This is a genomic window from Burkholderia sp. BE17 (genome assembly GCF_009362305.1).
Classification (GTDB): domain Bacteria; phylum Pseudomonadota; class Gammaproteobacteria; order Burkholderiales; family Burkholderiaceae; genus Burkholderia; species Burkholderia pyrrocinia_C.
Genome location: NZ_WHNU01000035.1, coordinates 1 through 54,130, shown reverse-complemented (window position 1 = coordinate 54,130; position 54,130 = coordinate 1). Strand labels below are relative to the sequence as shown.

Annotated in this window: 62 protein-coding genes and 5 tRNA genes (1 of these 67 cut by a window edge); 40 read left to right on the top strand and 27 right to left on the bottom strand. The window is 65.6% G+C overall.

Features of this window, described 5'->3' with window-relative positions; genetic code table 11:
- The 9 genes from GD429_RS27240 to GD429_RS27205 all read left to right on the top strand — a co-directional run.
- A protein-coding gene (locus tag GD429_RS27240) for an AAA family ATPase (protein ID WP_321574899.1) crosses the window boundary here: on the top strand, positions 1–1,191 show its 3' portion. Its footprint begins 576 nt before the window's first position; 1,191 of the gene's 1,767 nt are visible here — the last part of the coding sequence; the start codon falls outside the window, past its left edge; its stop codon occupies positions 1,189–1,191.
- Complete coding sequence (locus GD429_RS27235) at positions 1,188–1,778, top strand: 1-pyrroline-5-carboxylate dehydrogenase (RefSeq protein WP_227791759.1); 591 nt, start codon at positions 1,188–1,190, stop codon at positions 1,776–1,778. Before GD429_RS27240 ends, GD429_RS27235 begins: the two co-directional genes overlap by 4 nt.
- 87 nt (positions 1,779–1,865) lie before the next feature.
- Positions 1,866–3,500 (top strand): hypothetical protein, encoded by a 1,635-nt coding sequence (locus GD429_RS27230; protein ID WP_227791758.1) that lies wholly within the window; start codon positions 1,866–1,868, stop codon positions 3,498–3,500.
- A 5-nt stretch (positions 3,501–3,505) separates the two neighbouring features.
- Positions 3,506–3,958, top strand: a complete 453-nt coding sequence (locus GD429_RS27225) for a zinc-finger-containing protein (RefSeq protein ID WP_152861565.1) — start codon at positions 3,506–3,508, stop codon at positions 3,956–3,958.
- The gene (locus GD429_RS40650) at positions 3,955–4,674 is read left to right on the top strand and encodes a hypothetical protein (RefSeq protein ID WP_193727205.1); all 720 of its coding nucleotides are present in this window, start codon (positions 3,955–3,957) and stop codon (positions 4,672–4,674) included. The genes GD429_RS27225 and GD429_RS40650 overlap by 4 nt, the downstream gene beginning before the upstream one ends.
- Entirely contained in the window at positions 4,664–5,098 is a 435-nt protein-coding gene (locus GD429_RS27215; RefSeq protein ID WP_152861563.1) for a hypothetical protein, read from the top strand. The genes GD429_RS40650 and GD429_RS27215 overlap by 11 nt, the downstream gene beginning before the upstream one ends.
- A complete protein-coding gene (locus tag GD429_RS40645) occupies positions 5,095–5,283 on the top strand; it encodes a hypothetical protein (RefSeq protein WP_193727204.1) in 189 nt (62 codons plus the stop codon). The genes GD429_RS27215 and GD429_RS40645 overlap by 4 nt, the downstream gene beginning before the upstream one ends.
- Positions 5,280–5,519: a hypothetical protein gene (locus tag GD429_RS27210; protein WP_227791757.1), complete on the top strand. Its 240-nt coding sequence runs from the start codon at positions 5,280–5,282 to the stop codon at positions 5,517–5,519. Before GD429_RS40645 ends, GD429_RS27210 begins: the two co-directional genes overlap by 4 nt.
- Positions 5,516–5,905, top strand: coding sequence for a DUF551 domain-containing protein (locus GD429_RS27205; RefSeq protein WP_152861559.1), 390 nt, complete (start codon positions 5,516–5,518; stop codon positions 5,903–5,905). The genes GD429_RS27210 and GD429_RS27205 overlap by 4 nt, the downstream gene beginning before the upstream one ends.
- Before the next feature lie 244 nt (positions 5,906–6,149).
- Here the strand turns inward: GD429_RS27205 and GD429_RS27200 are convergent, their stop codons facing one another.
- The gene (locus GD429_RS27200; protein ID WP_152861557.1) at positions 6,150–6,359 is read right to left on the bottom strand and encodes a hypothetical protein; all 210 of its coding nucleotides are present in this window, start codon (positions 6,357–6,359) and stop codon (positions 6,150–6,152) included.
- Between the two features lie 36 nt (positions 6,360–6,395).
- Here GD429_RS27200 and GD429_RS27195 point away from each other — a divergent pair, with 36 nt between their 5' ends.
- From GD429_RS27195 to GD429_RS27175, 5 genes are read left to right on the top strand one after another with little or no spacing between them, the layout of a single operon-like run.
- Positions 6,396–6,956 (top strand): hypothetical protein, encoded by a 561-nt coding sequence (locus tag GD429_RS27195; protein WP_152861555.1) that lies wholly within the window; start codon positions 6,396–6,398, stop codon positions 6,954–6,956.
- Positions 6,953–7,189, top strand: a complete 237-nt coding sequence (locus GD429_RS27190) for a hypothetical protein (RefSeq protein WP_152861553.1) — start codon at positions 6,953–6,955, stop codon at positions 7,187–7,189. The genes GD429_RS27195 and GD429_RS27190 overlap by 4 nt, the downstream gene beginning before the upstream one ends.
- Complete coding sequence (locus GD429_RS27185; RefSeq protein WP_152861551.1) at positions 7,186–7,566, top strand: hypothetical protein; 381 nt, start codon at positions 7,186–7,188, stop codon at positions 7,564–7,566. The genes GD429_RS27190 and GD429_RS27185 overlap by 4 nt, the downstream gene beginning before the upstream one ends.
- Complete coding sequence (locus GD429_RS41890; RefSeq protein WP_321574898.1) at positions 7,563–8,207, top strand: hypothetical protein; 645 nt, start codon at positions 7,563–7,565, stop codon at positions 8,205–8,207. Before GD429_RS27185 ends, GD429_RS41890 begins: the two co-directional genes overlap by 4 nt.
- Positions 8,110–9,054: a phage Gp37/Gp68 family protein gene (locus GD429_RS27175; protein ID WP_321574909.1), complete on the top strand. Its 945-nt coding sequence runs from the start codon at positions 8,110–8,112 to the stop codon at positions 9,052–9,054. The genes GD429_RS41890 and GD429_RS27175 overlap by 98 nt, the downstream gene beginning before the upstream one ends.
- Before the next feature lie 5 nt (positions 9,055–9,059).
- Here GD429_RS27175 and GD429_RS27170 read toward each other — a convergent pair whose 3' ends face one another.
- On the bottom strand, positions 9,060–9,701 hold the full coding sequence (locus GD429_RS27170; protein WP_152861545.1) for a hypothetical protein: 642 nt from the start codon (positions 9,699–9,701) through the stop codon (positions 9,060–9,062).
- Here GD429_RS27170 and GD429_RS27165 point away from each other — a divergent pair.
- From GD429_RS27165 to GD429_RS27150, 4 genes are read left to right on the top strand one after another with little or no spacing between them, the layout of a single operon-like run.
- Positions 9,700–10,392: a hypothetical protein gene (locus GD429_RS27165; protein WP_152861543.1), complete on the top strand. Its 693-nt coding sequence runs from the start codon at positions 9,700–9,702 to the stop codon at positions 10,390–10,392. The two genes, GD429_RS27170 and GD429_RS27165, sit on opposite strands and share 2 nt — an antisense overlap.
- The gene (locus GD429_RS27160; RefSeq protein WP_152861541.1) at positions 10,392–10,958 is read left to right on the top strand and encodes a hypothetical protein; all 567 of its coding nucleotides are present in this window, start codon (positions 10,392–10,394) and stop codon (positions 10,956–10,958) included. The genes GD429_RS27165 and GD429_RS27160 overlap by 1 nt, the downstream gene beginning before the upstream one ends.
- Positions 10,955–11,194, top strand: coding sequence for a DUF4224 domain-containing protein (locus GD429_RS27155; protein WP_152861539.1), 240 nt, complete (start codon positions 10,955–10,957; stop codon positions 11,192–11,194). Before GD429_RS27160 ends, GD429_RS27155 begins: the two co-directional genes overlap by 4 nt.
- A 2-nt stretch (positions 11,195–11,196) precedes the next feature.
- On the top strand, positions 11,197–12,318 hold the full coding sequence (locus GD429_RS27150; RefSeq protein WP_152861537.1) for a hypothetical protein: 1,122 nt from the start codon (positions 11,197–11,199) through the stop codon (positions 12,316–12,318).
- Positions 12,319–12,346: 28 nt separating this feature from the next.
- Here GD429_RS27150 and GD429_RS27145 read toward each other — a convergent pair whose 3' ends face one another.
- The 9 genes from GD429_RS27145 to ssuD all read right to left on the bottom strand — a co-directional run bounded on the left by GD429_RS27145 (position 12,347) and on the right by ssuD (position 18,457).
- Positions 12,347–13,207, bottom strand: a complete 861-nt coding sequence (locus GD429_RS27145; RefSeq protein WP_152861535.1) for a toll/interleukin-1 receptor domain-containing protein — start codon at positions 13,205–13,207, stop codon at positions 12,347–12,349.
- 143 nt (positions 13,208–13,350) lie between these two features.
- Positions 13,351–13,426, bottom strand: a tRNA-His gene (locus tag GD429_RS27140).
- Between the two features lie 56 nt (positions 13,427–13,482).
- Positions 13,483–14,469 (bottom strand): tRNA dihydrouridine(20/20a) synthase DusA, encoded by a 987-nt coding sequence (gene dusA, locus GD429_RS27135; RefSeq protein WP_258282844.1) that lies wholly within the window; start codon positions 14,467–14,469, stop codon positions 13,483–13,485.
- 126 nt (positions 14,470–14,595) lie between these two features.
- Positions 14,596–14,844: a hypothetical protein gene (locus tag GD429_RS27130; RefSeq protein WP_152861531.1), complete on the bottom strand. Its 249-nt coding sequence runs from the start codon at positions 14,842–14,844 to the stop codon at positions 14,596–14,598.
- 55 nt (positions 14,845–14,899) lie between these two features.
- On the bottom strand, positions 14,900–15,097 hold the full coding sequence (locus GD429_RS27125; RefSeq protein WP_034184085.1) for a hypothetical protein: 198 nt from the start codon (positions 15,095–15,097) through the stop codon (positions 14,900–14,902).
- Positions 15,098–15,241: 144 nt separating this feature from the next.
- Positions 15,242–15,457, bottom strand: coding sequence for a TOBE domain-containing protein (locus GD429_RS27120; protein WP_006400187.1), 216 nt, complete (start codon positions 15,455–15,457; stop codon positions 15,242–15,244).
- 56 nt (positions 15,458–15,513) lie between these two features.
- Positions 15,514–16,473, bottom strand: coding sequence for an ATP-binding cassette domain-containing protein (locus GD429_RS27115; RefSeq protein ID WP_152861529.1), 960 nt, complete (start codon positions 16,471–16,473; stop codon positions 15,514–15,516).
- The gene (gene ssuC / locus GD429_RS27110) at positions 16,470–17,282 is read right to left on the bottom strand and encodes an aliphatic sulfonate ABC transporter permease SsuC (protein WP_152861527.1); all 813 of its coding nucleotides are present in this window, start codon (positions 17,280–17,282) and stop codon (positions 16,470–16,472) included. The genes GD429_RS27115 and ssuC overlap by 4 nt, the downstream gene beginning before the upstream one ends.
- 17 nt (positions 17,283–17,299) lie before the next feature.
- On the bottom strand, positions 17,300–18,457 hold the full coding sequence (gene ssuD / locus GD429_RS27105) for an FMNH2-dependent alkanesulfonate monooxygenase (RefSeq protein WP_152861525.1): 1,158 nt from the start codon (positions 18,455–18,457) through the stop codon (positions 17,300–17,302).
- A gap of 341 nt (positions 18,458–18,798) precedes the next feature.
- On the opposite strand from ssuD, the gene GD429_RS27100 reads away from it, so the two are divergent.
- Positions 18,799–19,227 carry a hypothetical protein gene (locus GD429_RS27100; RefSeq protein WP_152861523.1) on the top strand — a complete coding sequence of 143 codons (429 nt, stop codon included), beginning with the start codon at positions 18,799–18,801 and terminating at the stop codon, positions 19,225–19,227.
- Between the two features lie 108 nt (positions 19,228–19,335).
- Here GD429_RS27100 and GD429_RS27095 read toward each other — a convergent pair whose 3' ends face one another.
- Genes GD429_RS27095 through GD429_RS27085 form a run of 3 tightly spaced genes read right to left on the bottom strand, consistent with a single transcriptional unit; the run spans position 19,336 to position 21,361 of the window.
- Positions 19,336–20,490 carry an enoyl-CoA hydratase/isomerase family protein gene (locus GD429_RS27095; RefSeq protein WP_152861522.1) on the bottom strand — a complete coding sequence of 385 codons (1,155 nt, stop codon included), beginning with the start codon at positions 20,488–20,490 and terminating at the stop codon, positions 19,336–19,338.
- A gap of 31 nt (positions 20,491–20,521) precedes the next feature.
- The gene (locus tag GD429_RS27090) at positions 20,522–20,860 is read right to left on the bottom strand and encodes a DMT family transporter (protein WP_152861520.1); all 339 of its coding nucleotides are present in this window, start codon (positions 20,858–20,860) and stop codon (positions 20,522–20,524) included.
- Positions 20,861–20,863: 3 nt separating this feature from the next.
- Positions 20,864–21,361 (bottom strand): heme-degrading domain-containing protein, encoded by a 498-nt coding sequence (locus GD429_RS27085; protein ID WP_152861518.1) that lies wholly within the window; start codon positions 21,359–21,361, stop codon positions 20,864–20,866.
- 197 nt (positions 21,362–21,558) lie between these two features.
- Between GD429_RS27085 and GD429_RS27080 the strand changes: the two genes are divergently transcribed.
- From GD429_RS27080 to GD429_RS27050, 7 genes are all read left to right on the top strand, one after another.
- Positions 21,559–21,635, top strand: a tRNA-Met gene (locus GD429_RS27080).
- A 184-nt stretch (positions 21,636–21,819) separates the two neighbouring features.
- Complete coding sequence (locus tag GD429_RS27075) at positions 21,820–22,365, top strand: NUDIX hydrolase (RefSeq protein ID WP_152861516.1); 546 nt, start codon at positions 21,820–21,822, stop codon at positions 22,363–22,365.
- A 10-nt stretch (positions 22,366–22,375) separates the two neighbouring features.
- Positions 22,376–23,140, top strand: a complete 765-nt coding sequence (gene aat / locus GD429_RS27070) for a leucyl/phenylalanyl-tRNA--protein transferase (RefSeq protein ID WP_034184077.1) — start codon at positions 22,376–22,378, stop codon at positions 23,138–23,140.
- A gap of 33 nt (positions 23,141–23,173) precedes the next feature.
- On the top strand, positions 23,174–24,004 hold the full coding sequence (locus GD429_RS27065; RefSeq protein WP_152861514.1) for an arginyltransferase: 831 nt from the start codon (positions 23,174–23,176) through the stop codon (positions 24,002–24,004).
- 97 nt (positions 24,005–24,101) lie between these two features.
- Positions 24,102–25,139 carry a quinone-dependent dihydroorotate dehydrogenase gene (locus GD429_RS27060; protein WP_321574893.1) on the top strand — a complete coding sequence of 346 codons (1,038 nt, stop codon included), beginning with the start codon at positions 24,102–24,104 and terminating at the stop codon, positions 25,137–25,139.
- A gap of 106 nt (positions 25,140–25,245) precedes the next feature.
- Positions 25,246–26,040 carry a cystine ABC transporter substrate-binding protein gene (locus GD429_RS27055; RefSeq protein WP_152861510.1) on the top strand — a complete coding sequence of 265 codons (795 nt, stop codon included), beginning with the start codon at positions 25,246–25,248 and terminating at the stop codon, positions 26,038–26,040.
- Between the two features lie 122 nt (positions 26,041–26,162).
- A complete protein-coding gene (locus GD429_RS27050; protein ID WP_152861508.1) occupies positions 26,163–26,855 on the top strand; it encodes an amino acid ABC transporter permease in 693 nt (230 codons plus the stop codon).
- A 52-nt stretch (positions 26,856–26,907) separates the two neighbouring features.
- Here the strand turns inward: GD429_RS27050 and GD429_RS27045 are convergent, their stop codons facing one another.
- From GD429_RS27045 to rnr, 6 genes are all read right to left on the bottom strand, one after another.
- Positions 26,908–27,894 carry a Gfo/Idh/MocA family protein gene (locus GD429_RS27045; protein ID WP_152861506.1) on the bottom strand — a complete coding sequence of 329 codons (987 nt, stop codon included), beginning with the start codon at positions 27,892–27,894 and terminating at the stop codon, positions 26,908–26,910.
- Between the two features lie 101 nt (positions 27,895–27,995).
- Positions 27,996–28,712: a FadR/GntR family transcriptional regulator gene (locus GD429_RS27040; RefSeq protein ID WP_152861504.1), complete on the bottom strand. Its 717-nt coding sequence runs from the start codon at positions 28,710–28,712 to the stop codon at positions 27,996–27,998.
- Between the two features lie 289 nt (positions 28,713–29,001).
- A complete protein-coding gene (gene rpiA / locus GD429_RS27035) occupies positions 29,002–29,697 on the bottom strand; it encodes a ribose-5-phosphate isomerase RpiA (RefSeq protein ID WP_152861502.1) in 696 nt (231 codons plus the stop codon).
- 91 nt (positions 29,698–29,788) lie between these two features.
- Positions 29,789–30,661 (bottom strand): N-acetylmuramoyl-L-alanine amidase, encoded by an 873-nt coding sequence (locus tag GD429_RS27030; protein WP_152861500.1) that lies wholly within the window; start codon positions 30,659–30,661, stop codon positions 29,789–29,791.
- 97 nt (positions 30,662–30,758) lie between these two features.
- Positions 30,759–31,502: a 23S rRNA (guanosine(2251)-2'-O)-methyltransferase RlmB gene (gene rlmB / locus GD429_RS27025; RefSeq protein WP_034184068.1), complete on the bottom strand. Its 744-nt coding sequence runs from the start codon at positions 31,500–31,502 to the stop codon at positions 30,759–30,761.
- Positions 31,503–31,650: 148 nt separating this feature from the next.
- Positions 31,651–34,119, bottom strand: coding sequence for a ribonuclease R (gene rnr / locus GD429_RS27020; RefSeq protein ID WP_152861498.1), 2,469 nt, complete (start codon positions 34,117–34,119; stop codon positions 31,651–31,653).
- A gap of 249 nt (positions 34,120–34,368) precedes the next feature.
- Here rnr and GD429_RS27015 point away from each other — a divergent pair.
- Positions 34,369–34,455, top strand: a tRNA-Leu gene (locus tag GD429_RS27015).
- Positions 34,456–34,522: 67 nt separating this feature from the next.
- Here GD429_RS27015 and GD429_RS27010 read toward each other — a convergent pair.
- Positions 34,523–34,813 (bottom strand): MarR family winged helix-turn-helix transcriptional regulator, encoded by a 291-nt coding sequence (locus GD429_RS27010; protein ID WP_152861496.1) that lies wholly within the window; start codon positions 34,811–34,813, stop codon positions 34,523–34,525.
- Between the two features lie 124 nt (positions 34,814–34,937).
- Here GD429_RS27010 and GD429_RS27005 point away from each other — a divergent pair, with 124 nt between their 5' ends.
- Together GD429_RS27005 and GD429_RS27000 are read left to right on the top strand one after the other, a co-directional pair.
- On the top strand, positions 34,938–35,927 hold the full coding sequence (locus tag GD429_RS27005) for an aliphatic sulfonate ABC transporter substrate-binding protein (protein ID WP_152861494.1): 990 nt from the start codon (positions 34,938–34,940) through the stop codon (positions 35,925–35,927).
- Between the two features lie 110 nt (positions 35,928–36,037).
- A tRNA-Leu gene (locus GD429_RS27000) sits at positions 36,038–36,124 on the top strand.
- Between the two features lie 191 nt (positions 36,125–36,315).
- On the opposite strand, the gene GD429_RS26995 is transcribed toward GD429_RS27000, so the two are convergent.
- Positions 36,316–36,879 (bottom strand): flavodoxin family protein, encoded by a 564-nt coding sequence (locus GD429_RS26995; RefSeq protein WP_152861674.1) that lies wholly within the window; start codon positions 36,877–36,879, stop codon positions 36,316–36,318.
- 445 nt (positions 36,880–37,324) lie between these two features.
- On the opposite strand from GD429_RS26995, the gene GD429_RS26990 reads away from it, so the two are divergent.
- From GD429_RS26990 to GD429_RS26965, 6 genes are all read left to right on the top strand, one after another.
- A tRNA-Leu gene (locus GD429_RS26990) sits at positions 37,325–37,411 on the top strand.
- A 346-nt stretch (positions 37,412–37,757) separates the two neighbouring features.
- Positions 37,758–39,005 (top strand): ROK family protein, encoded by a 1,248-nt coding sequence (locus GD429_RS26985; protein ID WP_152861492.1) that lies wholly within the window; start codon positions 37,758–37,760, stop codon positions 39,003–39,005.
- Positions 38,992–40,545: a sugar ABC transporter ATP-binding protein gene (locus GD429_RS26980; protein ID WP_152861490.1), complete on the top strand. Its 1,554-nt coding sequence runs from the start codon at positions 38,992–38,994 to the stop codon at positions 40,543–40,545. The genes GD429_RS26985 and GD429_RS26980 overlap by 14 nt, the downstream gene beginning before the upstream one ends.
- Before the next feature lie 41 nt (positions 40,546–40,586).
- On the top strand, positions 40,587–41,624 hold the full coding sequence (locus GD429_RS26975) for an ABC transporter permease subunit (RefSeq protein WP_152861488.1): 1,038 nt from the start codon (positions 40,587–40,589) through the stop codon (positions 41,622–41,624).
- An 84-nt stretch (positions 41,625–41,708) separates the two neighbouring features.
- Positions 41,709–42,653 carry an ABC transporter substrate-binding protein gene (locus GD429_RS26970; RefSeq protein ID WP_152861486.1) on the top strand — a complete coding sequence of 315 codons (945 nt, stop codon included), beginning with the start codon at positions 41,709–41,711 and terminating at the stop codon, positions 42,651–42,653.
- A 115-nt stretch (positions 42,654–42,768) separates the two neighbouring features.
- Positions 42,769–43,704 carry a carbohydrate kinase family protein gene (locus GD429_RS26965; RefSeq protein ID WP_152861484.1) on the top strand — a complete coding sequence of 312 codons (936 nt, stop codon included), beginning with the start codon at positions 42,769–42,771 and terminating at the stop codon, positions 43,702–43,704.
- Positions 43,705–43,726: 22 nt separating this feature from the next.
- Here GD429_RS26965 and GD429_RS26960 read toward each other — a convergent pair whose 3' ends face one another.
- The 3 genes from GD429_RS26960 to GD429_RS26950 form a co-directional block, all read right to left on the bottom strand.
- Positions 43,727–45,457, bottom strand: a complete 1,731-nt coding sequence (locus GD429_RS26960) for a SulP family inorganic anion transporter (RefSeq protein WP_152861482.1) — start codon at positions 45,455–45,457, stop codon at positions 43,727–43,729.
- Between the two features lie 24 nt (positions 45,458–45,481).
- A complete protein-coding gene (locus GD429_RS26955; RefSeq protein ID WP_152861480.1) occupies positions 45,482–46,108 on the bottom strand; it encodes a ParB-like protein in 627 nt (208 codons plus the stop codon).
- A 130-nt stretch (positions 46,109–46,238) separates the two neighbouring features.
- Positions 46,239–46,781 carry a GNAT family N-acetyltransferase gene (locus GD429_RS26950; protein ID WP_152861478.1) on the bottom strand — a complete coding sequence of 181 codons (543 nt, stop codon included), beginning with the start codon at positions 46,779–46,781 and terminating at the stop codon, positions 46,239–46,241.
- A gap of 280 nt (positions 46,782–47,061) precedes the next feature.
- On the opposite strand from GD429_RS26950, the gene GD429_RS26945 reads away from it, so the two are divergent.
- The 4 genes from GD429_RS26945 (at position 47,062) to GD429_RS26930 (ending at position 52,178) form a co-directional block, all read left to right on the top strand.
- Positions 47,062–48,282 carry an MFS transporter gene (locus GD429_RS26945; RefSeq protein ID WP_152861476.1) on the top strand — a complete coding sequence of 407 codons (1,221 nt, stop codon included), beginning with the start codon at positions 47,062–47,064 and terminating at the stop codon, positions 48,280–48,282.
- A gap of 215 nt (positions 48,283–48,497) precedes the next feature.
- The gene (locus GD429_RS26940) at positions 48,498–49,316 is read left to right on the top strand and encodes a TetR/AcrR family transcriptional regulator (protein ID WP_152861474.1); all 819 of its coding nucleotides are present in this window, start codon (positions 48,498–48,500) and stop codon (positions 49,314–49,316) included.
- A 157-nt stretch (positions 49,317–49,473) separates the two neighbouring features.
- Positions 49,474–51,228, top strand: a complete 1,755-nt coding sequence (locus GD429_RS26935) for an AMP-binding protein (RefSeq protein WP_152861472.1) — start codon at positions 49,474–49,476, stop codon at positions 51,226–51,228.
- Positions 51,229–51,257: 29 nt separating this feature from the next.
- Entirely contained in the window at positions 51,258–52,178 is a 921-nt protein-coding gene (locus GD429_RS26930) for a DUF1571 domain-containing protein (protein ID WP_152861470.1), read from the top strand.
- A 27-nt stretch (positions 52,179–52,205) separates the two neighbouring features.
- Here the strand turns inward: GD429_RS26930 and GD429_RS26925 are convergent, their stop codons facing one another.
- Positions 52,206–52,490: a hypothetical protein gene (locus GD429_RS26925; RefSeq protein WP_152861468.1), complete on the bottom strand. Its 285-nt coding sequence runs from the start codon at positions 52,488–52,490 to the stop codon at positions 52,206–52,208.
- Between the two features lie 293 nt (positions 52,491–52,783).
- On the opposite strand from GD429_RS26925, the gene hfq reads away from it, so the two are divergent.
- Positions 52,784–53,368 (top strand): RNA chaperone Hfq, encoded by a 585-nt coding sequence (gene hfq / locus GD429_RS26920; protein WP_152861672.1) that lies wholly within the window; start codon positions 52,784–52,786, stop codon positions 53,366–53,368.
- 82 nt (positions 53,369–53,450) lie between these two features.
- Here the strand turns inward: hfq and GD429_RS26915 are convergent, their stop codons facing one another.
- Positions 53,451–54,125, bottom strand: a complete 675-nt coding sequence (locus GD429_RS26915; protein ID WP_321574908.1) for a DUF2968 domain-containing protein — start codon at positions 54,123–54,125, stop codon at positions 53,451–53,453.
- Positions 54,126–54,130 lie beyond the last annotated feature (5 nt).

The window sequence follows — 54,130 nt, the reverse complement described above, 5'->3', positions numbered from 1 at the left end:
GAGACGTACGGCAGCCAGAAGGCAACCACCTGGCGCACGGCGGCGGTCGAGTTCGACGAGGCAGCATTGCGGAAGCTCACGGGCGACCGCGCGGCGCTCGACGACCGGATCGGCGAACTGCAGCAGCAGATCGGCGCGGCCGACGCGGCGGACACCGCGGCACGTGCACGCGCGTCGCGCATCGCCGACCTGCGCACGCGCGCCGCCGGCTACGCGAAAGCGGTCGAGCTCGCGCAGCTCGCCGACGAGCAGGTCGCCGAATTTCTGCCCAAGGTTGAAGCACTTCGGGTGCTCGCCGGCGCTGCGCCCGCCGGAGCCGAATGTTCGTGCCCGGAATGCGGCGCGCTCCTGCGCTACCTCAACGGCGTGCTGTCGGCGGCGGCTGCAGCCGGCGCGCGCGACGCTGACGCGGCCGCGAAGCTGCCCGAGTACGAGCAGGGTTTGAAGACGCTGCAGAACGCGGCCGCGAACCGCAAACGCGACCTCGAAGCAGCTGACTCGGCCGCAACGCAGTTGCGCGCACTCGAAGACGATGCGGAGGACAGCGGCGCGGCCGCCGCACGCGAGAGCGGCGACGCCGCACGCTCGGAGCTGGCCGACCTCCAGCGCCGCCGAAAGCAGCTGGATACCGATATTGCGACGCTTCGCGAAATCGAGCGGCGCGCCGCCGGCGCTGCCGATCTGGCAAAGCAGGCTGCGGCGCTGCACGAAGACGTCGCCGCGTACGAGGCGATCGCCGACGCGCTCGCGCCGAATGGCATCCCGGCCGACTTGCTCAGCGAAGCGCTCACGCCGATGAACGAGCGCCTGACCGACCTCGCCGAGATGTCCGAATGGGCCGACGTGACGATAACGCCCGAAATGGAAGTCCTCGCCGACGGCCGCGCGTACGCCCTGCTGTCCGAATCGGAACGCTGGCGCGTCGACGCGCACATCGCCGCCGCGATCAGCCACTTCTCGGGCCTGAAGCTGCTCGTGCTCGATCGCGCCGACGTCCTGGTCGGGCCCGAGCGTGACCGGCTGCTCTACTGGCTCGACGATCTCGCCTACAGCGACCAGATCGACACGGCGCTCGTGTTCATGAGCCTGAAAACGCCGCCCGGTGGCCTGCCGGAAGCCATCGAAGCTTTCTGGGTCGAGGGCGGTCAGGTCGCGCCGGCCACGCATCACGTAATACGGGAGGCAGCGTGAGAGAGGACATCGAGAAGTATCTCGCCGCGACGTCGGAAGCCACGGCGAAAGCCGTGGCGACTGGAACCGGGCTTCCGCATCTCGACGTGACGAAGGAGCTAAACCGGATGCTCGGCGAGGCGATCGTCGAGCGCGAGAAGCGTGCGGGCGGCGGCAATGAGTACGTCTACTGGCTCGCGCGGGCAGCGCAGCCGGCCACGCCGGCGCTGGTATCGATCGGCCTGGTCGAGAAGTCGCTGGACCCGAATGCCGGCGTCATCGACGTTGCGCGGATCATCGCGGACCTGCGCGCCGAAGTCGAGCGCCTCACCGTTGAGCGCGACGCCGCGCAGCAACGAGCCGACACCTGGCGCGCGAACACCGCGGCGCTCGAAGCCCGCATCGACGAGCTGACGCTCGGGCCGGTCGGCGCGCGTGCGCCGTTGTTCGTGACGATTGGCAGGTATTGCAAGCCGAGGCGTCACGCGTCGCTCGAGAAAGCCCAGCGGCGCGGCAGCGCGCTCGTGCGCAGCGAGAAGGAATCCGAGGTGCTCGTTCTCGAACCGGTCGGCCGGATCGTGCGCGGAACGCAGTGGATGCCCCGATAGCAGCACCGCCGCGCGCCTTCCGTGCCCCGGATTGCGCGGCGCATTCGGGCGGCTCGCACAGCGCCCATTTTTCCCAAGGAACACAATATGGATCTGACAACGACCCATGCGACGGACGTACTGCGCGACCAGCAGTACGACACTCTCCTCGCAGCCGTTCAAAGCGCGTTCGAATCACACACCAGCAACTCGCAGACGCGCCTCTATACAACGGACGTCGAAGGGCTGTTCGACCTCTACCTGAATACCCTGTCGCCGTCGCCCGATGTTCGTCAACACCATACCTGTAACGCGTGCCGCCGGTTTGTCGAGCGCTTTGGCGGCCTCGTGACCATCAGTGAAGATGGCTCGTTGGCGTCTGCGATCTGGACGCAGGAAGCAGCATCCGCCGTTGAGCAGCCCTACTACGCCCCTGCGATTGCTCAGATGCGCGCGTCGGTCGAGCGTGCGCGCGTCACCGGCGTCTTCAACACGTCCGAGAGCATCTGGGGCCAACCGCGCACTGGCGAATGGACGCACTTCTGCGTGGTGCCCGGCCGTCACCTCGTCCATTCGAGTCGCGTACAGACCGCGTTTCAGGCGATCGCCGAGACGCGTGAAGACTACCGCACGATGCTCACGGCATTACAGGAGTTCACGCTCGCGACCGTCGAGACCGCCGTAACGTTGCTCAAGACCGATTCGCTCTACCGTTCCGAAAAGTGCCTTGGCGCGGCCGAGTGGCTGCGTGACGTGATCGTCGCGCGCGAAGCGACGAAGAATAGTCGCCTGAGGGAAAACTTGTTGTGGCGCGCAGTCGCCGCCGCGCCCGCAGGGTTCGCACATCCCCGTTCATCGATGATCGGCACGCTGCTCGAAGACATCGCTGCTGGGCTGCCGTTCGACGACGTGAAGGCGAAGTTCGCCGCAAAGATGCATCCACTCCTGTACCAGCGCCCGCAGGCTGCGCCGAGTGCTGGAACGATCCGCCAGGCCGAGAAGATCGTCGAACAGATGGGTATCGCCCCCTCGCTCGAGCGGCGCTTCGCACGGGTCGACGAGCTACAAACGCTGTGGAAGCCGAGCAATGCGGCTGACGTCCCGTTGAACGGCAGTGTGTTCGGCCACCTCCAGCCGAAGAGCGCGAAGCCGGCCAACTCACCCATGGTCGCATCAGGCGGCCCGGTGACATGGGAAAAGTTCGCTCGCACCGTCTTGCCCGAAGCTGAAGCGATCAAGGTGTATCTGCCGACGGGATCAGCCAACTTCGCCGCGTATCTGACTGCGCAACATGCGGATGCGCCTCCCATCCTGCAATGGGATCACGACGACCTCCGCAATCCCGTGAGCTGGTACCTGTATAACGGCGGCTCGTCAGCATCCCATTGGGGACTCACGCCGGGCACGTGGGCGAAGGTGACCGCAGTCAGCGCGCAACCGTCGTCATGGCATGCGCCACACGAGCATCAAGGCGCTGGGGTGCTTCTCGTCATCGAGGGCGCGAAGGATCATCGCAACGAACGTTCCGGGAATTGCCTTTTTCCCGAATGCCTGAAGTCGGAGCTGCACGCCGTGCGATCCGTCATCGAGGCGTACTCGCGCCGCGCGTCGATCGGGGGTTTTGACAAGGCATCGGCGTGTGGCCTGATGTTGCAGAAAAGCAGCCGCTTCGGTAACGGTCATCGCGTCCGCGTGACGGCAAAGGGTGCAACGCTGGAATACGTCATCGATCGGTGGGATTGATCAGGATGAGTCGTCCTGCCCCAAACAAGAAAACGCCTTGGAACCCGTCGCGCCGAGCGACGGCCCGCGTCAAGAACCCTCTGCCGGCTCCGACGACATGCCCGTACGACGGTGGTCACGTCGAGATCGTGAACAACTCGGCGATCTACGGACGCGAGTATGGCGAGTGGCCGTGGGCGTTCCTCTGTCGCTCCTGCCGGGCATACGTCGGCCTGCACCCCTTCACGGCCATTCCACTCGGCACGCTGGCCGACGGGCCGACCCGTGACGCGCGGAAACGCGCGAAAGCCGCCTTCAACCCGATCTGGCAGTCAGGCGGCATGACGCGCACCGACGCATATATCTGGCTGGCTCGGCAGCTCGGCATCGCGAACCATGAGGAATGTCACATCGGCTGGTTCGACGTCGCGACATGCGATCGCGTCGTGGCCGTCATTCAACAGGAGTACCCCCGATGACCGATACGCAAGACCCGCTCTGGCGCGCGCTCGCACGCCTCGAACACGCCGAGCTGAGCGACGACGAACGCAACCTTCTGCGGCCGGCGTTCGCCGCAATACACGGCAGCCATGCAATGCGCATCCCCGAGGACATCGTGAAGCTGATTCGACGCCTCGACGCGACGCTGCCGAAGACGACGGAGACGCCCACAGTAGAAGACGTGATCGCTATGCTGCAACGTGCCGTTCGCGAAATTCCTGTCGCGCTCGCAACCGAAGTTTGGCAAGTCACGCCGCTTCAGGTTGTGTGGGTCGTCGCCACGCTGCTTAAGAGCCCCGCCCCACAGCCCGCGCAGGCAGATGCTCGCCCGGCCGACGATGAATTGTGGGATCAAACACTGCGCGAGCGTGATGAGTACCATGAGATGGCCGATAAGCTGGCCGCAGCAATTGCGGTCCATTTCGGCGCGGACATTGGCGAGCACTCGAATGCGAATTGTCCGTGGGAAGAAGCGCTGGAGGTAATCGAGAACGCCGCGCAGGCAGACGCTCGGGTCGGGCTGACGACGAAGGAACAGGTCGAGCTGTTCGCCGCCGATCTGGTGAAGCGCGGCGAACTGGTCTGGGGTGGCTTCCGTCAAGACGCCGAAGGGCAATACACGATTCCTGAACTCACGCCGGCCGTCTGGACGTTGATCAGCGCCCTTCTCCAAGGAACCAACCATGCCGAATAACACGCTGATGGCTGAACGCCGCGCATCGCTCGAATGGGCTGTCGAGGCCGCCGTCACTTGCGGCTATACGTCGGATGCAGATGTGCTTCGCGGTCTTCTAGCGGATCTTCCGGGCGCCCATCCGGGCCAGCCGGAGCCGTGCGCCGACGTGGCGACCGATAATCACCGAGACGGAATGCGCTGGCGCACGCTGATGAAGAACGGCGAGCCGGATGTCTATGTTGAACGCACGGAGCGCCGCGTGATTCAACGTACGCAATCTATCGCGTTCTCGAGCCCGAATCTCACCAACAGCATTGGCGTCAGCGCAACGTCCGAGATGTGGGTCAAGCGGTACGCGATTTTTGCGTGGTGGACACGCGAGAACGAACATCGCACGTTCACCGAGGCCGTCGACGCAATCGCAGCGGGTGCGATCCAATGAAGCTGACCGACGTCGAAGTGTTCGCGATCCGCGCGGCCGGGCTGCCCGATCACCTGCGCGAGAGGCTGTATCCGGAGCTGGCGCCACGCTGCCCATACTGCGACGACACCGGCGACGTGCACGACACAACGGGAGAATGGCGCGGCGTGTGCTCGGCCTGCAACGTGTCAGGAGACGCATCGTGAGCAAGTTCCAGAAACTCGATGCCCTGATCCTCGCGTCGATCGACGAGACTCCGAAGAAATTCGCAGCCCTCAATACCGGCGCAGTACGCGAGGAAAGCGAGCGACTCGCGCGCGAAGAATGTCGGCCGACCACCTTCGGTGACGTCGTAGGCTGGCGCATCGTCGACCGGCGCCTTCAGGCAGTGCGCAAGACCGGGAAGATCCGGTCGACGACGAAAGGATGGGTGCGCGCATGAAGATCACCGACGACATGCTGATGGAGATGGAGCCGATCGTATCGCAGTGGATTCGCGAGCGCGGCACCTGCATGGACGGCGCGAGCTATGCGGCTGCGCTGGAACTGGCAGCATATGTTGCCGCCCGCCGCACCACGCCCAACAGCGAGGCGTGGATCAGCGTTGACGAGAAGCTACCAACCTTCAACCGGAAGGCCGGATCGTTGGGCGTCGAAGTGCTGATATACCCGGCGATGGAGACTGGCGAACGCACTGCGTTCTTCGGTCGACGGATCAGCCAGAAGCCGATGTTCTATCGCTACGGCGCTCCCGTTCACGGTGTGACGCATTGGATGCGTCTGCCTGAAAAACCGGGTCAAACTTGCACCGAAGACATCCCGCGATAGTCAGATTCGTCTGACCGACTATAACCAGTTCAATGGCACACACCGCCGCCTAGAAACCAAATGCGTGCCTCGAGCGAGGCAGCAACGGCCCGGGCTAGTGACGCGCCGCAACAGGGACACTCATAGTGTTCCTCAAATGGACTGCCGTTCCGCATGACAATCCCGACAAGCTCGAGATGTCGCGGCTGCATGTCGGCAGGTTCGCCATGGAGCGCGATGCAGGCGCTGCATGGGGTTTGAGTCGTCATGCGTACCGCGTCAACCACTCTTCGGAAAACTGCTTCGCATAGGCGACCGCTTCGGCCTCTGTGTCGAATTCGCCGAGTTTCCGAAACGCCGCCTCGCGGCTGAATCCCACCTTCGTCACTTCGACCTGCGCGGCGAACTTGCCGTCGTCGGTCAGGCGTGGCGTGCAGTTCATCTCATACCCACGCATCAGGAAAACCGTCTTCATCTGGTGCTCGCTGGAAAAAACCGGAGGAATCGTAGCATGTCGACGTCGACACCCAACCTGTGGACGACTGACGAGGCGCGGCTGCTCGCTCGCCTCTATCCCTCTCCCATCTCTTCAAAGGCGCTTTACGCAGCGTTTCCGCGCCATTCGCGTAAGTCAGTCCAGACCTTTGCCACCACAGTGCTGAAGGTCAAGCGGGCGCAGCGCAACTACAGATCTTGCGCGGCACCGGCGTGGGACAGGATGCGCGCCATTCTCGAGCAGGAGCAGCTGTGCGTCCGCGAACTGGTGAAGCGTTGCGGAGTCTCGCAGCAGCGCGTCAGCGAGCTGCTGACGATTCACCGTGCCGAGGTGCACATCGTCGACTGGATTCCGCCAGTTGGTCGCGCGCAGTGGCGTCCTGTTTGGGCAGTCGGCAACGCGCCCGATGTGCCCTGCCCGGCTGCAATCAAATCGCATGCAACGCGCGCCGCGCGCAGCGCCATGAGGCGCAATCCGTTCCTCACCGCGGCGGGTCTGGTGACGATCCCCGTCGGCGAGCGCGGCCGTGTCTTCCAACAGCCTATGGACGTCAACGACGAGGAGCTTGCTGCATGAGCACGCGAACCATCATCGAGATCAACCACGACTTCTTGCAGCGGCTGCTCGACGATCCCGTCGGACTTGCCGTCACGGTGCGTTCGGTCTGCTGCGACCACCAGGCCGAGTTGAACGACGACAACGGGCGCGGCCGCACGCTCGACCGCGGCGGCGGCATTCGCATCGTCTATCGCCGGCACCACAGCGAAGAAGCGCGCCTCACCACCAAATACGTGGACATCCAGATATGACCGCTCTTTTCTACCTTCAGGACAGCCGTTCGTTCGTCGGCAATGACGTGCTGTGGTGGGCCGATCCCGACGGCTATACGACCGATCTGCGCAAAGCTCGGCTTTTCACCAGGGACGACGCGCAGCAGCACCACAACGTCCGCGAGACGGATATCCCGTGGCCGAATGAGTACATCGACGCCAAGACGCGCCCGGCCGTCGACGTGCAGTACATCAGGCGCGACGAGGCGCTGCTCGGCACTGGGATCGCCCTGCAGCCGAAGCGCAAGCTCCCGCGTGCGTACACCCTCAACTGCTCGGGCTGCGGCCGCTTCGTCAGCGATCGACAGCGATACCTTGAAAATTGCCGCCACTGCGGCGCGGACAACAGACCATGAGCGAGAACACAAAAATCGAGTGGTGCGACTCGACGCCTTCGGCGCCCGCGCGCATCAATCCGGCCACCGGGCGTCCCGGCCCAGCAGCCTCACCCGCGCGCGACGGTGACAAGGTGCAGGCTCGCCAACGAGTCAATGTCGAAGTACGAACCGGCCGGCGGCCACACCCCAACGATTTGCCCTGCGCCGATTGCGGTCACATCTACGCGATCGGCGAGCGGCGACACGAGTATGACCACCACCTCGGCTACGCGGCCGAGCATCACCTCGACGTGCAGGCCGTGTGCACGTTGTGCCATGCGAAGCGCGACAGCGCCCGCGCAAACCAGACGCACTGCATTCGCAGCCATACCTTCGACGAGCAGAACACCTACGTCGCCGGAAATGGCACGCGCCACTGCCGCGCCTGCATGAAGCTGCGCGAAAAGGCGCGCGCCCCGCGCGGCCCGGAGTACTGGGCGCGAGTCAATGCCAAGCGGAGAGGAAAGCGTAATGGCCGAAAACTCGAATATCGAATGGACGGACCACACCTTCAATCCGTTCATCGGCTGCACGAAGGTGTCGCCCGGGTGCGACCACTGCTACGCCGAGCAGCTGATGGACAAGCGCATGCACAAGGTCGTCTGGGGGCCGCACGGTGAGCGCGTGCGCACGTCGGCGGCCACGTGGCGTCAACCGCTTCGATGGAACGCACAGCACGCGGAGTTCTTCGCCGCGCACGGCCGGCGCCAGCGCGTATTCTGCGCGTCGCTCGCCGACGTGTTCGATAACGCAGTTCCCGACGCGTGGCGCGCGGACCTGATCGACCTGATCTGGAACACCCCGCACCTCGACTGGCTGCTGCTGACGAAACGCATCGGGAACGCCGGGCCGATGATCACCCGTGCGCTCGAACTCGCCGGGCGCGGCGTCAACACGCCGTGGCCGTGGACGAACGTCTGGCTCGGCGCGACGATCGTCAACCAGGCCGAGGCCGACCGCGACATTGAAAAGTTGCTCATGACGCCGGCGCGTCGCAGGTTCTTGTCCATGGAGCCGTTGCTCGGGCCGGTTGATCTTCGAGCTTGGTTCGATCCGACTGGCGTTTGCTGCATGCGGGAAATGCAGTCCTGCGAGGATTGCCCTGCCGACGCGCCGTGGATTCACGGACCTACCACCGAGTACGCCGAGGACGGGACGGGATTTAGCTCGCCCGAGATCGACTGGGTGATTGTCGGCGGCGAAAGCGGCCCGGGCGCGCGGCCAATGCAACCCGAATGGGCTCGCGATCTTCGCGACCAGTGCACTGCATACGGCGTGCCCTTTCTGTTCAAGCAATGGGGTGAGTGGGCCGACCACGATCAGCCCGGCGTCGACATGCTTGGCACGGTGCATTCGTCCCTTCACAAATGGCCCGACGGCAAGCATTCCGTTCGCGTTGGCAAGCGCGCCGCCGGCCGGCTGCTCGACGGTCGCACGCACGACGAATTCCCGAGAGGCGTCCAATGACTACGTCAGTACTTGTCGGCACCCATCAGCGCTCGGAGATTGCGCAACTCGTTTGCTTCGCTTCGTGCACGCGTCAGGCGATCTATCGCATGTGCCATCTGGTCTTCGCAGAAAGCGTTTGGTCCGGAGCAAGACAAAAAAATGCCACGCGCGGACGTAACAAGCACAACTGCCGCGTCAATTGCGAGATCCAACAAATTTTCCGATATATGCGCATCCTGGAATGCACGCGCGCGGTGTTCCCCGTGAAAAGAAACGTTGCTCATGAAATACGGTGCATCTTGCGTCGATGGAAACAGCCAACCGTGAGCGATTGCATTTCGATATGCAAGAAGATCGTCCGCGCATTCGCAAGTCAAATTTATTGCGTCGCCGAGTGCGCCATCACGTCCGCGGGCTCGCTTCTTGATACGTCCAATGATGTCCGAAATTCCGATCTTATCGGTGGACGGGCGCTTTCCCGTGACCCCCTCTTCGAGAATTGCCCAAGCGGCGACCTCAATGAGGCGCTCAAACATGCCCATATAGGTCATGAACGCGCCCAGTTTCTGCTGACAGGCTCGGCTAAGCCCATATTCCTGCTCAAGCGCCAGCACTGCTTCGTCGGCACTTCGCTGATGTGGCAAACCACGCGGAGAGATGGCCATGCGTGAACTCCCAATATTGTTTTCTGGCCCGATGGTACGAGCCATCCTCGAAGGTCGCAAGACGCAGACGCGGCGCATCGTGAAGCTGCCGCACAACAATCCGCTCGGCGTGTGGGAACCGACAACGGTCGGCGGCGGCTGTGTGAAGTATGTCGGCGGGACGCCCGCGCCAGAGCTGTCCGCGATCTGGCACACGCGTACCGGCGATTGCTACGTCTGCCCGCATGGCGACGCCGGCGATCGCCTGTGGGTGCGCGAGACGCACGAGGTGCGCCGCATCGGTACGGAGACGTTCGAAGACGCGCGCCCGACGCGGCGCTACGCTGGCATCGCCTACCAGGCTGACGACGGCCGCGCCGAGGTCGACATCGACCTCAACACGTTCCAGGCGCTCGATGCCAAGGAATCACGTGGCTGGTCGCCATCCATCCACATGCCACGCTGGGCGTCGCGCATCACGCTCGAGATCACCGGCGTGCGCGCCGAGCGCCTCCAGCGCATCAGCGAGTCCGAAGCGCGCGCCGAAGGCGTGACCATCGCCGAACACCACATGCGCAACCACAGTGCCGGGGCCTTCCGGCCGCCAAGCATCCGCGCCTTCCATGACCTGTGGGACAGCCTGAACGCCGCCCGCGGGCATGGCTGGGACGTGAACCCGTGGGTGTGGGCAATTTCATTTAGGACACTGTGATGCCGTGGCCCAAAGGTAAGAAGATGCCGCCGGAGATGCTGGCGAGACGTAGCGCTACCGCTATCGCAAACGGTAAGCGGCGCAAGAAGCCTGTCGTCCTCGATGGTGTGAATTATTGGAAGTGCGGGCGATGCAGCGTGTTCAAGCCTGAGTCTGATTTCTACATCGACGGCAAGACGGCAGCGGGAGTTTCATCGCAGTGCCGGACGTGCCACATGGAAGGCAGTCTTCGCACGCGAAATCCCGACAACGCCAGATCACTGAATGCCAACTACATGCGCCGAGCTCGCGCAGCGGATCCGGAGAAGTTTCGCGCTCGCGATCGAGAATCAGCACAACAGAAGCGAATTCTGTATCCCGAAAAAATATTGGCGCGTCAGTCGCTCAACAATGCCGTGAAACGTGGAGACGTCGTTCGCCCCGACGTGTGCGAGCAATGCGGCATCAGTACTGCGGTCGCGGCCCACCACGATGACTATAGCAGGCCGCTCCAGGTTCGCTGGCTATGTCGCGCCTGTCATGGGAAGGAACATCGGACATATAAGTTCGAAAGGACAGATTCATGAGCCTCTACCTCACCACTGCGGAACTGGCCGAGCTGGTCGGCTGCAAGCCGCGCAGCCACGCATGCATGAAGCGCTGGCTCGAGCGCAATCACTGGCCGTTCGCGGTCAACATCGCCGGCGTGCCGCTCGTCGCGCGCGAGTATTACGACGCCCGCATGAACGGCACCGCCCCCCCAACACCCGCGCGCCGGCACCGCACCGCCGCGTCGGAAGAACCGAACTTCGCCGCACTGTAATCATGATCGGACGACGGAAACGGCCGGACGGGTTGCCCTTCCGGCTCTACGCCCATTACGGGAAACATAAGGTCAGCTTCGGCTACAAGCTGCCGAACGGCCGCTGGGCGTTCCGCCTGTCGGCGCCGGCGCACAACAAGGAAGCACTCGCCGAGATCCGCAAGCAGGCGATCGAGCGCGCGGAGGCGCTCAACGGGAACGCGATCGAACCCGGCACGGTCGAGGCGCTCGTCGCCAGGTACTTCGAATGGCAGGACGGACTGCCGCCCACCGACGAGCGCCGCAAGGCCCAGTCCACCCTGGACGAGAACCGCGTCGAGTCCAAGCGGCTGATCAAGGTCTTTGGGAAGATGGCGCCTGCGACCATCAAGCCGAAGCACGTCTACGGCTACCTCGACAAACGTGCACAGCTCGGCGCGCCGGCGAAAGCGAACAAGGAAATCGCCCTCCTGTCGGCCATCCTCGAATACGGCCGGCGCCGTGGCGAGCTCGAAACGAACCCGTGCCGCGGCATCGAGTACAACCCGACGCGGCCGCGCCAGCGGTATGTGCGTCAGGACGAGATAGATCTGGCAGTGGAAGTCGCGCGGTCGCGCCGAAGCGTTGGTGATCAGCACCCGAGTTCCGCGTACCTGATTCTCGCGCTATGCGTAAAGGCAGCCTATCTGACCGTCAGCCGGCCGACCGAGATGCGCGAGCTGCATCGCCAGAGTATCCGGTCCGAAGGCGTCGAGGTGCCGATCGGAAAGCGCAAGGCCGGCGAGCAGCAGCGCGCGAAGCTCGTGCTGTGGTCGCCCGAACTGCGGACCGTGATAGACGAAGCGCTGGCGTTGCAGCGTACGTCGAGCGTGCACGTGTTCGGGAACACCGCAGGCCAGGTGTACACGCGCAGCGGCTGGAACACGAACTGGTCGCGGTTGATGGGCTACTGCGAGAAGGAGGCGCAAGCGCGCGGCGTGCCGTTCGAACGGTTCGCGCTGCGCGACATGCGCCCGGCGGCCGTCACCGATCGACAGGAGGAAGGCGACGATCGGATCATCGATGCGACTGGGCATGCGGACGAGCGCATGGTGCGGAAGACGTACGATCGCCGTCGGGAACGCCGGGTTCGCGCAACGCGGTAGCCCCCGAAGTGGACCACCGCCGCCGCCGTCACCTATACATCGACAAAATCGTGTCCGCGTGTTCCACAATCAAGTTAGGATCGAGCGTCAAAGCAATGTCACAGACGCTATACGCGCCCGTCGGTCCTAAACCCAAACCGCCGTTTTGGATCGCAATTGAGACTTTCCCCGACAACTGATCTCGGACGCTTTCAGACCACGCGTCCGAGATTGCCTGCTGCGCCGCCGGAATACTGATGGTGAACTTTTTGCCCCCACGCTTTGCTTCATTCCGACAATGATCGATTACGCGTTCGACGTCGTCTCGGATCGGCACCGTCACAAGCATGTTTCTGGCAAGAACTTCGCCGATCGTATACAGATCCTCAAAACGCTTGGTACCTGCGGCAAAACCGTCGAAATCCGTACGTAACGGCGAACCGGAGACTCCAAGCGCGCGCTGCAGCGACTTGAATGCGAACTCCAAATCCGAGGCGCGGGTCGCCGAGATTGCATTCAGGGCGTTTAGTGGCGCCGGAAGTCCCGATGGGGTCACGCCAGAATGGCAGACCGGTAGCGCCATAATCCGATCGCCTCCGGAGGCCTTCTGGACTGCTCCTCGGCACCAAACTGCACCCAACTCGAAGTTGACCCAAGGACGCCGCACTGATTTCGGACTAATCAGGTAGAACGCGGCGATGCAGTTGACGAGACCTGACTCGACCGCTTCCACGAAATGAGACCCAGCCGAGATCCCGGGCCCGCGAGCAATACCTTCATGGTCGGACGAGACGAACACCTCAACGAATCCACCAAATTCAGTCTCGATCGTGTCCTTGAACAGTTTTGCGAGCGCCCCTTCCTCGTGAATGTGGGAAATAAAGATCAGCGGCTTCTGCCCCGGCGCCATGATGCCTCCCTGGCCAATGTTGTTAGACGCAAAAAGGCCCGCTCATTGGCGGGCCTTCATTATCCATCTTCCAAATTTTGGAATCTCATCTTCCAAAACTTGTAACACGTCAGCTTATTTCTGCTGCAAGTGCTTGAATTTTTTGGGGTGGCTGATGGGACTCGAACCCACGACGACAGGAATCACAATCCTGGACTCTACCAACTGAGCTACAGCCACCACTGATACTGCTTTCTGCTCTTCGCTGTTTTTGTTTCAGCAGCGAAGAAGCAAGATTATACGAAGTCTTTTGAATCTTGCAAAGCCTTTTTTTCAAAAAATTCTTCGGCTTCGTTCAGATGCGCACGCGCCTCGTCGAACACGGCCAGATCGCCGCGCGCGAGCTTCTTGTTGTCGGACAGCACGCGACGCCAGCCGCGTGCGCCGGGCACGCCGCGATACAGCCCGAGCGCATGCCGCACGATCGCGCCGAGATAGGTACCGCGCTTCAGCTCAGCCGCGCAGTATTCGATCAGTTGCGCTTCCGCTTCTTCGCGCGTCGGCACCGCGCCCGTCGATCCGTAGAAGCGCGCATCGACTTCCGCGAGCACGTACGGGTTGTGATACGCCTCGCGGCCGAGCATCACGCCATCGACATGCTCGAGATGCCGAGCGACCTCGTCGAGCGTCTTGATGCCACCGTTGATGACGATCTCCAGCGACGGAAAATCGCGCTTCAACTGATACGCATAGTCGTACTTGAGCGGCGGGATCTCGCGATTCTCCTTCGGCGACAGCCCCTTCAAGATCGCGTTGCGGGCATGCACGACGAACGTTTCGCAGCCGGCCTCGGCCACCGTGCCGACGAAGTCGCGCACGAACGCGTAGTCCTCGACCGCGTCCACACCGATCCGGTGCTTGACCGTAACCGGCACCGACACCGCATCGCGCATCGCCTTCACACAATCGGCGACGAGCTGCGGCTCGTTCATCAGGCACGCGCCGAACGCGCCGCGCTGCACACGCTCGGACGGACATCCGCAGTTCAGGTTGATTTCGTCGTAGCCCCACTGCTCGCCGAGCTTCGCGGCGCGCGCGAGATCGTCGCGTTCGCTGCCGCCCAATTGCAGCGCGACCGGCGATTCGTTCGGCGTGAACGCGAGATGCCGCTGGGCATCGCCGAACAGCAGCGCCCCGGTCGTGATCATCTCCGTATACAGCCACGTGTCGCGCGTCAGCGTACGGTGGAACGACCGGCAATGGCGGTCGGTCCAGTCGAGCATCGGCGCGACGGATACGCGGCGGGGAGGAAGCGAGGACGGTACGGACATGAAATTCGGGCAACAAACGGGCGCGGAAACAACCGAACATTTTACCGCAACATTGGCCGTACCTGCCCGGCGCCTGCGCTAGCCGCCCTCACCCAGTTCCGCATCGACCGCCCGCCGCGCCTCGTCGAGCACGCGCTCGATCACGCGCCGTTCGGTCAGCAGCAACCCGTCGACCTTGACGAGCCGCCAGTCGATCCGCACGGCGTCGCCCTGCAGCACGCGGTAGTGCGCGTGCTCGCCGTCCCAGACCTGCTCGGTCTTCACCTCGATCTCGAAGCCGCGGTACGGCTCGCTGAAATCGCCGAGGTCGCTGCCTCTCGGTTCCATCGCACGCTCCGTGGCGACGCGGCGCCAGGCCGCCCGTGCAGCCGGCGCCGTGCGCTCAGTCGTATTCGTCGGACAAAAAGGATTTGCCGTCGGCCGTCAGGTCGACGCGATCGGCCGCCGCCTGATAGATCAGCCCCTCGTTCAGCAACGCATAGACGACGTCGCCGAATGCGGCAGGAACCGGCCGGCTGTCGCCGAACTGGTCGATCCACTTCAGCGCCTCGATGGCTTCGGGGGAAAGGATGGGGGTCATGCGCTGCCCTCCGGCATCGGTGTCGTTCCATCCTAACACTTCGTCCGGACGCCGAATACCGAGGCAAACGCGCTGCGGGAACGCCGGACGACACCAACGGGCACGCTTGCCCGCCGGTGCCGCACCGACGCAGGAAACGCGCGCTCAGAGACGCGCGATCGATACTTCGGTCGACTTCACGAGTGCGACGACCTCCGCGCCGACCTTCAGTTCGAGTTCGTCGACCGAGCGGGTCGTGATCACCGACGTGACGATGCCGAACGGCGTCTCGACGTCGACCTCGGACACCACCGGCCCGCGAATGATCTCCTTCACCTTGCCTTTGAACTGGTTACGCACGTTGATTGCAGTGATGCTCATCGGGTTGATCGCTCCGAAGAAAAAGTCTCAGAACGGGCGGCCGGAGCCGCCCGGATTTAAACGGCCCAGCGAATCTGCCCGACCGGTCGAACGTTGTCTGCTTCATGCACCGCGCCCTGTTCGGCCACGCCGGGCCCGCCGGCGAGCACGCGCTTCAGCACGCGGTCTTCCAGCGCCGCAAACGCCGCCGATGCGCGAGCACGCGGCCGGTCGAGCGGTACGGGTTGGTCAAGCGCCACGCGCCCCTGCTCGATGAGCAGGATGCGGTCGCCGAGTGCGACAGCCTCCTGCACGTCGTGCGTGACGAGCAGCGCGGTGAACCGATGCTCGCGCCACAAGCGCTCGATCAGCGCATGCATCTCGATGCGGGTCAGCGCGTCGAGTGCGCCGAGCGGCTCGTCGAGCAACAGCAGTTGCGGCCGGTGCACGAGTGCGCGCGCCAGTGCAACACGCTGCCGCTGGCCACCCGACAGTTGCGCCGGCCAGTCGTTCGCCCGCTCCAGCAGGCCGACTTCATCGAGCACCGCACGCGCGTCGTCGCGCGCGCCGCGCCCGAGGCCGAGCATCACGTTCTGCAGCACGGTCTTCCACGGCAGCAGGCGCGCATCCTGGTACATGATCCGCGTATCGAGCGCGCCGCCGCCGTCGCCGCGCGTCACGAGCGCGCCGCTGCTCGGCTGCTCGAGTCCCGCGACGAGACGCAGCAGCGTCGACTTGCCGCAGCCGCTGCGGCCGACGATCGCGACGAAGCTGCCGCGCGCGATGCCGAGTTCGACGTTGTCGAGCACAGTGCGCGCGCCGAAGCGCTTGCTGACGCCCGACAGCGTCACCGCGTCGTCGAGTGCCGGGCTTCCCGCGCGCCGCCGCGCGAGCGGAACGACCGATGCGCTGGCGTCGCGATCGAGGATTGCCGCGTCTCGCGCATCGCCGTCCGCGACGCGTGCCTGCGCGAGCTCGGCCTCGAGGTCTGCGCCGGCGAGCGGGCCGTAGGCGGCCGCCGAAGTCGTCGCATTCATGCCTTTGCTCCTGATTGATAAGCGGGGTGCCAGCGCAGCGTCACGCGCTCGAGCCATTTCGCCAGCACATCGGCCAGCTTGCCGAGCACCGCGTACAGCAGGATGCCGACCACCACCACATCGGTTTGCAGGAATTCACGCGCGTTCATCGTCATGTAGCCGATGCCCGACTGCGCGGAGATGGTTTCCGCGACGATCAGCATCACCCACATCAGCCCGAGCGCGAAACGCACGCCGACGAGGATCGACGGCAACGCACCGGGAAGAATCACGTCGCGATACAGCGCGAAGCCGCGCACGCCGTAACTCTTCGCCATCTCGATCAGGTTCGCGTCGACCGAGCGGATCCCGTGATACGTGTTGATGTAAACCGGGAAGAACACACCGAGCGCGACGAGGAACAGCTTCGCCTTCTCGTCGATGCCGAACCACAGGATCACGAGCGGAATCATCGCGAGCGCCGGGATGTTGCGGATCATCTGGATCGTCGAATCGAGCGCGACCTCGGCGGCCTTCGACAGGCCGGTCGCAAGCCCCAGTGCGAGACCGACGCCGCCGCCGATCGCGAAGCCGAACAGCGCGCGCCACGTGCTGACCTTCACGTTCGCCCACATTTCGCCCGACGTCACGAGCGACCACGCTGCACGCACGACCGCAACCGGCTCGGGCAGCACGCGGGTCGACAGCCAGCCGGTGCGCGCGCCGGCTTCCCACACGACCAACAGCGCGAGGGGCACGAGCCACGGCGCGACGCCGCGCCATGCGCGGGCGGCCACGGCGGCACCCGTCGTCGACGTTTTCGTTGTCATCGCAGGCCTCTCCTCGCTCAACTCTGGCTTGCCTTCGGCAGATAGCTGTTGCCGACGATCTCGCCGAACGGCCCCGACAGCGGGCCGGCCGGCCGCTGCGCGCCCTTGCCCTTGATCAACGGGAACACGAGTTCGGCAAAGCGATACGATTCCTCGAGGTGCGGGTAGCCGGACAGGATGAACGTCTCGATGCCGAGGTCCGCGTATTCGCGCATGCGCTCGGCGACCTGCTCGGGATTGCCGACGAGCGCGGTGCCCGCGCCGCCGCGCACGAGACCGACGCCGGCCCACAGGTTCGGATACACCTCGAGCGCCTCGCGGCCGCCGCGCTTGCCGCCGTGCAGCGCGGCCATCCGGCGCTGGCCTTCCGAGTCCATGTTCGCGAATGCCTTCTGCGCACGCGCGATCGTGTCGTCGTCGAGGCGGCTGATCAGGCGCTCGGCGTCACGCCATGCTTCGTCCTCGGTCTCGCGCACGATCACGTGCAGGCGAATACCGAACTTGATCTTGCGGCCGCGCGCCTCCGCGCGGGCACGGATGTCGGCGATCTTCTTCGCGACGGCCTCGGGCGGCTCGCCCCAGGTCAGATAGGTATCGATGTGATCGGCGGCAATCGCGTGCGCGGCCGGCGACGAGCCGCCGAACCACAGCGGCGGATGCGGACGCTGCACGGGCGGATAAAGCGCCTTGCCGCCCTTCGACTGCAGGTGCTTGCCGATGTAGTCGAAACCGCCGTTGTCGTGCGATGCCGACAGCAGCCCGCGCCAGATGTTCAGGAAGTCGTCGGTGATCTCGTAACGCGTATCGTGATCGGCGAACAGGCCGTCGCCTTCGAGTTCGGCCGCATCGCCGCCCGTCACGACGTTGATCAGCAGGCGGCCGCCCGACAGGCGGTCGAACGTTGCTGCCATGCGCGCCGACAGCCCCGGCGACGCGATGCCGGGGCGAATTGCAACCAGGAACTTCAGGCGCTGCGTGGCCGGAATGAGGCTCGACGCAACGACCCACGCATCCTCGCAGGAACGACCGGTCGGCAGCAGCACGCCTTCGTACCCAAGCGTGTCCGCCGCGACGGCGACCTGCTTGAAATAATCGTAATCCGCGGCGCGCGCGCCTTCGGCCGTGCCGAGGTAGCGGCTGTCGCCATGTGTGGGGATAAACCAGAACACATTCATCTGCTGCTCCTGCTTGACTGTTCTTGCCGAAATTTGGAAAAAACGTCGCCCTGCTCGCGTCGCGGATGAGCGGCGCATGCATGGTGTGCGTTCGAATCGGGATGGTTCGCCGGTCAGGCCGTGCCGCGGGCGAATACGCGATTGCACGGCTGTTTCTGGGAAATCAGTCTAGGGATCGGTGCAGGGCTTTGGAACGATTTTTTTGAGCTTAGGTTTTCCGCTTTCGTGATTAGCACGACGCTGGAGCGAATATCGCGGCGGCCGGGCCCTATAATGACGCAACTATCCGAATAACTCCGCGCGAATGGCCCCGGCCGGGCGCGCCTGCGGTGCACTCATCGATGCAGAAAGTCATTTTGCCGTTCCTGTCCGGCTTCCTTGCCGCCCTGTTCTTCCGCGAGGCCACGCTCGCACTCCTTCACACAGCGGACCTGATCGCCGCGGCCGGCTTCTCCACGCAGCCGTTCGCGCCGCTCGGCATTCCTGAATTTGTCGCGAACGCGCTGATCAGCGCGTGCTGCGCGATCCCGATGGCATGGCTGTTGCGCGTGTCGCCGGAACGCGAGGCGTCGTGGATCGGCTCACTCATGTTCGGCGGCATCGTGCTGACGGCCGCGCGCGTGTTCGCGATCGATCCGCTGCGCGGCATCTGGCCGTCGGGCAACATGATGCCCGTGCTCGCGGCCGGCTTCGCGGCGAACGCGGTGTGGGGCTTCGGCGCGCTTGTGTTCATGCGCGCGTTCATGTCGGACGATGCAGGCGACGCGTAATACCGGAACGGGCTCCGCGCCCTTCGCACGCAAACCGATCGACGGTCAATAAACGAAAAGGCCGCCTGCATGTGCAGGCGGCCTTTTCGTTTCTGTCTCGCGCGAGGGTCAGTCCTTCAGGTTCCGCAACGGATGCGTATCGGGCGTCCACGGGCTGTCGAACATCGCAAGCACCTCTGCCCGATCGATGTCGGCGGCCGACTTGAAGCGCCACGCCGGCTGTTGATCCTTGTCGACGATCAGCGCGCGCACGCCCTCGATCACGTCGCCGCGTGCGAACGTCGAGCGCGTGAGATCGAGATCGCGCCGCAGGCAATCGGCCATCGTCGCGCCGCGTGCGCGCTCGACGACTTCGAGCGACACGGCCATCGACAGCGGCGACAGTTGGTCGCGCATCGCGTGAGTCGCCTTCTCGACCCACCCGTCGACGGCCGCGCAATCCGGTTCGGTATCGAGCGACGCGAGGATCGCGTTGATGTCGGGCTGCGCGAAATGGCGGTCGATCCCGGCGCGCGCATCGGCCAGCGCCGACGTGTCCGGCGTCGGCACGACCTTGTGCGCGGCAGCCGCGTCGGCCACGCAGGCAACGGCCTGCGCGCCGCTGTCGATGCGCGCGCTGCGCAGCGCGTCGAGCAGCGCCGGCAGTGCGGCATCGGGCAGATAGACGTCGGCGAGCTGCGCGTACAGCGCACCGGCCGCATCGAGCGTCGCGCCCGTCACGGCGAGATAACGACCGATCGCGCCGGGCGTGCGCGCGAGAAACCAGCTCATCCCGACGTCCGGGAACAGGCCGATGCGCGTTTCGGGCATCGCCATCTTCGTCGAATCGGTCACGACGCGCAGGCCGCCCGTGTGCCGCGCCGCCTGCGAAATACCCATGCCGCCGCCCATCACGACGCCGTGCATCAGCGCGATATAAGGCTTCGGATACGTGAAGATCGTATGGTTCAGCGTGTATTCGTCGATGAAGAATGCGTCGATCGCATCGCGGTCGCCGCGCTGCCATGCGTCGTGGAAAAAGCGCACGTCGCCGCCCGCGCAGAACGCGCGCGGATGCGGACTGTGCACGACGACCGCAACCACCTCCGGATCGTCGCGCCACGCGTCGAGCGCCTGCTGCATCAGCCGGATCATGCCGACCGACAGCGCGTTCAATGCCTTTGGCCGGTTCAGTTCGAGAAAACCGATGCGGTTCGCGACATAGGCGCGCACGTCAGGCTGGGCGGATTCGGCCGAAACGGCAGCGGAAGTGGTATCGGTCATGAGGGCCATCCGGCAAACGGCAGTCGCACGTTCAGTGCGCCTGCATCTTCGAGAACAGGTTCAGCACCACGACGCCCGCGACGATCAGCCCGAGGCCGATCACCGCCGGCACGTCCGGCACCTGACGATAGAGCAGCATCGCGACGAGCGTGATCAGCACGATGCCGGCGCCCGACCAGACTGCATAGATGATGCCGACGGGCATCGTGCGCAGCGTCAGCGACAGGCAGTAGAACGCGATGCCGTAACCGGCGACGACGAGCGACGACGGCCAGAAGCGCGTGAAGCCGTCCGCCGCGCGCAGCGCGGACGTGCCGATCACTTCTGCGACGATCGCGATCGCGAGCCATGCGTATCCGGGAAGCTGCATCGCTCAGCTCCTTGCGAGGGCCAGCACGGCGTAGTCCTGGCCGACCTCCGCACACAGCGCCTCGACGACGAATTCGTGGTCCGCGCGCTGCGGCAGCCCCGACGCGGTAATCGAGCCGATCACGCCGGCGCCCGCGACGGTCAGCGGAAACGAACCGCCGTGCGGCGAATATTCGGCGATCGGCAGCCCGTGCTTGTCCGCCAGCGTGGCGCCGGCCTGCTGCATGCGCAGGCCGATCGCGTACGAGCTGCGCCGGAAATGCGCGACGACGTTGCGCTTGCGGCGCACCCAGTCGGCGTTGTCGGGGGTCGCACCGGCGAGCGCCGCGTAGAACAGCGGCTGGCCGAACGTGACGATGTCGATCGCGATGGCATGGCCGCGCGACGTCGCGAGCGCATGCATCCGGTTGCCGAGCGCCCATGCGCGGGCCGGATCGAAATGGGGAAACACGAGCGCCTGTTCCTGCGCGCCGATCGATTGAAGATCGTGAGCGATGTCCATGAATCCGTCGATGCAATAAGGTGAGTTGCAATGGTGCCGATGCGATCGCGCACGACGCCGCTGCCGAAGAGACGAAACAAACCGCTCGATTCTAGCGCACGCGCCCACCGTGCCGTCCCCACGAGACGCGACATGCGATTGTCAGAAAGTGCTTGCACGCGCTCGGGTAACTCCTTATAATTCATTTCTTCGACGGACGCGGGGTGGAGCAGTCTGGCAGCTCGTCGGGCTCATAACCCGAAGGTCGTAGGTTCAAATCCTACCCCCGCAACCAACCCGTCCAGATTCATGCAAAAAGCCCGGTCTCGTACCGGGCTTTTTGTTTTTCCGCACCCGATCCCCGCCCGCTCTTCGCATCCGCCCGCCGCTTCGCGGCGGCACGCCGCCGGCATGTGCGGGCGTTCAAGAATGCCGCGCCCCGGTGATACACTCGCATCACCTCGTCCCTTCCACTCGACATGAAATTCTGCTCCGTCTGCGGCCACGAAGTCATCGCGCGTATTCCTCCCGGCGACTACCGCGAGCGCTTCGTCTGCGATCACTGCGGCACGATCCATTACCAGAATCCGCGCAACGTCGTCGGCACGGTCCCGGTCTGGGGCGATCAGATCCTGCTGTGCCGCCGCGCGATCGAACCACGCTACGGGTTCTGGACGCTACCCGCAGGCTTCATGGAAATGGGCGAGACGACGGCCGAAGCCGCCGCACGCGAAACGCTCGAGGAAGCCGGCGCGCGCGTCGAGGTGCAGAACCTGTTCACGCTGCTCAACGTGCCGCACGTGCACCAGGTCCACCTGTTCTACCTCGCGCGGCTCACCGATCCGGGTTTCGAAGCCGGCGAGGAAAGCCTAGAAGTGAAGCTGTTCGACGAAGCCGACATCCCGTGGGACGAAATCGCGTTCCCGACCGTCAGCCAGACCCTGCGATTCTTCTTCGCCGATCGCGCCGCCGGCGACTACGGCGTGCACACCGGCGATATCTTCCGCTCGCTGCGCAACGGCTGAGCCCGCCCCCATGGTCCCCTGGCTCGGCCCGGACGATCCGTTTCCGCCCATCGAACGTGCGCTCGGTCCCGCGACCGGCGCGCCCGGTCTGCTCGCCGCGAGCGCCGACCTGCTGCCGTCGCGCCTCATCGACGCGTACCTGCGCGGCATCTTCCCGTGGTACTCGGACGGCCAGCCAGTGCTGTGGTGGAGCCCCGACCCGCGCATGATCCTCGTGCCGGCCGAGTTCAAGGTGTCGCCGTCGCTGCGCAAGACGCTGAAGCGCGTGCTGCGCGAGCCCGCCTGGGAAGTGCGCGTCGATCACGACTTTCCGGGCGTGATGCGCGCCTGCGCGCAGGCGCCGCGCCGCGGGCAGCGCGGCACGTGGATCACGGCGGAGATCATCGACGCCTATACGTCGCTCTACCGCTCCGGCAACGCGCACAGCATCGAGACGTGGCACGACGGGCGCCGCGTCGGCGGCCTGTACGGCGTGTCGTTCGGGCGGATGTTTTTCGGCGAGTCGATGTATGCGGATGCCACCGACGCGTCGAAAATCGCGCTGGCCGCGCTCGTCGCCCACCTTCGCGACCAGGGGCTGGAGATGATAGACTGCCAGCAGAATACGTCGCATCTAGCGTCGCTCGGCGGCCGCGAGATCGCACGCAAGGCCTTTGTCGCTCACGTGCGCCGCGCGGTAGCCGAACCGCCGATTCCGTGGCAGTTCGACAAGCGCGTGCTCGCCGCGCTGACGGGCCCCGCCGAAACGGCGGCGCCCTCCGGGATCGAGCGCTAGCGCGGCACTCCCTCCTTGCATCGAGAGCTGCCCATGACTCACCCGACTGAGCTGCCGCTTTCACCGCTTTCGGCGCTGCAATTCTATGCAACGGCGCCCTATCCGTGCAGCTATCTGGACGGCCGTATCGCGCGCTCGCAAGTCGCGACGCCGAGCCACCTGATCAACTCGGACATCTACACCGAACTCGTGAAGGCCGGCTTCCGCCGCTCGGGCGTCTTCACGTATCGTCCGTACTGCGACGGCTGCCGCGCCTGCGTACCGGTGCGCGTGCCCATCGACGCGTTCGTGCCGTCGCGCACGCAGCGCAGGATGTGGAAACGGCACCGCGCGCTCGTCGCGACGGTCTCGCCGCTGCACTACGACGAAGAGCACTACGCGCTTTACATGCGCTACCAGTCCGCGCGCCACGCGGGCGGCGGAATGGATCGCGACAGCCGCGACCAGTACGAGCAGTTCCTGCTGCAGAGCCGGATCAACTCGCGCCTCGTCGAATTCCGCGACCTCGACGCGCCGGGCGGCGAGCCCGGCAAGCTGCGCATGGTCAGCATGATCGACATCCTCGGCGACGGGCTGTCGTCCGTCTATACGTTCTTCGAGCCCGACGACCGGCACACGAGCTACGGCACCTACAACATCCTGTGGCAGATCGAGCAGGCGAAGAGCCTCGGGCTGCCGTACGTGTACCTCGGCTACTGGATCCGCGAGAGCCCCAAGATGGCGTACAAAGCGAACTTCCACCCGCTCGAAGGGCTGACCGACGGCCGCTGGAAGATACTCGATCCGGAACGGGTCGACCTGCCGCCCGTCGATGCGGCGCTGGCCCGCGCGCCGCTGCCGGGCGGACATTCCGGCTCGGGCTGACGCGCGCCGCGGGGCTGCGAAGCGAAGCACGCCCCGGCCGCGCAACTCCCGGTAAAATAGCGGGTTGTCATTCATTCCGGCTGCCCGCCCAATTCCCGTGTTCAGTTCCCTTTATCCGCTGGCCCGCGCATCCCTGTTCAAGATGGATGCGGAAGACGCTCACCACCTCACGCTGCGCGCGCTCGGCGCGGCCGGCCGCACCGGCCTCGCCTGCGCGCTGTCGTCCCGCGTGCCCGACGCGCCGCGCACCGTGATGGGGCTCACGTTCCGCAACCCGGTCGGCCTCGCGGCCGGCCTCGACAAGGACGGCGCGGCCATCGACGGCCTCGCGGCGCTCGGCTTCGGCTTCATCGAGGTCGGCACGGTCACGCCGCGGCCGCAGCCCGGCAACCCGCGCCCGCGGATGTTCCGCCTGCCGCAGGCCGAAGCGCTGATCAACCGGATGGGCTTCAACAACCACGGCGTCGACCAGTTCGTGAAGAACGTCCAGGCCGCTCGCTATCGCGGCATCCTCGGCCTGAACATCGGCAAGAACGCCGATACGCCGATCGAACGCGCGGCCGAGGACTACCTGTACTGCCTCGAGCGCGTGTACCCGTTCGCGAGCTACGTGACGATCAACATCTCGTCGCCGAACACGAAGAACCTGCGCCAGCTGCAGGGCGCGGGCGAGCTCGACGCGCTGCTCGCGGCGCTCAAGGACAAGCAGCAGCGCCTCGCCGACCTGCACGGCAAGCTCGTGCCGCTCGCGCTGAAGATCGCGCCCGATCTCGACGACGAACAGGTCAAGGAAATCGCCGACACGCTGCTGCGCCACAAGATCGAAGCGGTGATCGCCACCAACACGACGCTGTCGCGCGCGGCCGTCCAGGGCCTGCCGCATGCGGACGAAGCCGGCGGCCTGTCGGGCCGCCCGGTGTTCGATGCGTCGAACGAAGTGATCCGCAAGCTGCACGCCGAAGTCGGCAGCGCAGTGCCGATCATCGGCGTCGGCGGCATTTTCTCGGGCGAGGACGCCCGGGCGAAGCTCGCGGCCGGCGCGTCGCTGGTCCAGCTTTATACGGGCTTCATCTACCGCGGCCCCGCGCTCGTCGCCGAATGCGTGAAGGCGATCGCCCGCGAGCGCACCGCGTAAGTTATATAGGCGTAAACAAACGATATTTATCGATCGATTGCATTTTTGCTATCATCGCTCGCACTATCAGAACAGGAGCCCCCGCCGGGGCAAGGAAGCTCACACGATGAAATTTTCGCTGCTGAAGAAGCTGCTGGTTGCCGGCCTGATCGGCACGTCGTTCGCCGCCGCCACCGCGCATGCGGCCGACCTCCTCGACCAGGTGAAACAACGCGGCACGCTGCGGATCGGCCTCGAAGGCACGTTCCCGCCGTTCAACTCGAAGAATCCGCAAGGCGAGCTGGTCGGCTTCGACGTCGACATCGCGAAGGCCGTCGCCGCGAAGCTCGGCGTGAAGGCCGAGTTCGTGACGACCGAATGGAGCGGCATCATCGCGGGCCTGCAGGCCGGCAAGTTCGACGTGATCTCCAACCAGGTCGGCATCACCGACAAGCGCAAGGAGACGCTCGACTTCTCGCCCGCGTACACGTACTCGTCCGCGCAACTGATCCAGCGCAAGGACGACTCGCGTGACTTCAAGTCGCTGGAAGACCTGAAGGGCAAGAAGCTCGGCGTCGCGCTCGGCACGAACTACATGGACATGGCGAAGTCGGTGCCCGGCATCGACGTGAAGACGTACCCGGGCGCGCCCGAGTATCTGCGCGATCTCGCGGCCGGCCGTCTCGACGCCGCGCTGAACGACCGCCTGATGCTCGCGTACCTGACGAAGAATTCGCAGCTGCCGCTGCGCCCGGGTGCGAACGTCGGCTCGGCGAACCCGTCGGGCATCCCGTTCAAGAAGGGCAACCCGAAGTTCCAGAAGGCGATCGACGACGCGATGGCGCAACTCGAGGCCGACGGCACGTTCACGAAGATCTCGGACAAGTGGTTCGGCATCGACGTGACGAAGCCGATCAAGTAAGCACGCCTGCATTTCCCGCCTGACGGCGGGCCGGACAGGGCGGCATCCGCAACGATGCCGCCCTTTGCTTTATTCGTCCGGTTTATGATTGCGCTTTCGCGCACGCATCCGATTCGTATTCCATGTCGACAACGTCCCTGCTCGTCCAATCGCTGCCGGTGCTCGCCCAGGGCGCCGTACTGACCGTCAAGTTCGCCGTGCTGTCGATGGTGTTCGGCCTGCTCGGCGCCGTCGTGCTCGCGATGATGGGCATCCGGCAAAGCGAGCCGCTCGAAGGCTTCGAACGCATCTGGGTCAACGCGCTCGCGGGCCTCGCGCGCGCGTACGTGAGCCTGATGCGCGGCACGCCGCTGCTGGTGCAGATCTTCGTCATCTACTACGGGCTGCCGAGCCTCGGCATCTCGCTCGACCCGACGCCGGCCGGCGTCATCGCGCTGTCCGCGAACGTCGCGGCTTACATGTCCGAAAGCATGCGCGGCGCGATCAATGGCGTTCACCGCGGCCAGTGGCTCGCGTCGTACAGCCTCGGGCTGTCGTGGGGGCAGACGCTGCGCTACGTGATCGGCCCGCAGGCGCTGCGCATCGCGGTGCCGAGCCTGTCGAACAGCCTGATCAGCCTGATCAAGGACACGTCGCTGGTGTCCGTGATCACCGTGACCGAACTGCTGCGCAGCGCGCAGGAAGTGATCGCGGCGACCTATCAGCCGCTGCCGCTCTATCTCGCGGCCGCGGCCGTGTACTGGATCCTGTGCCAGATCCTCGAATGGGTGCAGCGCTGGTACGAAAAGCGCCTGTCGCTGCCATCGCGGCACTGAGCGCACGCCATCCGCCGGGCCGCGCACGCGGGCCCGGCACCTGCGTTCCCGCCTACTCGCCCGAATAGCGCACGCCGAGCACGGCGCGCGCCGCATCGGTCATCGCGATCATCTGCCGCGAATGTTCGTGCGTCATGATCGGGCTTTCGGTTTCGCCCGCGCGCAGCAGGTCGCAGAAATGCGCGGTCTCGTAGTTCAGCCCGCCGCCTTCGGCCGGCGCGTCGAGTTCGACGGTGCGCCCGTCCGCATAGCGGATCGTTGCGCGCGCCGGATTCCACCACTTCTCGTGAATCGTCACGTGCCCGCCGGCCGCGGCGATCAGCGCGTCTCCGCGGCCCATCACGTCGAGCCCGCAAAAGAGCTGCGCGATCCCGCCGTTCGCATGCAGGCTGTTCAGGCTCGCGAACATGTCGACACCCGTCGCGCCGACGCGGCCGAGCGTCTGCACGTCGTGCGCCGCGCCGAGCCAGTCGACCGCGAGAAACGCCTCGTATATCCCGATATCGAGCAGCGCGCCACCCGCGCGATCGAGGCGATAGACGGAATGGTCGCCAGGTACCGACGACGATGCGCACCCCGCGCGCACAAGCCGGATCTCGCCGATCGGATCGGCACGCAAGTGCGCACGCAGCTGGCGGTACAGCGGAAAGAACGGCGGCTTCATCGCTTCCATGAAGAGCCGTCCGGCGTCGCGTGCCGCACGCAGCACGGTGTCGAGTTGCGCCGCATTCAGCGTCGCGGGCTTTTCGCACAGCACGGCCTTGCCGGCGGCAAGCGCGGCCAGCGTGTACTGCGCGTGACTGTCATGGAGCGTCGCGATGTAGACCGCGTCGATATCGCTCGCGAGGAGCGCTTCGAGGCTCGCGGCAGGCGTGCCGCCGCATGTCTCGCAAAAGGCTGCCGCTGCGTCGGCGCGGCGGGCCCAGGCACCGGCGAGCGTGGCCCCCGGCACGTGCGCGAGGCTTTGCGCGAAGCGGCGCGCGATGCTGCCTGCGCCGACGATGCCGAAGCGCACCGGGCGGTGGTCGTTGTCGTTCATCCTGATCTTCCGTGTCGGTCGTATGACGGTGGCCGGCACGCTGCCGACCGGCCGTCATGATAAACGGCTCGCCGGCACACGGATGAGCGACGCGAGCAGGTTCAGGCGCGCATGGGCACGTCGACGGAGAAATCGCGCGAGATCTCGTCGGCGCTGAAATCGATCAGCGCGAGCGAGGCCGCTTCGGCTTCGCGCGGATCGCGCCGCTCGATCGCATCGACGACACGCGCATGCGCCTTCACCGCGATTTCGTGCGCGCCTTCCTTCTGCACGACGCGCGGATTCACGAGACGCACCGCCCCGCGCACGATCGCCGCCATCTGCTGGAAGAACTGGTTGCCGCTCGCCTGCACGATTCGCGTGTGCAGCAACTCGTCCGCCGTGTCGTAGCCGGGATCGCCGGGCTGCAGCACCTTGAACGCATCGAACGCTTCACGGATCCCCGCGATGTCGGACGCCGTCGCACGCACGGCCGCCTGCGCGGTCGCGCGCGGTTCGATCAGCATTCGAAATTCGATGACGTCGCGCATGAACTGCGGATCGGGTTTTGCCCGAAATCGCCAGCTCACCACGTCTTCGTCGATCATGCGCCAGTCGCGCATCGGTCGCACGCGCGTACCGACTTTCGGACGCACGTCCAGCATGTCGCGCGCAAGCAACATCGACAATGCTTCCCGCATCACCGTGCGACTTACATCGAACTCTTTCGACAGCACGTCCTGCGGCGGCAAGATGCCGCCGTACTTGTCTTCGACGATACCCGAGACAAGCCCATCCATCACTTTGGCGACCAGTGACCGGTCTTTGCCCTGCTCCATGACACCTCCCCGTGCGTCGATTTGCGAACACCTGCTCCGCAGTTCCGCCGGCCCTGGTTACTACTGTTCTTATGATCTATAAGTTGATGAGTTCGAGGATATTTCGCTATCTGGTAAACACCTGACAGGGTTATCCCTCTTCTTGATGGGGTGATTTATAAGGCTTCAAAAAAGGCCCGGGAAGCGCGCTGCGCCTGCCGGGCCCGATTTCCACAAGATTTAACCATGCAGTCCATTACAGTCGACATGCCGTCAACTTCGTGCCGCTACGGACTGCTTTTCATTTCTTTCAATTAGCCGAATAAACGATCGTTTCGACGCCGTTTTCCGTGCCGAGCAAGCACAGATTCGCGCCGCGCTCGGCGAACAGGCCAACCGTCACGACGCCCGGCCATGCGTTCACCTGCGCTTCGAAGCCGCGCGGATCGGTGATCTGCAGCCCCTTCACGTCGATGATCTCGTTGCCGTTGTCGGTGATGTACGGTGCGCCGTCCTTCGTCACGCGCAGCACGGGCACGCCGCCGAGCGCGGTCACGCGCCGGCCGATCGCCGTGCGCGCCATCGGCACGACCTCGATCGGCAGCGGAAACGCGCCGAGCACCGGCACGCGCTTGCTGGCGTCCGCGATGCAGACGAACGTGTCGGCCACCGATGCGACGATCTTCTCGCGCGTGAGCGCGCCGCCGCCGCCCTTGATCATCGCGCCGCTCGCGTCGATCTCGTCGGCGCCGTCGACGTACACCTGCAGCGAGTCGACTTCGTTCAGGTCGAACACCTTGATGCCGTGCGATTTCAGGCGTTCGGTCGTGGCGACGGAGCTCGACACGGCGCCGCGATAGCGCGACTTGACGACGGCGAGTGCGTCGATGAAGCAGTTGGCGGTCGAGCCGGTGCCGACACCGATCACGGCGCCTTCCGGCACGTTCTGGATCACATAATCGGCGGCGGCCTGGCCGACGAGGCGTTTGAGTTCGTCTTGAGTCATGGCGTGGTAATGCTGCGGGATTGCGGAAAACCGCCAGTTTACCGGACTCGGATGACGGCCCGCGTTTTTCGGCGCGCGGTGCGCCGTGCGTTCAGGGTGCGCCCGCCTCGGGCGCGTTGTCCGCCGGTTGCGCGTCGGGGAAGTATTTGTCGAGCAACGCCTGCGCGATCGCGTCGCTTTCGGCGTCCGGATTGCCCGCATAGTCGGACGGCCGGAAATGCATCTGGAACGCTGCGAATACGCGCCGCGTGCGTGTGTCGAGCACGCCATCGGTCGGCACGTCGTAGCCGTAGCGCGCGAGCTTGAGCTGCAATTCGCGCACGTCGACCAGTGCGTGCGGATCGCGGCCGCCGAGCCGTGCGGCCACGGTCGTTTCGTCCGGCCATGCACCGACGCCGGCCAGTGCGAGCGCATGCCACGGGAACAGCGGCCCGGGATCGATCTTGCGTTGCGGCGCGATGTCGCTGTGCCCGACTACGCGCGTCGGCGGGATCCCGTAGCGCGCGACGATGTCCTTCGACAGGCGGGTCAGTGCATCGACCTGTTCAGGGGGATACGGCTGCCAGGTGCGATTCTGCGGATCGAGCGGGCCGCGGTTCACGTTCTCGATGCCGATCGACGCGGCGTTCAGCTCGGTCGTGCCCTGCCACTCGCTGACGCCCGCGTGCCATGCGCGCTTCGATTCCGGAACGAGCTGGTACACGACCGGCATCCCGTGTTCGACGCGCGGCTGCGGCGGCACGACATAATGCACGCTGACCGAATCGCCCGTCAGCGTGCGCAGCGACTTCGCTTCGTCGCTTTCGGTGTAATGCATCACGAGAAAGCGGATCCGCGAATCGGCACCGCGCGCGTGCAGGCTCGTGTCGGCGTAGTAGGTGCCGCGTTCGACGAGCGACGGCGACGTGCAGGCAGCCAGCAGGCATAACACGGCGCATGATGCGCCGAGGCGAAACAGGGTCATCGGTCGCGAGTTCCGGAGAACCGCGTGCTGCGTCGCATCGCGGCACGCGTCGTTCGGGTCGTCCCAGGCCCGCGCACGTCGCGCGAGACTGGCTGCGTCAGCCCTTCACGCGCCGCTGGCGTACGGCTTCGTACAGGCACACGCCGCTTGCGACCGACACGTTCAGGCTTTCCACGCTGCCGGCCATCGGGATGCTCATCACTTCGTCGCAGGTGTCGCGCGTAAGCCGGCGCATGCCTTCGCCTTCCGCGCCCATCACGAGCGCGACGGGGCCGTCGAGCTTCGTATCGTAGAGCGTCGCCGACGCCTCGTCGGACGTGCCGATGATCCATACGCCGGCTTCCTTCAGCTCGCGCAGCGCGCGTGCGAGGTTCGTCACCGTGATGTACGGCACCGTATCGGCCGCGCCGCTCGCCACCTTGGCCGCGGTCGCGTTCAGGCCGACCGCGCGGTCGCGCGGTGCGATCACCGCGTGCGCGCCGGCCGAATCGGCAACGCGCAGGCACGCGCCGAGGTTGTGCGGATCGGTGACGCCATCAAGCACGAGCAGCAGCGCCGGGCCCTGGATGCCGTCGAGCAGCTCGGACAGGTTCTGCGCGAGGGGCACGTCCTCGACACGCGCGACGACGCCCTGGTGACGCTCGGTATGGGCGAGGCCCCACAGGCGCGTTTCGTCGGCCGCGATCAGCCGCACGCCCGCTTCCTTCGCGGTGTGCAGGAAGTCCTGCATGCGGCGGTCGCGGCGCGTCTGGTCGTACAGCACCTCCGCAACCGTCGATGCATCGTGCCGCAAACGTGCGGTCACCGCATGAAAACCGTAAAGAACCTTCAGACGTGACATGACTGGAACAACCTTCGATCAAACGTGCGGCCGCGCGACGCGCGCAGCCGCGATCCATGGAAAAGGAAAGCGCCGCGTTGCCGGCCGATGACCGATGACGCGGCGTCTCTCGATACTGCAGGGCGTGCGCTTGCGCCGCCCCGAACGCTCAATACTTCTTGCGGGCGCGCGGCTTCTTCGCAGTCGGTTTCGCCGCCGCACCGCCGCTGCCGCCCTTCTTGTGCGGGGCACGCGCTTCCTTCACCGCGACGCTCGGTGCGCTTGCAGCCTTCTTGCGGCGCGGCGCGAGTTCCTCCGCCTGCGGCAGCGCGCGCACGCGCGGGCCGTTGCGATCGGCACCGGCACCGGCACCTGCGGCAGCCGGCGCGGGCGACGGGCGCGGCGCCTTCACCGGCGTGTCGCGCACGAGGCGGAAATCGATCTTGCGCGCGTCGAGATCGACGCGGCTCACCTGCACCCGCACGCGGTCCGACAGGCGATAGCGGATGCCCGTCCGTTCGCCGCGCAGCTCGTTCTTGATCTCGTCGTACTGGAAGTAGTCCGAGCCGAGTTCCGTGACGTGCACGAGACCTTCGATGAACAGCGTGTCGAGCTGCACGAAGATGCCGAACGACGTGACGCCGTTCACCATCCCGCCGTACTCCTCGCCGAGCTTGTCGCGCATGAAATAGCACTTGAGCCATGCCTCGACGTCGCGCGACGCTTCGTCCGCACGCCGCTCGTTCGCCGAGCAGTGCAGGCCGAGCTCTTCCCAGATCGCCGTGTTCGAGCGCGAGCGATTGCGCGCTTCGTCGTCGGCCTGCTGCATCGCGCGGGCGCGCGGCGACAGCGCGGTGTTCAGTTCGAAGCCCTCCGGCGCCTTCGGCGCATACTTCTTGCCGGACAGGATCGAGTAGATCGCGCGGTGCGTGAGCAGGTCGGGATAACGGCGGATCGGGCTCGTGAAGTGCGCATACGCCTCGTACGCGAGACCGAAGTGGCCGATGTTGTCCGGGCTGTAGACAGCCTGCTGCATCGAGCGCAGCAGCATCGGCTGCAGCATCTGCGCGTCGGGCCGGTCGCGGATCTGCGCCATCAGCGCCGCATAGTCGCTTGCATGCGGCTTCTCGCCGCCGCCGAGCGACAGGCCCATGCCGCGCAGGAACGCCCGCAGGTTCTCGAGCTTCTCCGGCGTCGGCCCCGCGTGCACGCGGTACAGGCCCGGATGCTTGTTGCGCTTCAGGAAGTCGGCCGCGCAGACGTTCGCGGCCAGCATGCATTCCTCGATCAGCTTGTGCGCATCGTTGCGCTGGCGCGGCACGATCTGCTCGATCTTGCCCTGCGAGTTGCAGACGATGTAGGTCTCGGTCGTGTCGAAATCGATCGCGCCGCGCTTCTGCCGTGCGGCGAACAGCGACTTGTAGACGCCGTACAGGTTCTGCAGGTGCGGCAGCAGATCCGCGCGGCGCGCGGCCTCCGGCCCCTTCGTGTTCGACAGCACGGCCGCCACTTCGGTGTACGTGAGGCGCGCAGCCGAGTGGATCACGGCCGGATAGAACTGGTACGCCTTGATCTCGCCGCGCGCGGTGATCACCATGTCGCACACGAGCACGCAGCGGTCGACCTGCGGGTTCAGCGAGCACAGGCCGTTCGACAGCTTCTCCGGCAGCATCGGGATCACGCGGCGCGGGAAATAGACCGACGTGCTGCGCTCGAGCGCGTCGGTATCGAGCCCGTTGCCAGGCTGCACGTAGTGCGATACATCGGCGATCGCGACGATCAGCCGGAAGCCGTCGCCGCGACCGACCTTGACCGGCTCGCAGTAGACGGCGTCGTCGAAGTCGCGTGCGTCCTCGCCGTCGATCGTCACGAGCGGCACGTCGCGCAGGTCGACGCGGAAACGCAGGTCGGTCGGCCGTACCTTGTCGGGCAGCGCGGCGGCTTCGTCGAGCGCCGGCTGGCTGAATTCATGCGGCACGCCGTACTTGCGCACCGCGATCTCGATTTCCATGCCCGGATCGTCGATATCGCCGAGCACTTCGACGACACGGCCGAGCGGCTGCGAATGTCGGCTCGGGAAATCGGTCAGCTCGACGACGACGACCTGCCCGACCTTCGCCTTCTTCACGTTCTGCGTGATCAGGATGTCGTGGCCGATGCGCTTGTCTTCCGGCGCGACGATCAACGCACCGTTCTCGTTGAGCAGGCGGCCGATCACGCGCTTGTTCGCGCGCTCGGTGACTTCGACGACATGCCCTTCCGGCCGGCCGCGGCGATCGTAGCCGACGATTCGCGCGAGCACGCGATCGTTGTGCATCACCTTCTGCATTTCGCCGTTCGGCAGGAACAGATCGTCCTGGCCGTCGTCGCGGATCACGAACCCGTAGCCGTCGCGATGCCCCTGCACGCGCCCGGCGACGAAATTCGACGGATGGGTCAACTGGTAGTGGCCGCGCTTGTCGAGGCGAATCTGGCCGTCGCGCTCCATCGCGGCGACACGCCGGAAGAATCCCTCGCGCTCCTGACGCTTGATCGACAATGCTTCGGCGATGTCGTTGGCAGCCAGCGGCGCATCGCTCGTACGCAGCACGCCGAGAATTTCTTCACGGCTCGGAATGGGGTACGGATATTTGCTCAAGGGTTTGTCGATGATTGTTCTCGTTGCGTTGACTGATGTGCACGGCATCAACATAGAGGTGTCCGTCAGACAGTTCTATATTGACGGCGGCGGGTCATTCTATCACCCGCCTGTGTCGCCAAATGACGGGAATGCCGCGGGCAGGCGCGACGGCGGCCGGTTTGCGATGCATCGCAAAAAAGTGTTGACACGAATAATTGGGGCGCTATAATTTCGCTTCTTTGCAGCAAGCAGCTAACTGCAAAACGTGCCCAGGTGGCGGAATTGGTAGACGCACTAGGTTCAGGTCCTAGCGGTGGCAACACCGTGGAGGTTCGAGTCCTCTCCTGGGCACCACTTATTTGAAAAGGTCGGCTTCTAGCCGGCCTTTTTTCATTTCCGGCCCAGAAAACAAGGCGGCGATTTACTCGCCGCTGAACTTGCGCAGCAACCGGCACAGCTCGTCGAATTCGGCCTTCGTGAATTTCCGCAGGCGTGCATCGAGCGCCTTCGGTGCGATCTCTGGAGTCCGCGCGGCGACCGCCGGCCCCGCTTCCGCCAGCGCGAGGTTCACGGCGCGCCGATCGCTCATGCCGCACGAACACTCGACGAGCCCCTTGCCCTCCAGATTGTCGAGCAGGCGCGTCACCAACCCCATGTCGACCCCGAGCGACTTCGACAACTCGAAAGGCGTCGTCGCGCCGCCGATCCGCATCGACAGCAGGACTTATGCCCTCCGGTCGGATCGATAGAAGAATTTATCGGTTATCGCCTGCCCGCCCCGTTGGTACGTTAGCCGGTTCGCTTCATTGCAACGAACCCAACGAGGAGCACGATTCATGACGTCGATGAACCGCCGCGTGTTCGCGCGCGCGATACTGGCCGCAGGCCTCACCGCGGCGGGCGTCCGAACGCACGCCGAGACCACGCCCGCCGCGCTGCGCATCGGCTACCAGAAATCGTCGACGCTCATCACGCTGCTCAAGACGCGCGGCACGCTCGAGCAGGCGCTTGCACCGCTCGGCCTGCGTGTGTCGTGGCACGAATTCGCGAGCGGGCTGCCGCTGACCGAAGCGCTCAACGTCGGCGCCATCGATTTCAGCGCCGACGTCGCCGACACGGTCCCGGTCTTCGCGCAGGCCGCGCATGCGCGTTTCGTGTACGTCGCGCAGGAAGCACCGTCGCCGAAGGCACAGGCGATCGTCGTCAAACAGGACAGCGCCCTGCGCACGCTCGCCGACCTCAAGGGCAAGCGCATCGCGGTCACGAAGGCGGCCGGCAGCCACTACCTGCTGCTTGCCGCGCTCGCACGCGCGAAGCTCACGCCCGCCGATACCGCGATCCACTACCTGACGCCCGCGGACGGCCGCGCGGCATTCGAGCGCGGCAGCGTGGACGCATGGATCACGTGGGATCCGTATGTCGCGTCGGTCGACCGGAATCCCGACGTGCGGATTCTGGCCGACGGCAACGGACTCGCGTCGTACCAGCGCTACTACCTCGCATCGAGCAGTTTCGCCGCCGCGCGGCCCGACGTCGTCCAGATCCTGTTCGACCAGTTGTCGCAGGCCGGCACGTGGCTGCGCGATCATCAACAGGAGGCTGCGAATACGCTCGCGCCGATCTGGGGGCTCGACGCGGCGACGATCGTGCGCGCGAACACGCGACGCAGCTACCTCGTCCGCGCGGTGGTCGCGCAACACTTCGGCGAACAGCAGAAGATCGCCGACACGTTCTTCGCGGCCGGATTGCTGCCGGCACGCGTCGATACAGGCCAGGCGCAGCACTGGAATTTCGCGGCGAAACGCGCGGATCCGGTCGGTGCGTGAGACTCCGTGGCACAAGAGCTCAATATTTTTATCGAGTCTGATGAAATTGTGTTGACAGATTTCGAAGACACGCTAGAATAGCGGTCTTCGCATCGCAGCAAGCGAAACGTGCCCAGGTGGCGGAATTGGTAGACGCACTAGGTTCAGGTCCTAGCGGTGGCAACACCGTGGAGGTTCGAGTCCTCTCCTGGGCACCACTTATTTGAAAAGGTCGGCTTCCAGCCGGCCTTTTTCTTTTTCAGGCCCGGAACATCAAACGAGATCCGGGCCGCGAATTCGAGACGCTCAACAAACGTCGCCAGCACGCATCGAGCACTTCGAGTACGCACCGGCCCCGCCCATCCGCCAGCCGGACAACCATCGAAACAGTGCCGCCCGGCCATCGACTTCAGGCGCCGTTCCAGCGTTTCGCGGCAATCGCGACGCGCTCGCCCAGCACTTCGGCCGTCTTTCGATCGCTCTCGAGAATCGCATCGCCGCCCTCGTCCGCATTCGCCTGCGCCATCGCACCGAGGAATGACCCGAGCCGATTCAGATCGTCGACCGAACCCTTACTGTTGTTGTTGCCGGGCATCAGACCGAGGCTGACCCACAGCATCTGATGCTGGGCAGCGAAGACAGCCAGTTGCTGAAGTGTCGCCAGCTTGTCGCCGCTTTGCGAGGCCGACACCGTAAAGCCGGCCGCCAGCTTGTCTCGCCACTTGCCCCAATGCTTCGACGATGCGTCCATGAAGCCCTTGAACTGCGCGGACGCGCTGCCCATGTAGGTCGGCGAACCGAAGACGATCGCCTTGGCATCGCGCTCCAGGTACTCCCAGTGTTCGTCGATCGCGTCGACAGGGATCAGCTTGACCGACGCACCGTCGACTTTCTCGACACCACGAGCGACTGCGTCCGCAATGACGGCTGCATGGCCGTAGCCGCTATGAAAAACCACTGCGATTTCAGGCATGAGGAACTCCTTGTCGCGGACAATTCCGCAAAAAAACGTTACCGCGATAGCAACATAAATGATCGTAATGCAAATATCTTCACCTGCATGTGTCGCGCGCCCCATTGCGGCAGCCGACTACACGATGCGCGCGGTGCCGCCAAGCGAGCGGACAAAAGCGGCATAGAGCGGCGGTGCCTGCCTGTATTCGCGAGTCAGCGCGGCACGACAGGCACGCACCAACGATAATTTCTCCGGCGACAAACTGGAACCTGCGTTCAGGAAATTCGCTCGCTCCCTCCGGCGGCAATCCTTCGCACCGGGATCGTCCCGGCAGCGATACCCGGACACTGCGAATCCGGCACGCGCCTCTTTCTCGTCCCACTCAAAAGCCGCACAAAATCTGTTGACAGGCCGTTCGGGCACGCTATAATTGCGGTCTTTCGCATCGCAGCAAGCGAAACGTGCCCAGGTGGCGGAATTGGTAGACGCACTAGGTTCAGGTCCTAGCGGTGGCAACATCGTGGAGGTTCGAGTCCTCTCCTGGGCACCATCTGTTTTCTAAAAAGGTCGGCTTCTAGCCGGCCTTTTTTCATTTCCGGCCCCGCATCATTCACACCTTCCTGTTGATCCACTCGGTGTGGCATCACCTTCCCGTGCCATCTTCAAGACGGACAAATCGTCGCCCCTTCCACGGCGAGCGCCCGCCAAGCGAATTCCAAAGCGTTCGCCCCCGATTCTGCGACCCATCCCCATTTCCCGAGATCCGCCCCGCCACCCCTCATCCACGGCAAAAACCGGGATTTCCCTAGGCTGACATGACGGCGCTCACGCGGTTAAATAAATCAACGTGATTTATTTAATGCGCCACCAAGCGGCGCAACATGGAAGGAGACGCCATGAGAAGCCCGCACATCGGCCAGGGAAGCAATTCGGCCAACGTGCGCCGTTACAACGAGCGCCTGCTGCTGAAGACGCTGCGCCGCGCCGGCAGCGCGTCCAAGGCCGACCTTGCGCGTCTCGCGAGCATGACGGGCACGGCGGTCGGCAGCATCATCTCGTCGCTCGCCGACGCGAAGCTGATCGAATTCGCGGGTCGCACCGAAGGCCAGCGCGGCCAGCCGGCATCGTTGATCCGCCTCGACCCGCGCGGCGCGTTCGGCATCGGCGTCCATCTCGACCGGATGCGCATCGAGACGGCGCTCGTCAACTTCTCGGGCGACGTGCTCGGCCGCCGCTCGCACGACACGCTGCTGCCTCCGCCCGCCGACGTGCTCGAGATCGTGCGTCACGACATCGAAGCGATGCAGGCCCTGCTCCCCGACCACGAACGTGCCCGCCTGACCGGCATCGGCGTCGCGCAGCCGTACAACCTCGGCGCGTGGATGCGCGAACTCGGCCTCGCGCCCGACACGTTCCGCGCATGGGAAGACGTCGATTTCGCGAGCGACCTCGGTCGCGCGGTGTCGCTGCCCGTGTTCGGCGAAAACGACGGCAACGCGGCCGCGATCGCCGAGCTGTTCTACGGATACGGCCGGCAGTGCGACGACTTCGTCTACCTGTTCATCGGGCCGGCGATCGGCGGCGGCATCGCGATCGACGGCGACTGCCTGCGCGGCGTGACCGGCAATGCAGGCGACATCGCCGTGATTCCCGTGCCGCCGAGCCGGCTGGCATCCGCGCCGCCGCCGCGCGGCCCGTGGGACATCCTGCTCGCGCGCGCCTCGCTGCACGCGCTCGTGCGCCATCTGCGCCATCACGGCGAGACGGTCGAGAACCGCGCCGATCTCGAAGCCTGCATCGCCCGCGGCCTGCCGGCAGTCGACGAATGGATCGACGACTGCGTCGATGCGCTCGCGCCGGCGTTGCGCGCGGTGCTGTGCGTGGTCGATGCGCCGGTAGTCGTGATCGACGCCGATACCGACGCGGGCCTGCTCGACGCGGTCACGACGCGCCTGCGCTCGGCACTGGTTGCCACCGCGCCCGAAGCGCGCGGCACGCCGACGCTCGTGCGCGGCACGTTCGGCGCCGACGCTGGTGCGATCGGCGCGGCCACGCTGCCGATGTTCTTCAACTTTTCCCCGCGGGCCGGCATCCTCAAAGGCGCCCGCACCGACTCGCAGGAGGTCAACCATGTCGCGGTCTGAGTCGCCCCGCCCGCTGCTCGAAATGCGCCGGATCAGCAAGACGTTCCCGGCCGTGCGCGCACTGGACAATGTCAGCCTGACCGTCTATCCGGGCGAGATCCACTCGCTGATGGGCGAGAACGGCGCCGGCAAATCGACGCTGATGAAGATCCTGTCGGGTGCGTATCGCGCCGACGCCGGCGGCGAAATCCTGATCGACGGCGAACGCATCGACATCGACGGCCCGCTCGCCGCGCGCGATGCCGGTGTCGCGGTGATCTACCAGGAGCTGTGCCTGTCGCCTAACCTGACCGTCGCGGAAAACATCTACGTCGGCCGCGAACTGCGGCGCGGCAACCGGCGCTGGGGCACGATCGACCGCGCGGCGATGGCGCGCGGCTGCCAGGACGTGCTCGCGCGCCTCGGCGCATCGTTCGGGCCCGAAACGCTCGTCGACACGCTGTCGATCGCCGAACAGCAGCTCGTCGAGATCGCGCGCGCCGTGCACACCCGCGCACGCATCCTCGTGATGGACGAGCCGACGACGCCGCTGTCGTCGCGCGAAACCGAGCACCTGTTCCGCCTGATCCGCCAGTTGCGCGAGGAAGGTCTCGCGATCATCTACATCAGCCACCGGATGGCGGAAATCTACGAACTGTCCGACCGCGTGTCGGTGCTGCGCGACGGCGCATACGTCGGCACGCTCGAACGCGAATCGCTGTCGGCCGAGCGTCTGGTCGCGATGATGGTCGGCCGCGACATCTCCGGCTTCTACAAGAAGGAACACGCGCCGTACGACCCCGGCCACCTGCTGATGTCGGTGCGCGACATCGCCGACGGCGCGCGCGTGCGCGGCTGCAGCCTCGACCTGCATGAGGGCGAGGTGCTCGGCATCGCCGGGCTCGTCGGCGCGGGCCGCACCGAACTCGCGCGGCTGATCTTCGGCGCCGAACCGCGCGTGCGCGGCGACGTGAAACTGGGCGATCGCACGTTCGGTGCGCACTCGCCGCGCGACGCTATCGACGCGGGCCTCGTCTACCTGACCGAAGACCGCAAGCGCCAGGGCCTGTTCCTCGACATGAGCGTGCGCGACAACATCAACATTTCCGTCTGCAACCGCGACGCACGGCTCGGCGCGCTCGACCTCGCTCGCGGCGCCGAACGCGCGCGCGACGCGATTTCCTCGCTGTCGATCCGCGTACCCCACGCGAACGTCAACGTCGGCGCGCTGTCGGGCGGCAACCAGCAGAAAGTGCTGCTGTCGCGCCTGCTGGAGACGAAGCCGCGCGTGCTGATCCTCGACGAACCGACACGCGGCGTCGACATCGGCGCGAAATCCGAGATCTACCGGATCATCAACGAACTGGCCCGTGCCGGCGTGGGCGTGATCGTGATCTCGAGCGAGCTGCCTGAGATCATCGGCGTCGCCGACCGCGTGCTCGTGATGCGCGAAGGCGAGATCGCGGGCGAACTCGGCGGCCACACGCACACGCCCATTACGCAGGAAGCAATCATCGCGCTGGCCACCGGCTCGCAGGCCGAACTCGCCGACGCGCACTGAGCCGCGCTCTTTCACTTGACTCTTACATTCAGGCTACCGAAATGATCAACCCGACCAAACAGCGGAACCTCGCTTCCGCGACGGCCCATCCGGTGGGCGATCGTACTCCCCAGTTGCGCGTCGCCGATCATCGCGCACGCATGCAGTCGCTGATACGCACCGCCGGCATGCTGCCGGTGCTGCTGGTCCTGTGCATCGGCTTCGGCTTCCTGACCGACGGCTTCTTCACGCTGCAGAACCTGTCGATCGTCACGCAGCAGGCGTCGATCAACATCGTGCTCGCCGCCGGCATGACCTTCGTGATCCTGACGGGCGGCATCGACCTGTCGGTCGGCTCGGTGCTCGCCGCCGCGGCCGTCGCCGCGCTGATCGCGTCGACCATTCCCGGCTGGGGCTGGCTAGGCGTACCCTTCGCGCTCGTCGTCGGCCTCGTGTTCGGCGCGATCAATGGCGGGCTGATCTCGTTCCTGCGCCTGCCGCCGTTCATCGTCACGCTCGGTGCGATGACGGCCGTGCGCGGCGTCGCGCGCCTGATCGGCAACGACACGACCGTGTTCAATCCGCAGTTGCCGTTCGCGTTCATCGGCAACGGCACGATCCTCGGTGTGCCGTGGCTCGTCGTGATCGCGTGCGCGGTGATCGCGATCTCGTGGTTCATCCTGCGCCGCACGGTGCTCGGGATGCGGATCTATTCGGTCGGCGGCAATCCGGAAGCCGCACGCCTGTCGGGCATCAACGTGCGGGCGATCCAGATGTTCGTGTATGCGGCGTCGGGGCTGCTCGCGGGCCTCGGCGCGGTGATGTCGGCCGCGCGGCTCTATGCGGCCAACGGCCTGCAGCTCGGCCAGTCCTACGAACTCGACGCGATCGCCGCGGTGATCCTCGGCGGCACGAGCTTCGTCGGCGGCGTCGGCTCGATCGTCGGCACGCTGATCGGCGCACTGATCATCGCAGTACTGACGAACGGACTCGTGCTGCTCGGCGTGTCCGACATCTGGCAATACATCATCAAGGGGCTCGTGATCATCGGCGCCGTCGCGCTCGATCGCTACCGCCAGCGCGATTCGGCGCGCACCTGACACCCTTCCCGTCCATTCAACCTTGCGGCGCAGGCAAGCACGCCTGCGTCGATCCGCCAACAGACCTCACGGAGACACAACGACATGTTCAAGCACAAAGCCGCCCTGACCGCCGTCGCCTGCGCGCTCGCATTCGGCGCTTCCGCCGCGCACGCAGCCGACAAGCCGCTCAAATCGATCGGCGTCACGGTCGGGTCGCTCGGCAACCCGTATTTCGTCACGATCGTCAAGGGCGCCGAAGCGCGTGCCAAACAGCTCAACCCGAACGCGAAGGTCACCGCGGTCTCGGCCGACTATGACCTGAACAAGCAGTTCACGCAGATCGACAACTTCATCTCTGCGCACGTCGACATGATCCTGCTCAACGCGACGGATCCGAAGGCGATCGAGCCGGCGGTGAAGAAGGCGCAGGCGGCCGGCATCACGGTCGTCGCGGTCGACGTCGCGGCCGCCGGCGCGAACGCGACCGTGCAGACCAACAACGTGAAGGCCGGCGAGCTGGCGTGCGACTACCTCGCGAAGAAGCTCAACGGCAAGGGTAACGTGATCATCGAGAACGGCCCGCAGGTGTCGGCCGTGATCGATCGCGTGAACGGCTGCAAGGCCGTGCTCGCGAAGAACCCGGGCATCAAGCTGCTGTCGAGCGACCAGGACGGCAAGGGTTCGCGCGAAGGCGGGATGAACACGATGCAGGGCTACCTGACGCGCTTTCCGAAGCTCGACGGCGTGTTCACGATCAACGACCCGCAGGCGATCGGCAGCGATCTCGCGGCGAAACAGCTGAACCGCCCGAACATCGTGATCACGTCGGTCGACGGTGCACCCGACATCGAAGTCGCGCTCAAGTCCAACACGCTCGTGCAGGCGTCGTCGAGCCAGGACCCGTGGGCGATGGCGCAGCAGGCCGTCAACGTCGGCTACGGGATCATGAACGGCCAGAAGCCGGCCAATCCGATGATCCTGATCGAGCCGACGCTCATCACACGCGACAACGTGAAGACCTACAAGGGCTGGAGCTCCCCGCGCTGATCGCGCCACTCGCCCGCGGAACCGGGCGGAGCCGGGCCACGTCGCCGCGCGCGACGGCCGGCGCCGCCCGCCCGCTCGCATCAACCGCTGCACGGCCCGGTCACCGGGCATCAACATGACGACGACGTTCCCCCGCCTGATCGTATTCGGCGAAGCGCTGACCGATTTCATCCGCGACGACGCACAGCACTGGCACAGCGTCGCCGGCGGCTCATGCTGGAACGTCGCGCGCGTCGGCGCGCGACTCGGCGTGCCGACGGCCTTCGCAGGCACGGTCAGCCGCGACATCTTCGGCGACGAGCTGATGCGCAAAAGCGCCGACGCCGGGCTCGACATGCGTTTCATCCGGCAGGTCGACCGCGCGCCGCTGCTCGCGATGGTCGTGTCGAAGCAGCCGCCCCACTATTTCTTCATCGGCGAGAACAGCGCCGATCTCGCGTTCGACCCGGCAGACCTGCCCGCCGGCGCACTCGACGCAGCCGAGATCGTGCACATCGGCTCGCTCGGCGTCGTGCGCGAGCCGCTCGCGTCGCGCCTGATCGAGGCGGCACAGGCCGCGCGCGCGGCCGGCAAGCGAATCTCGTTCGATCCGAACTACCGTGCGCCGATGGCCGCGCCGTCGTATCGCGACACGCTGCGCCGGCTGGCCGCGCTCGCCGACTGGATCAAGGTATCCGACGAGGATCTTCACGGGCTGTTTCCCGAGCTCGACGAAACGGCTGCCCTCGCGCAACTGCGCGCGTGGGCGCCCGATGCAACGATGCTCGTCACGCGCGGCGCATCCGGCATGCAGCTCCTGCATCGCGACACAGTGCTGTTTCAGCCCGCGTTCCCGACCGAGGTCGCCGACACGGTCGGCTGCGGCGACGCCAGCGTCGGCGGCTGGCTCGCGAGCCAGCTTGCGCGACCCGATGCATCGGCCGCCGAGCATCTGCGCTACGCGGCCGCGTGCGCGGCGGTCGCCTGTGCGCACGCAGGCGCCTATGCGCCGACGGCTGCGGAAGTGGCCGGCATGATCGATCGCGCTGCCAACGCCGTGCTGTCGCAATAGACCGCGCCGACGCGCCACCCCATCACGCGGCAGTCGTTCCGCTGCTGCCGTCCGGCGGCATGCCGGCCTGCAGCAGTTGCAGACTTTCGTCGACGCTCAGTTCGGACATCGAGCCGTCGTGCAGCGTATCGTCCGCCGCGCGGCGCAATGCGTGCAGCGCGTGCATCTTGAGCCGCACGACCGCGAGCCGCAGCCCGCGCGCCGTGCATTCGGCCGCGAACGTGCGCAACGATTCGATCGTCGTGCCGTCGACATCCGGCGTTTCCTCGAGGCTCAGCATCACGGTATGCGTATCCGGCGCCGCCTTCATCAATGCGCGCACGCGATTCAGCATCCGGTCCGCGTTCGCGAAGAACAGCTGCGCCTCGGGCCGCACGATCAGCACGCCCGGCACCGGCTTCGCGTCGGCATGGCTCGCGACGTCGACGAAGTCATGGCTGTCGCGCAGCCGGCCGAGCACGCTGACGTTCGGCTCGGACAGCTTGCGCAGCGTCAGCAGCAGGCTCACGCCGATGGCCGCCAGCAGCCCGTGCAGCACTCCCAGCACGAGCACCGCGAGCAGCGCGGCGATCACGACGAGCCGGTCGCGGTGCCAGTCCCAGTATGGCCGGAATACGGTTGGATGCAGCGAATGGCTGACCGCGAAGATCACGATCGCCGCAAGCACGGGCTCGGGCGTGCGCGCGAGCTGCGGCAGCAGCAGCCAGACGATCAGCGCGACCACGCCGGCTGCCCACAGGCTGGCGAAGCGCGACTGCGCACCGGCCGCCTCGTTCGCCGACGTCGCCGAATAGCCGGCGCCGACCGGCATCCCGTGCAGCAGGCCCGACACGAGGTTCGCGCAGCCGAGCGCGACGAGGTCGCGGTTCGGCGACACGCTGTCGCCATGCTTCAGCGCGAAATTGCGGATCGATCCGTACGACTCCGCGTACAGGATCAGCATCAGCGCGAACGCGAGTTCGACCGTCTGCATCCACGCGTTGCGGTCGAGTTGCGGCAGGCCGAATTCGATGTGCCGGAAATCGATGTGGCCGACGATCGCGATCCCGTATCGCTGCCAGTCGATCGCATAGCCGGCCGCGATCGACAGCACGATCACGACGAGCGTCGCGGGCACGCGCGAGCGGCGCCCGAGCACGAACAGCAGCGCCAGCGCGGTCGCGCCGAGCACGGCACTCGCGAGGTTCGCATGCGGTGCGCCGGTGATCAGGTCGAGCGCAACATGCGGCGCATCGCTGTGCTGCACGGAAATCGCGAGAATCTTCGGCAACTGCTTGATGACGATCGTCAGTGCGAGCCCGAACGTGAAGCCGCGCAGCACGGGCCGCGCGACGAAGTCCGACATGCCGCCGAGCCGCGCGGCACCCGCCAGGATGAACAGCATGCCCGTCATCGCGACCAGCGCAGCCGCAAGCGCGAGCTGTGCGGCAAGCGCCATTCCCGATTCCGCGAGCACCGTGGCCGCGAGCACGGCAGCCGACGACGACGTCGACGACACGATCGCGAAGCGGCTGCTGCCCGTGAACGCATAGACGACGAGCCCCGACAGCAGTGCGATGAGGCCGGCCTGCGGCGGCAGGTTGGCCAGCCCCGCATACGCGACCGCCTCGGGAATCAGCAGGCCCGCGATCGACAGGCCGGCCAGCGCATCGAGGCCGACGCGCCGCATGCGCGGCGGCGAGGCCGCGTCGAGCGCGGAGAAATGGTCGGCATGCTGCGGGCCGGCGTCGGGGCGGATCGGGGCGGTCGTCATGGAACGGTCGGCGCGGTGCGCCGGTCAGGGTTTGACGGCGATGATGCCCGACCAGCCGGGCAGATAACGCGCATCCTGGTCGTGCGCGCGGCGCAGCGCGGCGTCGAGCGCCTTCGCGAAGTTCTTGCGGATCTGGTCGAGCGACACGTGCTGGCGCAGGTAATCGGCCCACAGGAATTCGCTGAACGGCGTCGCATCCTTCGCGTAGCCGCCCGCGGTGCGCAGTTCGCCTGCGAGGCTGCGGTACGGATCGTCCTCGAGCCCCGTCAACGCCTTCGGCAAATGCGCATAGTCGCGGCGCGACCCGTCCGCGCCGAACGGATGCACCCACTGGTTGTGCTCCATCATCCGCCAGAAGATCGTGTCGTCGAGCCAGGACAGATCCTTCAGCAGCATCGCATTCACGCGCGACTCGCCCTCCTCGATCAGCGCGAGGCCGAGATGGTGGTGATCGGTGATGTAGTGCAACCCGTCCGGGCCGATGACGGCGGGGAACCAATGCGACTCGATCGCGGCCTTGCGCGCACGCTTGTCGAGCGTCTTCCAGTGCTTGCGCTTTGCCTTGACTTCGCGATAGCCGACCGTCATCTGCGTCGGACGCAGCGCGTCGAGCCGGACGGGAATGAGATGAACGTCTCTGCCGAGTGCCATGGTCGTACCCCATGTTGCGAAATTCCGGCAACGATACTCCTGATCGCGCGAGCCGTTAATACGTCATGACCTCGATACCTATCCGATTGACGATCTCTGACAACCGCGCACGCATGTGCACGACGCCGCGCTACGCGCGCAGATCGTTGCGCTCGAGACGATGGCGAATGTAAGGAATGCCGTCGTGCACGACGCTCACGCGACGCATCCCGAGCTTGCGCGCGACGTTCAGCGAACCGCTGTTGGCCTCGGCGATATCGGCAATCACGCGCGGCAGGCGCACGGTATCGAATGCGTGCCGCACGACGGCGGCCGCGGCCTCGCTCGCGATGCCGCGCCCCCATGTCGTGCGCACCAGCCGCCAGCCGATCTCGACGTCGCGCGCACCGTCCGCATAGTCGGGAATCAGCAGGACCCAGCCGATGAACGCATCGGGTGCGGCCTTCTCGAAGATCGACCAATAGCCGAGTCCCGGCGGATAGTCGCGCGTGATCCGGTGCGTGACGAAGCGGCGATGCTCGACGGGATCGTGCCACGGGCCCGCGATATGCCGCGTCACCTCGGGATCGCGATCCATCGCGATGCACGCGTCGAGGTCGGCCAGCACGCGCGGACGCAGCCACAGCCTGGCGGTTTCGAGCACAGGCAGCGCGGCATCGGAACGTTCGTTCATCGGGACTCCTGATTCGGTGACGATGCGCATCGAGCGCATTACAGAACAAATACAAAAAGCTTCCGGAATGATACAGATGCCTGTCGCCGGTCCGGCGCGGCTCCGTTTCCGTTTCCGCAACAGTTCATTTCGTAGGGATTATTCCCGATTCGGCGCTATCGCGCCCCACATCGCATGGCGCGGCGGCCTACACTCGATCAGTGCCCGCGCACCGCGCGCAAGCCGGGCCGGCATCCGCATGCACATCGTGAGCGCGCAAGCCAACGAGGAGACCTCGGACATGAGCTGGACCCGCGAACAACGCAACGTCACGATCGCCGCCTACCTGGGCTGGACGCTCGACGCGTTCGATTTTTTCCTGATGGTTTTCGTGCTGAAGGACATCGCCGCCGAATTCGCGTCGACGATCCCCGCCGTTGCGTTCGCGCTCACGCTGACGCTCGCGATGCGCCCGCTCGGCGCGCTGATCTTCGGCCGGCTCGCCGACCGCTTCGGCCGCCGCCCGACGCTGATGGTCAACATCGCGTGTTATTCGCTGCTCGAGCTCGCGTCGGGTTTCGCGCCGAGCCTGACCGCGCTGCTGGTGCTGCGCGCGCTGTTCGGCATCGCGATGGGCGGCGAATGGGGCGTCGGCTCCGCGCTGACGATGGAAACCGTGCCGACCCATGCACGCGGCTTCGTGTCGGGCCTGCTGCAGGCCGGCTATCCGAGCGGCTACCTGCTCGCGTCCGTCGTGTTCGGCCTCCTCTACCAGTACATCGGCTGGCGCGGCATGTTCATGGTCGGCGTGCTGCCCGCGCTGCTCGTGCTGTACGTGCGCACGCACGTGCCCGAATCGCCGGCGTGGAAACAGATGGAGAAACGCCCGCGCCCGAGCCTCGGGGCCACGCTGAAGCAGAACTGGAAGCTCACGATCTACGCGATCGTGCTGATGACCGCGTTCAACTTCTTCTCGCACGGCACGCAGGATCTCTATCCGACGTTCCTGCGCGAACAGCATCACTTCGATCCGCATACCGTGTCATGGATCACGATCGTGCTGAACATCGGCGCGATCGTCGGCGGGCTGTCGTTCGGTGCGATCTCGGAACGGATCGGCCGCCGCCGCACGATCTTCATCGCCGCGCTGATCGCTCTGCCCGTGCTGCCGCTGTGGGCGTTCTCGAGCGGCCCGGTTGCCCTCGCCGCGGGTGCGTTCCTGATGCAGATCTCGGTACAGGGCGCGTGGGGCGTGATTCCGGTCCACCTGAACGAGATCTCGCCCGACGAGATCCGCGCGACCTTCCCCGGCGTCGTCTATCAGCTCGGCAACCTGCTCGCGTCCGGCAACGCGACGATGCAGGCATCGCTCGCCGTGTCGCACGACAACAATTACAGCTTCGCGCTCGCACTCGTGGCCGGCACCGTCGCCGTCGCGATCGCCGTGCTGATCCTGTTCAGCCGCGAGCGGCGCGGCATCGACATGACGCAATCGGTCAATACGCGTAGCGCGGTCGGCTGAACCCGCGCATTGACGCATCGCACCATCGCGCGCGCCCCGTCCCGCCGGGGTTGCGCGCCGCGCTTTCCGCAGATGCACATCGAACTAGAGGAATTTGACCAGATTCCCCACTTGCCCGCTCCGCCCGCGTTTTTTTATCTTAATAAAAACGACTGTTTGAATCAGACAATCAAATCACCTGTTCGCGGCCGGGCGACCGGCATGGGAGGCGGAACATGGCAGTAAGTCAGGAGGGGCGGCCATCCGCGGGACGGCCGTCCGGGGCGAGATCATCCGGCCCTCGGCAGACCGGCGGGACGAAGGCGCGCATCCTCGATGCGGCCGAGGACCTGTTCATCGAGCATGGCTTCGAGGCGATGTCGATGCGACAGATCACGTCGCGCGCGGCGGTCAACCTCGCGGCGGTCAACTACCACTTCGGCAGCAAGGAAGCGCTGATCCACGCGATGCTGTCGCGTCGGCTCGATCAGCTCAACCAGGAGCGCCTCGGCATCCTCGACCGCTTCGATGCGCAGCTCGGCACGCGCATCACCTGCGAGCACGTGCTCGGCGCGATGTTCATTCCCGCGCTGAAGGCATCGCGCAACCCGGAACGCGGCGGGCCCGGGTTCCTCCGGCTGATCGGCCGCGCGTACACCGATCCGTCGCCGTTCGTGCGCAACTTCCTGACCGCGCACTACGCGAGCGTCGCGGGCCGCTTCTTCGACGCGTTCCAGCGCGCGTTGCCGCACCTGCCGCGCACGGAGCTCGGCTGGCGGCTGCACTTTGCGATCGGCGCGCTGTCCGGCGCGCTCGCGGGTGGCGAAACGGAAAGCCTGATCGACGAGTTCTCGCAAGGCCGCACGATGAACGACGTGCAGATGATCGCGCGGCTGTCGTCGCTGATCGTCGCCGCGCTGAAGGCGCCGATGCCCGACAGCGCGCAACTGTCGATTTTCGCAGCGGTGCTCGACGACGCAGGTGCAAGCGAAGCGTTCGGGCTGCCGTCGGGTGCGGCTACCGCCGATACGGCGACGCTGCACTCCGCGAACTGAGCGCGTGAGGCCACGCGCGAGTTCCCATTCACGAATTGATTGATACGCGGGGTCATGCGGCGCGCCGAGGCGCCCGTGTTGATCGCCCGTGAAGCATGGGGCACGGGCTGGCATAAAAGCGCCTGCCCTTGCCGAAAGCAAAGACCGGAGACACGTCATGTCATCTTCCGCAGCAACCGCAGCGGCCCAGGTTCCGCCGAACACCGACGGCATCTGGTACGCGTCATACCCGCCCGGCGTACCGCACGAAATCGACGTCGCGCAATACGCGTCGCTCGTGCAGTTCTTCGACGAATGCACGACACGCTTCGCGGAGCGCGTCGCCTACGTGAGCGCAGGCGCATCGATGACCTATCGCACGCTCGCGCAGAAAGTCGACGCATTTTCGTCGTATCTGCAAGCCATCGGCGTGAAGCCCGGCGACCGCGTCGCGATCATGCTGCCGAACACGTTCCAGTATCCGGTCGCGCTGTTCGGCACGCTGAAGGCCGGCGCAATCGTCGTCAACGTCAATCCGCTCTACACCGCGCGCGAACTCGCGCACCAGTTGAAGGACAGCGGCGCGCAGACGATCGTCGTGTTCGAGAACTTCGCGAGCACGCTGCAGGAAGCGCTGCCGGAAACGCAGGTGAAGAACATCGTCGTCACCGCACTCGGCGACCTGCTCGCCGACGGCTTCAATGCGAAAGGACGCCTGATCAATTTCGTGCTGAAGCACGTGAAGAAACTCGTGCCGGCCTACCATCTGCCGCAGGCGATCCGGCTGCGCTCCGCACTCGCGCTCGGCGCACGCGGCAAACCGCAGCCGGTGCAAACGACACGCGACGACCTCGCGTTCCTGCAATACACGGGCGGCACGACAGGCGTCGCGAAAGGCGCGATGCTCACGCACGGCAACCTGATCGCGAACCTGCTGCAGGCGAAGGCGTGGATCGCCGACCAGGTCTCGGGCGACGTCGAAACCGTGCTCACGCCGCTGCCGCTCTATCACATCTATTCGCTGACCGTGAACGCGTTCATCTTCATGGGGCTCGGCGGGCGCAACATCCTGATCGCGAACCCGCGCGACATGAAGATGGTGATGAAGATCATTCGCAACGAAACGTTCACGGGAATCACCGGCATCAACACGCTGTACAACGCGTTCCTCGACAACGAGGAATTCCGCAAGCGCGACTTCTCGAAGCTCAAGCTCGCGATGGCGGGCGGAATGGCGATGCAGCGCGCGGTCGCGGAGCGCTTCCAGCAAGTGACTGGACGGCCGGTGGTCGAAGGCTACGGGCTCACCGAATGCTCGCCGATCGTCACGATGAACCCCGTGAACCTGAACGACATGGCCTCGTTCAGCGGCTCGATCGGCCTGCCCGCGCCATCCACCATCGTGCGCTTTCGCCGTGAGGACGGTACCTGGGCCGCCATCGGCGAGCCGGGCGAGCTGTGCGTGCACGGTCCGCAGGTGATGCGCGGCTACTGGCAGCGTCCCGACGAGACGCCCAAGGTGATCGACGCCGACGGCTGGCTCGGCACCGGCGACATCGGCGTGATGGACGAACGCGGCTTCATCCGCCTCATCGACCGCAAGAAGGACATGATCCTCGTGTCGGGCTTCAACGTGTATCCGAACGAGATCGAGGAAGTGCTCGTGATGCACCCGGGCATCAGCGAGGCCGCCGCGATCGGCATTCCTGACGAGGTGCAGGGCGAGCGGATCAAGGTGTTCGTCGTGCGCCGCGACCCGTCGCTCACGGTCGACGACGTGCTCGCGCACTGCCGCAAGAACCTGACCGGCTACAAGATGCCGAAATTCGTCGAGTTCCGCGATGCACTACCGCAGACGAACGTCGGCAAGATCCTGCGCCGCGCGCTGCGCGACGAGGAACTCGCCAAACTCAAGGCCGCGAAGCAAGGCTGAACGATCCATCGCTCCGGGAGGCGCCGTCGATGAACGAAGGAATGAAGCGCCGCGCGCGGCACGCTGCCGCCGCGGCGGTCGCGTGCATGCTGTCGCTCGCTCGGCCGGGACTGCCGCATGCGCAGGAAACGGCCGACGCCGCAAGCGCGGCACCGGAGGTCGCGCTGCCGGCGGACCTGGCGAAAGTCGCGCGCGAGCCGGTCGCGCAACAGGCGCGCTGGCTGCGCACGGCCGCGCAGCGCGACACGCTCGCGCAGCTCGACGACGCGACGCTCACGACGCTGTTCAAGGCGCTCGATCCGCTCGCCGTGCCGCTTTATATCCGTAATGGTCCTAACGGCTATCCGTCGTACCAATTCACGATGGTGCGTCAGGAGCGCATCAGCGGGAAATGGTCCGACACGCCCGACCGCATGTTCGTGAAGACCACGCGCGAGCCGCTGCGGGTGTATGCGAAATGGCTGCCGGGCGGCGCGCATGCCGGACAGGAGACGATCTACGACACGACGCAGCGCAAGGACGAGATGTATGGCCATCTCGGCGGCCTGCTCGGCAAGATTCCGTTGTGGACGGCGCTCGACGGCGCGCTCGCGCGTGCCCAGTCGAATCACCAGGTGAAGGATCTCGGCACCGAGTTCGTCACGAACCTGTACCTGACCGAAGGGAAGAAATACCAGGAAGCCGGCGTGCAGCGGCCGACCCGGGTGGAAGCAAAAACGATCGGCGGCGTGCGCGTCGTCGCGCTCACCTACGAAACGCCGACCGGCCGACCGCAGTTCTACGCGAAGAAGGAAGTCCTCGGGCTCGACCTGCACGCGCCCTATTTCCGGACCGTCGAGTCCTATGACAACGACGGCAGGATCTTCGAGCGGATCGTCATCGAGAAAATCGCGCCGGCGACGCTCGACGACACCGCATTCGACCCGAAAAACCCCGACTACGCGTTCTGACGCGCGCCGGCGGGGCCTGCCTCGGGCTCAATCGTCATCGTCGTCGCCGTGGTGCTTGTGCCAATGCTTGTAATAATGCCTGCGCCACTTCCGGTAGCGATCGTCGTCGTCATCGCCGTAGTAGCCGTATCCGTAGCCCGGATAGGCGACCACCGCCGGCTGCGGCGCCACATAGACCGGCGCCGGCTCGACATAGACCGGTGCGACCGGTACGCCGATGCCGACCGACAGGTCGACATGCCCCGCCATTGCACTTCCGGAAGCCAGCAACGCCACGCCCCCGATCAACCCTGCCACTTGCCTCTTGTTCATGCTCCGGATCCCTGATAAGCCGGCCCGCCCGGCTCGCGCGACAAATGTAAGCGCCGCACGCTCACCGAGGTGATACGGCGTTGCGAGAGTCGTAACGCGACGTAACGAAACGGCTTTGGCCGTTCGGCCGAATCGCGAAAACGCGCCGCAACGTCTATAGTGGGTTACGGTTCGACACAATCACGACTGCGCGCTTCGCTATCGAACAGGGTAGAATTCCGCCAAACGCCTTGTGGACGAACACGCCACACACGCACAACATATTCTCTGACGCAGGCTCCTGCCGCACCTCAATGGCCAATCCCGCAGAATCCCATCCGCAAAACGACTTCATCAATTCGGCGCGCAAGGAACGTAAGCGCGTTGAAATCTATCTCGTCAACGGCATTCGTCTGACGGGATGTATCGAGTCGTTCGACCAGTACCTGGTGATGCTGCGCACCCCCGTGGGTCTGCAAGGCATCTACAAGCGCGCGATTTCCACGATCCAGCTCGACACCGGCGGCTCGCGCCCGGGCGGCGGCGGCCCCCGCGGTCCGCGCACCGGCGGGCGCCCCGGCGGCCGTGAAGGCGGCGGTCACAGCCCGTACGGCTCGCACGGCGGCCCGCGCGAATCGCGTGGCGACGGCGGCGGCTACGGTTCCCGCGAACCGCGTGAAGGCTATGGCTCCCGCGAGCCGCGCGAAGGTTACGGCTCGCGTGAACCGCGCGAAGGCTACGGCGCACCGCGCGAACCCCGTGAACCGCGCGAAAGCTATGGCGCACCGCGCGACGCCGGCGACGCATCCGGCAACACGTCGCCGTCCGATGCACGCGGCGGCAACGGCGGGCCGGTGATCGTCACGCGCCGCCGGCGAATCGTGCCGGACGGCCAGTAAAACAAAAGGGCAAGCCAGCGGGCTTGCCCTTTTTTCTTGTGCGGCCGCCGGCGCGGCATGTCGCCGCACCGCCACTCTCGGCTCAGCGTGCCGTCGCGGGCAGGCCCGCGTTGGCCTCGCGCTGCAGCGAACGCACCTGCTGCCGCAACGCACGCAGTTGCGACTGGAGTTCGGCCTGTTGCGCCTGCAACGCGACCGTCTCGCTGCGTACGTTCTTCTGGCGATCCGCAACCGCTGCCTGCTGCTGGCGCGCGATCGAGATATCGGCCTGCAGACGCCGCGCGCGATCCTGCGTGACTTCGATCTGCTTGTCCATTTGCGCCTTCTGCGATTCCAGCTTCGCCGCCCGCAGTTCGTTGACGGCCAGCCGCTCCGCCTGATGCGAGAAATCGCGATAGATCGCTTCCGCGCGCGTTTCGTCGTAAGTCTTGATGACGCGCCAGAACGCCTTCTGCTGGAACAGCGCAACGAAGTACGCACCGTCCTTCACATTGAACAGCAGGCTCGCGCCGTAGCTGCCGTTGTAGCTCGTGCGCATTTCCGTCAGCGTGCGTGCCTGGATCTGGCGCTGCAGGTCGTCGACCGTGCTCGGCCCCGTCGCCTCGCCCGCCTGCGTCTGCACCGACGTCTGGACCTGCGAATCGATCACCGGAATCGCGGCCACCGGCGCCGATGCCTGCTGCACCGCCGGCGAATCGCTGCCTGCCAGCCCCTGCGCGTAAGCGCCCTGCATGCCCCCCACCATCGCGAGCAACACACACG

Bases quoted from the DNA above. Each gene is read 5' to 3' on its own strand.
- GD429_RS27230 (WP_227791758.1), top strand. From the start codon at position 1,866: ATGGATCTGACAACGACCCATGCGACGGACGTACTGCGCGACCAGCAG.
- GD429_RS27225 (WP_152861565.1), top strand. From the start codon at position 3,506: ATGAGTCGTCCTGCCCCAAACAAGAAAACGCCTTGGAACCCGTCGCGC.
- GD429_RS40650 (WP_193727205.1), top strand. From the start codon at position 3,955: ATGACCGATACGCAAGACCCGCTCTGGCGCGCGCTCGCACGCCTCGAA.
- GD429_RS27215 (WP_152861563.1), top strand. From the start codon at position 4,664: ATGCCGAATAACACGCTGATGGCTGAACGCCGCGCATCGCTCGAATGG.
- GD429_RS40645 (WP_193727204.1), top strand. From the start codon at position 5,095: ATGAAGCTGACCGACGTCGAAGTGTTCGCGATCCGCGCGGCCGGGCTG.
- GD429_RS27205 (WP_152861559.1), top strand. From the start codon at position 5,516: ATGAAGATCACCGACGACATGCTGATGGAGATGGAGCCGATCGTATCG.
- GD429_RS27200 (WP_152861557.1), bottom strand. From the start codon at position 6,359: ATGAAGACGGTTTTCCTGATGCGTGGGTATGAGATGAACTGCACGCCA.
- GD429_RS27195 (WP_152861555.1), top strand. From the start codon at position 6,396: ATGTCGACGTCGACACCCAACCTGTGGACGACTGACGAGGCGCGGCTG.
- GD429_RS27190 (WP_152861553.1), top strand. From the start codon at position 6,953: ATGAGCACGCGAACCATCATCGAGATCAACCACGACTTCTTGCAGCGG.
- GD429_RS27185 (WP_152861551.1), top strand. From the start codon at position 7,186: ATGACCGCTCTTTTCTACCTTCAGGACAGCCGTTCGTTCGTCGGCAAT.
- GD429_RS41890 (WP_321574898.1), top strand. From the start codon at position 7,563: ATGAGCGAGAACACAAAAATCGAGTGGTGCGACTCGACGCCTTCGGCG.
- GD429_RS27165 (WP_152861543.1), top strand. From the start codon at position 9,700: ATGCGTGAACTCCCAATATTGTTTTCTGGCCCGATGGTACGAGCCATC.
- GD429_RS27170 (WP_152861545.1), bottom strand. From the start codon at position 9,701: ATGGCCATCTCTCCGCGTGGTTTGCCACATCAGCGAAGTGCCGACGAA.
- GD429_RS27160 (WP_152861541.1), top strand. From the start codon at position 10,392: ATGCCGTGGCCCAAAGGTAAGAAGATGCCGCCGGAGATGCTGGCGAGA.
- GD429_RS27155 (WP_152861539.1), top strand. From the start codon at position 10,955: ATGAGCCTCTACCTCACCACTGCGGAACTGGCCGAGCTGGTCGGCTGC.
- GD429_RS27150 (WP_152861537.1), top strand. From the start codon at position 11,197: ATGATCGGACGACGGAAACGGCCGGACGGGTTGCCCTTCCGGCTCTAC.
- GD429_RS27145 (WP_152861535.1), bottom strand. From the start codon at position 13,207: ATGGCGCCGGGGCAGAAGCCGCTGATCTTTATTTCCCACATTCACGAG.
- dusA (WP_258282844.1), bottom strand. From the start codon at position 14,469: ATGCTCGACTGGACCGACCGCCATTGCCGGTCGTTCCACCGTACGCTG.
- GD429_RS27130 (WP_152861531.1), bottom strand. From the start codon at position 14,844: ATGGAACCGAGAGGCAGCGACCTCGGCGATTTCAGCGAGCCGTACCGC.
- GD429_RS27125 (WP_034184085.1), bottom strand. From the start codon at position 15,097: ATGACCCCCATCCTTTCCCCCGAAGCCATCGAGGCGCTGAAGTGGATC.
- GD429_RS27120 (WP_006400187.1), bottom strand. From the start codon at position 15,457: ATGAGCATCACTGCAATCAACGTGCGTAACCAGTTCAAAGGCAAGGTG.
- GD429_RS27115 (WP_152861529.1), bottom strand. From the start codon at position 16,473: ATGAATGCGACGACTTCGGCGGCCGCCTACGGCCCGCTCGCCGGCGCA.
- ssuC (WP_152861527.1), bottom strand. From the start codon at position 17,282: ATGACAACGAAAACGTCGACGACGGGTGCCGCCGTGGCCGCCCGCGCA.
- ssuD (WP_152861525.1), bottom strand. From the start codon at position 18,457: ATGAATGTGTTCTGGTTTATCCCCACACATGGCGACAGCCGCTACCTC.
- GD429_RS27100 (WP_152861523.1), top strand. From the start codon at position 18,799: ATGCAGAAAGTCATTTTGCCGTTCCTGTCCGGCTTCCTTGCCGCCCTG.
- GD429_RS27095 (WP_152861522.1), bottom strand. From the start codon at position 20,490: ATGACCGATACCACTTCCGCTGCCGTTTCGGCCGAATCCGCCCAGCCT.
- GD429_RS27090 (WP_152861520.1), bottom strand. From the start codon at position 20,860: ATGCAGCTTCCCGGATACGCATGGCTCGCGATCGCGATCGTCGCAGAA.
- GD429_RS27085 (WP_152861518.1), bottom strand. From the start codon at position 21,361: ATGGACATCGCTCACGATCTTCAATCGATCGGCGCGCAGGAACAGGCG.
- GD429_RS27075 (WP_152861516.1), top strand. From the start codon at position 21,820: ATGAAATTCTGCTCCGTCTGCGGCCACGAAGTCATCGCGCGTATTCCT.
- aat (WP_034184077.1), top strand. From the start codon at position 22,376: ATGGTCCCCTGGCTCGGCCCGGACGATCCGTTTCCGCCCATCGAACGT.
- GD429_RS27065 (WP_152861514.1), top strand. From the start codon at position 23,174: ATGACTCACCCGACTGAGCTGCCGCTTTCACCGCTTTCGGCGCTGCAA.
- GD429_RS27055 (WP_152861510.1), top strand. From the start codon at position 25,246: ATGAAATTTTCGCTGCTGAAGAAGCTGCTGGTTGCCGGCCTGATCGGC.
- GD429_RS27050 (WP_152861508.1), top strand. From the start codon at position 26,163: ATGTCGACAACGTCCCTGCTCGTCCAATCGCTGCCGGTGCTCGCCCAG.
- GD429_RS27045 (WP_152861506.1), bottom strand. From the start codon at position 27,894: ATGAACGACAACGACCACCGCCCGGTGCGCTTCGGCATCGTCGGCGCA.
- GD429_RS27040 (WP_152861504.1), bottom strand. From the start codon at position 28,712: ATGGAGCAGGGCAAAGACCGGTCACTGGTCGCCAAAGTGATGGATGGG.
- rpiA (WP_152861502.1), bottom strand. From the start codon at position 29,697: ATGACTCAAGACGAACTCAAACGCCTCGTCGGCCAGGCCGCCGCCGAT.
- GD429_RS27030 (WP_152861500.1), bottom strand. From the start codon at position 30,661: ATGACCCTGTTTCGCCTCGGCGCATCATGCGCCGTGTTATGCCTGCTG.
- rlmB (WP_034184068.1), bottom strand. From the start codon at position 31,502: ATGTCACGTCTGAAGGTTCTTTACGGTTTTCATGCGGTGACCGCACGT.
- GD429_RS27010 (WP_152861496.1), bottom strand. From the start codon at position 34,813: ATGCGGATCGGCGGCGCGACGACGCCTTTCGAGTTGTCGAAGTCGCTC.
- GD429_RS27005 (WP_152861494.1), top strand. From the start codon at position 34,938: ATGACGTCGATGAACCGCCGCGTGTTCGCGCGCGCGATACTGGCCGCA.
- GD429_RS26995 (WP_152861674.1), bottom strand. From the start codon at position 36,879: ATGCCTGAAATCGCAGTGGTTTTTCATAGCGGCTACGGCCATGCAGCC.
- GD429_RS26985 (WP_152861492.1), top strand. From the start codon at position 37,758: ATGAGAAGCCCGCACATCGGCCAGGGAAGCAATTCGGCCAACGTGCGC.
- GD429_RS26980 (WP_152861490.1), top strand. From the start codon at position 38,992: ATGTCGCGGTCTGAGTCGCCCCGCCCGCTGCTCGAAATGCGCCGGATC.
- GD429_RS26975 (WP_152861488.1), top strand. From the start codon at position 40,587: ATGATCAACCCGACCAAACAGCGGAACCTCGCTTCCGCGACGGCCCAT.
- GD429_RS26970 (WP_152861486.1), top strand. From the start codon at position 41,709: ATGTTCAAGCACAAAGCCGCCCTGACCGCCGTCGCCTGCGCGCTCGCA.
- GD429_RS26965 (WP_152861484.1), top strand. From the start codon at position 42,769: ATGACGACGACGTTCCCCCGCCTGATCGTATTCGGCGAAGCGCTGACC.
- GD429_RS26960 (WP_152861482.1), bottom strand. From the start codon at position 45,457: ATGACGACCGCCCCGATCCGCCCCGACGCCGGCCCGCAGCATGCCGAC.
- GD429_RS26955 (WP_152861480.1), bottom strand. From the start codon at position 46,108: ATGGCACTCGGCAGAGACGTTCATCTCATTCCCGTCCGGCTCGACGCG.
- GD429_RS26950 (WP_152861478.1), bottom strand. From the start codon at position 46,781: ATGAACGAACGTTCCGATGCCGCGCTGCCTGTGCTCGAAACCGCCAGG.
- GD429_RS26945 (WP_152861476.1), top strand. From the start codon at position 47,062: ATGAGCTGGACCCGCGAACAACGCAACGTCACGATCGCCGCCTACCTG.
- GD429_RS26940 (WP_152861474.1), top strand. From the start codon at position 48,498: ATGGCAGTAAGTCAGGAGGGGCGGCCATCCGCGGGACGGCCGTCCGGG.
- GD429_RS26935 (WP_152861472.1), top strand. From the start codon at position 49,474: ATGTCATCTTCCGCAGCAACCGCAGCGGCCCAGGTTCCGCCGAACACC.
- GD429_RS26930 (WP_152861470.1), top strand. From the start codon at position 51,258: ATGAACGAAGGAATGAAGCGCCGCGCGCGGCACGCTGCCGCCGCGGCG.
- GD429_RS26925 (WP_152861468.1), bottom strand. From the start codon at position 52,490: ATGAACAAGAGGCAAGTGGCAGGGTTGATCGGGGGCGTGGCGTTGCTG.
- hfq (WP_152861672.1), top strand. From the start codon at position 52,784: ATGGCCAATCCCGCAGAATCCCATCCGCAAAACGACTTCATCAATTCG.